Raw genomic sequence first — 57,671 nt, forward strand, 5'->3', positions numbered from 1 at the left:
TTTATTTCTTTTGAAATCGATGATTCTGTACTTTTTCTTGTGTCCACCTCCGGTATAACGCATGGTCATTTTACCAGTGTTATTTCTACCTCCTTTTTTAGAAAGTCCTACAGTTAGAGACTTCTCAGGTTTGTTGGTAGTAATTTCTTCAAAATTGTTTACAATTCTGAATCTCTGTCCTGGGGTGATAGGTTTTAATTTTCTAACAGACATTACTATTAATTATATAAAAATTATTAATTTGTTGCAAAAATATCAATGGTTTCACCTTCTACAAGTTGAACCAAAGCTTTCTTCAATTTATTGGTTTTACCAACTTGAAGTCCTTTTTTAGTGTATTTCGCAGAAACTTTCGGAGCATAAATCATAGTTCTTACGTCTTCTACCTTTACACTATAAGCAGCTTCTACAGCTTGTTTGATTTGGATTTTATTAGCTTTAGTATCTACTAAAAACGTATAAACTCCGCTCAATTCTGATTGGCTGTTTGCTTTTTCTGAAATGATTGGTTTAATGATAACTGACATGACTTATTTTCTTAAATTTTCTTGAAATTTTTCTACAGCACCTTCGAAGAATACTACTTCACCAGCATTAACTAAGTCATAAGAAGAAATCTCATTATAAGTTAAAACTTTTACTTTCGGTAAGTTTCTTGAAGATAAATATACGTTCTTGTTTGTTTCAGCAAGCACGAATAATGCTTTTTTGCCTTCCAAACCTAATGCATTAAATACATTGATGAAATCTTTAGTTTTAGGAGCAGCAAATGTTACTTCTTCTAATACTTTAATAGAGTTTTCTCTCATTTTTTGAGAAAGAACAGATTTCTTAGCTAATCTTTTTAATGCTTTATTTAATTTGAATCTGTAATCTCTTGGCTTAGGACCGAATACTCTACCCCCACCTTTGAAAGTTGGAGATTTAATATCACCATATCTAGCCGAACCAGATCCTTTTTGTTTTTTAAGTTTTCTAGTAGAAGCAGTAATTTCGCTTCTTTCTTTAGACTTATGAGTTCCTTGTCTTTGAGCAGCAAGGTATTGTTTCACTTCTAAGTAAACCGCGTGCTGATTTGGCTCAATTCCGAAGATAGCTTCGTCTAGTTGCACTTTTCTTCCGGTTTCTTTTCCTGATGTATTTAATACTACTAGTTCCATTTCTTGATAATTACATAAGAATTTTTAGCTCCCGGAACAGCACCTTTTACTACTAAAAGATTTTGTTCTGTATCTACTTTTAACACTTGAAGGTTTTGAACAGTTACCTGTTTTCCTCCCATTCTACCAGCCATTCTAAGTCCTTTGAAAACTCTAGAAGGGTCAGAACCTGCACCGATTGAACCCGGAGCCCTTAATCTGTTGTGCTGACCGTGGGTAGCTTGCATTACACCACCAAAGTTATGTCTTTTAACAACCCCTTGGAAACCTTTACCTTTAGAAGTACCTGTTACGTCTACATATTCACCTTCGTTGAACATGTCTACGATTATTTGATCTCCTACTTTCACTTCGTGTTCGAATTCATTTCTGAATTCCACGATTTTCGCCTTTGGCGTAGAACCAGCCTTTTTGAAATGACCAGCTAACGCTTTAGATACGTTCTTCTCACTCTTGTCATCGAAACCTAGTTGCACCGCTTTGTAACCGTCAACTTCTTCGGTTCTGACCTGTAAAACCGCGCATGGACCAGCTTGAATAACTGTACAAGGAATATTTTTTCCTTCTTCGTTAAACAAAGATGTCATACCGATTTTTTTACCAATAATACCTGACATTATTAATATATTATACTTAAATTGTTTATTATAACTCCCTATTCTAGAGGAATTTAGTAATATCTACGTCTGAAATAGGCATACTTCTTCCCTAAAATGAGTGTGCAAATGTAAGAATATTTTTTGAACTGACAAACAGTAAGTTAAAATTATTTTCTTTTTTAATCCATTCATGTTCAGTCACTCGTGAAATCATAAACTGATAATTATTCTATCATAAAGATTAACTAAAATATGATGTTTGTAATTAGGAAACGGAAGTCCTTTTAATGCTTATATTTTTGCTATAAATTTAAAATAGCTGTCAAATCGCATGTTTTTCGACACTTAATTTACTTTCATAACCGTTTTGAAAGCCGTATTTTTGCAAAATAAATTTAATCCTTTCTAAAAATGAATCATTCAGTATACGTAATCACCTCTTCTGCACAAAGCGGAAAATCTATTGTAAGTCTCGGATTAATGCAAATGCTGAAACGCACCACTCCTAATGTGGCGTTTTTTAAGCCTCTTATTGAAAACAAAAATGTAGTAGACAATCATATAGATACTATTTTATCTCACTTTAATGTTAACATGAATTATGAGGATGCTTACTCATATTCTAGAAGTGAATTTACCGAACATCAAAATCAAGGAAAAATCAATGAGGTTTATGATACCATCATCGAGAAATATAAAAATTTAGAAAATGAATTTGATTTTGTATTGGTAGAAGGAAGTGATTTTACAGAAGAAGGTTCTGTTTTTGAAATAGATTTCAATGGTTCTATTGCCAAAAATTTGGGAATCCCAGTTTTATTAGTAGTAAAAGACAGCTTCGAAACCGTTCCTGAATTGGTAAATAATGTGATTGCAGAAGTAAATTCATTCTTAGAAAAAGACGTTAATATAATAGGAGTAATTGTTAATCGTTGCGAAAAAGAACAAAGCCAAGTACAAAAACTCATCAACAAAGAAATTAAAAAAGGGATTTTCGTAGCCGTTATTCCAAACAATCCAGAATTAGGAAAACCATCTATCCGCGAAATCATCAATCATATTAGAGGTCATGTTTTATTCGGGAAAGAAAAACTAGACAACATTGCAAAAACTACAGTTATTGGAGCAATGCAATTAGCGAATTTCTTGCCTAGAATTACACCAGACAGCCTTTGTATTATGCCAGGAGACAGAAGTGACCTGATTGTAGGAACTTCTTTGGCGAATATTTCACCGAAATATCCTAATATTTCTGGAATTGTTTTAACAGGTGGTTTCACGCCAGAAAGATCTATTATCAAATTAATGCTCGACAATCAAAAACCTATTCCGATTATCACTACTAATTTGGGAACTTTTGAAGCAGCATCTGTAATTTCTAGAATTAAACCGAAAATTTACGCCGAAAATAAATCAAAAATAAAATTAAGTATTGACTTGTTTGAAAGTTCTGTTGACGTAGAAGAACTCAATACCAAAATAAACTCTGTAAAAACAGAAAGTCTCACCCCGAGAATGTTCCAATACAATCTCTTGAGCAATGCTAAAAAAATTCAAAAGCACATTGTTTTACCAGAGGGCAATGACGATAGAATTCTAACCGCTGCATCTCAAATTGCAGAAGACAAAGTGGCAAAAATTACCATTTTAGGCGACCCAGAAAAAGTAAAATCTAGAGTAGCACAACTCGGATTAAACTGGGACGAAAGTAGAATTTCTATCGTAGACCCTCACAACAGTGAATTCTATGAAGATTACGCCAACACATTATACGAATTAAGAAAATCAAAAGGTCTAGAATTGACATCAGCACAAGATTTAATGCTAGATGCTTCTTACTTTGGCACCATGATGGTACACAAAGGTCATGCAGACGGAATGGTTTCTGGTGCGGTAAATACTACAGCTCATACCATAAAACCGGCTTTACAATTCGTAAAAACAAAGCCTGGCTTCAAAACCGTTTCTTCAGTATTTTTCATGCTGTTAGATGACAGAGTTTTGGTTTATGGAGATTGTGCCATTGTTCCAAATCCTAATCCTGAACAATTAGCAGAAATCGCGATTTCTTCTGCAGATTCTGCCAAAACATTTGGTATAGAAACGCCTAAAGTGGCGATGCTTTCTTATTCTTCTGGAACATCTGGAAGCGGTGAAGAAGTAGAAAAAGTGAGAAAAGCTACAGAAATTGTAAAATCACTTCGTCCTGATATTTTAGTAGAAGGACCTATTCAATATGATGCTGCAGTAGATCCAATAGTTGGTAAAAGCAAATTGCCAAACTCACCAGTTGCTGGACAAGCCAATGTTCTTATTTTCCCAGATTTAAATACAGGAAACAACACTTACAAAGCGGTTCAAAGAGAAACTGGTGCATTAGCAGTTGGCCCAATGTTACAAGGTCTAAACAAACCAATTAACGATTTAAGTCGTGGTGCTACCATTGAAGATATTTACAACACCGTAATTATTACAGCGATACAATCTACTAACAATTAAACCTCATATTTAGACAGCTCGTCTTAGCAGCCCGACTTGAGTGGAGCTCTTTTTATTTTTTGAATGGAAAAAGCTTTGGAAAAAATAAAAAAGCGGGAACGGAAGGCGGAAAAGCTGCCCAAATTAAAAATTTTAAAAAATCATTACATGAACATATTAGTTATTAATGCAGGAAGCTCATCTCTGAAATATCAAATCATCAATATTCTTTCTCAACAAGTTTTGGCTAAAGGTTTAGCAGAACGTATCGGAATTGAAGGGGGTAGAATCAAACATCAATACGCAACGAATGAAGGTTTTGGCGAATATATTTTAGAAGAAAATTTACCAGAACATGCTACAGCTTTCGAGGCGATTACTGGTTTATTAACCCATCCAGATTTTGGCGTAATCGAGAATCCAGAAAGCATAAAAGCAATTGGTCACAGAGTAGTTCACGGCGGCGAAAAATTCACAAAAACCCAAATCATTACTCCTGAAGTGAAAGAAGCGATAAAATCTTTGATTCCATTAGCTCCACTTCATAATCCGGCAAACTTAATCGGGATAGAAGCTTCTGAAAAATTCTTTCCAAATGCTGTTCAGGTAGCAGTTTTTGACACAGCGTTTTTTGCTACACTTCCAGAACACGCTTATCGATATGCTATTCCTAAAAAATTCTATACAGATAATAGCATTAGAGTTTATGGTTTCCATGGAACAAGCCACAAATTTGTATACAATGAAGCCAAAAAAATTCTGAAAAATGACAATTTAAAAGCCATTACCATTCACTTAGGAAACGGTGCAAGTATGGCTGCAGTAAATGAAAACGGAGAAAGCATAGACACGACTTTAGGTTTCGGGCCACTTTGTGGATTGGCGATGGGGACCAGAAGTGGCGATATAGACCCTTCTGTGATTTTTTACATGGTAGAAGAATTAGGTTTTTCTTTACAAGAGGTGAAAAACATATTGAATAAAGAAAGTGGAATGCTTGGTTTAGGCGGAAGCAGTGATGCAAGAGACATCAACGAAAAATGTGAACAAGGCGATGCTGATGCTAAATTAACCTTAGAACTTTACACGCATAGAATTAAAAAATACATCGGGTCTTATTTTGCTTCACTCAATGGAATTGACACCATTATTTTCACGGCTGGATTGGGAGAAAATGATGCTGTGGTAAGAAGTTGGGCTTGTAAAAATTTGGGAGCCCTTGGAATAAAACTAGACGAAGAAGCGAATGTGAAATTTAATCACACCAAAGTTCCTGTAGAAATTCAAGCGCCAGAAAGCAAGGTGAAAATTCTGATTATTCCTACGAACGAAGAACTGGAAATTGCACAACAAACGTATGAATTGATTCAGTAATTAGATTTTAAATAATAGAAAATGATAAGAATTTGGACTAAGAATATTAGTCCAAATTTTATTTTAAAGGAAGTTTTAGAAATTTTATGCCTGAAAATAAGCATTCCCAAAAGTGAGCCTACACTTCCGCCAAGAAATGACAGCAATAAAAGGACAAACTCCGAAATTCTATACCCACCAAGAGTTGCGTTTCTTTTGTCAAAACCAAATAGCAAAAAACTAAAGGTAGAAATAGCAAGTATATAATTCAATATCATTTCAACATAAAAGTTAATGGAATAGAAAGTCTTTTTGCCCAAGATTTTTCGCTGTGGTCTTCTCCTTCAAACTTTAAAGTCTGCCAATTTCTCTTCCCAAAATTTTTAGCTTTCATAATCTCATCTACTTTCATTTGATAAGGTTCATACAATTTATCAAGCGTTTCTGTACCGAAATCAAAATAGATTTTATGCGTTTTAGGATTCGGCAAATTGGCTTTCAAATAATTTTGAAAAGCAAGAGGAATAGGATTATTTTCTGAAACAAAAATTCCTGGCCAATGTGTAGACATGCAAATTGCACCGCCAAAAACTTCAGGATATTCGCAAATAGCATACATAGAAATCAATCCGCCCATAGAACTTCCCATGATAAACGTGTGTGGAGCATCTGTATAAGTGTTATAATTTTTATCTACAAAAGGCTTGAGTTCTTTTACTAAAAATTTCAAATATTCATCTGAATAGATTTTACCACCAAAAAGTGATTGGTCTTTATTTCTGAAAAGATTGTATAGAGAATCTTGCTTTTTTTGAGACAAACTTTCAAAAGGTTTCTGCGGAAAATATTCGCTATGACGGTTTTTATCTGCATTGTCTATGGCAACTACAATCGTAGGTTTTATTTTCTTTTCACGAATGATTTCTCCTAAATTTTCGTCTAGTTTCCATTCTTGTTTATTCCAAGTGATGGTTTCATCCCAAAGCATTTGACCGTCATTGGCATAAAGAACTTGGTGTTTTACCTTTGGATTATAATTTTCGGGAAGCCAAATTCTCACGGTTCTTTCTCCGATGATTTCGGATTTAAAATTTTTATATTCTATGATTTTGCCAGAAGAAACCTTTGGCGTTTGTGCGAAAGTAAAAATGGTTAGTAAAAGGAATACTAGGTTTTTCATTCGTTAGTTCTTAGGTTGTTTATTTCTTTTTTGGTTTCAATAGATTTAGATATAAGTTTGTCTCTATCTTTCTCCGCTTCATTCGAAATTGATTTAAAAACATCATTTAACCTGTCTAAATCTTTTTCAGAAAGATGTTCAATATCTATCATTCTATTGCTTGCCTTATCATGAGCAGCCAAAAGTTCATCAAGTTTTATTTGAATAGCTTTTGAATCTTTATTTTGAGATTTTTGAATTAAAAAAACCATCAAAAAAGTAACAATGGTAGTTCCTGTATTAATTACCATTTGCCAGGTTTCTGAAAATTTAAATATTGGTCCTGTAAGTGCCCAAATCAAAACTAATAAAGAGGCTCCAATAAAAGCACCCGCACTTCCCGTAAAAGCCGTTGCCCAATCTGCAAAATGATCAAAAAGATTTTTATTATTTTTCATATTTTTTTTAACAAATTAGGTAAAAATAAAGATAAGCTATTTTAAACATTCTATTTTTAATTTATACAATTTTCACACAAAACAAAACTCCCAAACTAAATAGTTTGGGAGTTTTTATCATAGCACGCTTCGACTTCGCTCAGCGCACGGAAACAAATTTTGATATTTTTAAGAGAAAACTTCTGTCTTCAGACTTCCATCTTCTAACTTAATTATCACACTTTGATTTCTACGTCTACACCTGAAGGTAACTCTAATTTCATTAGAGCATCTACAGTTTTAGAAGAAGAAGAATAGATATCCATCAATCTCTTGTGAGCAGAAAGTTGGAACTGTTCTCTTGCTTTCTTGTTAACGTGTGGTGATCTAAGAACTGTAAAGATTCTTTTGTGAGTTGGTAATGGAATAGGTCCGTTTACCACAGCACCAGTAGCTTTTACAGTTTTCACGATTTTCTCAGCAGACTTATCTACTAAATTGTAATCGTAAGACTTAAGTTTTATTCTGATTCTTTGTGACATTTTCTAATTTTTTAAAGATTAACCTCTTGCTTTAGCAATTACTTCTTCTGCAATATTTGTTGGAGCTGGTTCGTATCTCTCGAACTCCATAGAAGAAGTAGCTCTACCAGAAGATAAAGTTCTAAGCGAAGTAACATAACCAAACATTTCAGATAGTGGAACGAAAGCTTTGATAACTTTAGCGTTATTTCTATCATCCATACCGTTTACAGTACCTCTTCTTCTGTTAAGGTCTCCTACGATATCTCCCATATATTCTTCAGGGGTAACTACCTCAAGTTTCATAATAGGCTCCATAATTACAGCTTTAGCAGCTTTACCAGAAGCTTTGAAACCCATTTTAGCAGCTAATTCGAAAGATAATTGGTCAGAGTCAACCGCGTGGAAAGATCCATCTTTAAGGGTTACTTTCATAGATTCTACTTCGAAACCAGCCAATGGACCGTTTTTCATAGATTCTTTGAAACCTTTTTCAACTGAAGGGATAAATTCTCTAGGAATGTTACCACCTTTAATTTCATTGATGAATTCTAAACCAGTTTTACCTTCGTCTGCAGGACCAATTTCGAATACGATATCTGCGAACTTACCTCTACCACCTGATTGTTTTTTGTAAACTTCTCTATGGTTAGCAACTTGAGTAAGTGCTTCTTTGTATTCTACTTGTGGTTGACCTTGGTTAACCTCTACTTTAAATTCTCTTCTCATACGGTCAACGATGATATCAAGGTGAAGTTCTCCCATCCCTGAAATAATAGTTTGACCTGAAGCTTCATCAGTTTTCACAGTAAATGTAGGATCTTCTTCTGCTAATTTAGCAAGAGCGTTACCCATTTTATCTTGGTCTGCTTTAGTTTTAGGTTCTACAGCGATACCAATTACTGGATCTGGGAAAATCATAGATTCAAGAACGATAGGTGCTTTTTCATCAGAAAGAGTATCTCCCGTTTTGATATCTTTGAAACCTACAGCTGCACCAATATCACCAGCTTCAATAAATTCTACTGGATTCTGTTTGTTAGCGTGCATTTGGTAGATTCTAGAAATTCTTTCTTTGTTTCCAGATCTTGTGTTAAGAACGTAAGAACCAGCATCTAGTCTTCCTGAATAAGCTCTAAAGAATGCTAATCTACCTACGAATGGGTCAGTAGCAATTTTGAAAGCTAATGCAGCGAAAGGCTCTTTTACGTCTGGTTTTCTAATGATTTCAGCATCAGTTTTAGGGTCAGTTCCTTTGATATCATCCTTATCTAGTGGAGAAGGAAGATATTTACAAACTGCATCTAGCATGAACTGAACTCCTTTATTTTTGAATGAAGAACCACAAGTCATAGGAATGATAGATAAATCAATAGTTGCAGCTCTAAGTGCAGCATTGATTTCTTCTTCAGTAATAGAATCTGGATCTTCAAAGAATTTTTCCATTAGAGTTTCATCGTAATCAGCTACTGCTTCTACTAATTTTTCTCTATATTCCATTACCTCATCTTTCATATCTTCAGGAATTGGAACTACATCAAAAGTTGCTCCTTGTCCTGCTTCATCCCAGATGATAGCTCTGTTCTTAATTAAGTCTACTACACCTTTGAAATCTTCTTCAGCACCGATTGGTAAAACGATTGGAACTGCATTAGAACCTAACATTTCTTTAACTTGTTTTACAACGTTTAAGAAATCAGCTCCTTGTCTGTCCATTTTGTTTACGAATCCCATTCTAGCAACTTTGTAGTTATCAGCCAATCTCCAGTTGGTTTCTGACTGAGGCTCTACACCGTCTACTGCTGAGAATAAGAATACAAGACCATCTAATACTCTAAGAGATCTGTTTACTTCTACTGTGAAGTCTACGTGTCCTGGGGTATCAATGATATTGAAGTGGTAAGGTTTAGTTTCAGGAAGTGCTTTCCCTTGATCTGTTGGGAAATTCCAGCTACATGTAGTAGCAGCAGAAGTAATGGTAATACCTCTTTCTGCTTCTTGTTCCATCCAGTCCATTGTAGCAGCACCTTCGTGTACTTCTCCAATTTTGTGAGTTTTACCTGTATAGAAAAGAATACGCTCTGTAGTGGTAGTTTTACCGGCATCAATGTGCGCAGCAATCCCAATATTTCTTGTGTATTTAAGATCTCTACTCATTTCTTAATTAAAATTTAAAGTGAGAGAAAGCTTTGTTAGCTTCTGCCATTTTGTGAGTATCAGTTTTCTTCTTGAAAGCAGCACCTTCTTCTCTAGAAGCAGCGATAACTTCTGCAGCTAATTTCTGAGCCATAGACTTATCATTTCTAGCAGTAGCATACTTGATTAACCATTTCATCGCCATAGAAATTTTTCTATCAGCTCTGATTGGCATAGGAATTTGGAAGTTTGCACCACCAATTCTTCTTGATCTTACTTCTACGTGAGGCATTACGTTAGTTAATGCATCTTTCCAGATTTCAAGAGAAGATTTTTCGTTATCTCCTTTTTTAGCTTCTACGATATCTAATGCATCATAGAAAATTCTGAAAGCGATAGATTTTTTACCATCTACCATTAGATTATTTACAAATCTTGTTACCAATTGATCATTAAACTTTGGATCTGGTAACAACGGTCTCTTTTTTGCTTTTGTTTTTCTCATTGTTCTTGTTCCTTATTTAATGATTACTTTTTCTTACCTTTTGCAGGAGCAGCAGCCTGTCCTGGTTTTGGTCTCTTGGCACCGTACTTAGAACGTCTTTGCGTTCTTCCGTTTACTCCGGCAGTGTCTAAAGCACCACGAACAATGTGATATCTAACTCCCGGTAAATCTTTTACTCTTCCGCCACGTACTAATACTATCGAGTGCTCTTGGAGGTTGTGTCCTTCTCCCGGGATGTAGGCGTTAACTTCTTTTCCGTTTGAAAGTCTTACTCTCGCAACTTTTCTAAGTGCTGAGTTAGGTTTCTTAGGAGTAGTTGTATATACTCTCGTACATACGCCTCTTCTTTGTGGACATGAATCCAAAGCAGCCGATTTGCTCTTCTTAGCAAGTGTGGCTCTTCCTTTTCTAACTAATTGTTGAATAGTAGGCATTTGATTGCTTTATATTATTTTTTATTTTAGGGTGCAAAATTATGAATTATTTTTAAACTGACAAGCATTGATTATGAATTATTTGTAATATTTTTCAAAAAAAATAACTCGGAAGAATTTCCCGAGCTACTTATAATTATATATACGTATCAAGATTAATCTACTAATACATTGCTTTTTGTTTCTTTTGCTTTTTGTCTCTCGTTGAGTTCTCTTTGTTCTGCATTCATCATAAGGCTTCCGTTATACTTACCTCCCATTTCTATTTCTATGGCTTGTACGGAAATATCACCATGAATGGTTCCTGTTTTTTTAATTTGAACTTCTGCTGCGGTAACGTTTCCTATTAATTTCCCGAAAACAATAATATTCTTACTGCTTAGATCTCCTTTAATTTCTGCCTTTTCTCCTACAATAATTAATTTCTGTGCGGTAACATTCCCCATTACTTTACCATCTATTCTAATACCAGTGTTAGAAATTAAGTCTCCATTAATATTTACATCTTCTCCTACAATAGAAGTAATGGCTTCTTGTAAAAGTTTGTGAGTAGTATTATTTTCTTTTTTAGTAAGGTTAAACATATAGAGTTATTTAAAATTAAGATATTGTTCTGGATTAATTCTTTGTCCCTTGAAATGAACTTCGTAGTGAAGATGCGGACCTGTACTTCTGCCTGTATTCCCTAACTCTCCTATTATATCTCCCACATTAACTTCGTCTCCTACTTTTACATTAATTTTAGAAAGATGTCCGTATAAAGTTTGCAACTGATATCCATGTTCTATCATTACACAATTCCCATAACCTCCGTTTACACCAGCTCTAATAATTTTTCCTTTCGCAGTAGATTTTATAGCCTCACCCGTTTTTCCTCTAAAATCAATTCCCGAATGCGTTTCTGCACCGTAACCAGAAAACGGATTTTCTCTCGTGCCAAAATGAGACGTAATTTCTCCATCATGAGGTTTTCCCATAGGAACATTTACAATTGCTTTTTCTAAATCTTCTATATATTTAGCATAAAAAGCACTCACTTCATTCACATTTTCTATTTCGAAACCTTCTTCTCCTCCCACATTTTTCATTTTAAAAGTCTGCAAACCTCGTTGCATCATAAATTGATTTACACGATGCATACTTTCGTCAATAGATTTAAAAGATTCTTTGAGTTTCTGAATATCGATTTGCTTTTTAATAGAATTAGCACGATTGAGTTCCTCTTGATAATGATCACTGGTTTTTTGATAAATAAAAACGCCTATAATCACCAAAAGCAAGGTCAAGACACCTCCAATTGTGAAAATAAACTTTTTCCAGTACAATAATATGAACGTAGGAACCACTAAAATTTTGTTGCCATCACCCTCTGTATTTACGAAATGTACAGATGTTTTATGATTTAACATAATTTAAATTTTAAGCAGTTGAAATTAGTAATTTTTAGGAATCTAAATATATTTTTAACAATTTTTAATACCTAATATTTATCATGCCCATTGATTTCCTCTATTAATTAATAGCCATTCATAACAGTTTATACGTTAATAATTATTATATATTTGTTTATATAATTAGGTTTTAAATAACAAATTATATTTTATATTAAAAAAACGAAGTAAATTTGCAAAAATCAAAGTGATGAAAAATTCAAATATTATTGGCCTTAAAGAAACCGATTGTAAAAAAATTGCAGAAAAACTAAATGTTTTACTGGCAAACTACTCTATATTTTATCAAAACACCAGAGGTGCTCATTGGAACATAAAAGGAAATGACTTTTTTACATTACACCTTAAATTTGAAGAATTGTATGACGGATTAATCCTTAAAATAGACGAAATCGCAGAAAGAATTCTTACTTTAGGTTATCACCCTCATCATAATTTTTCTGACTATCAGAAACTTTCAACCATACAAGAAAGCAAAGAAGTTTCTGATGGTAATAAATGCATTCTAAATATTTTAGAATCTTTTAAAACAATTATTGATATCCAAAGAGATCTTTTAGAAATCACAGATAAAGCAAGAGACGAAGGAACCAATGCACAAATGAGCGGCTACATTACCGAACAAGAGAAACTGGTTTGGATGTATAATGCTTACTTAAGTAAATAATTACTTTTCAAATAATTATGACGAAGTGTTACTCAAAATGTAACACTTCTTTTTTTGATAAAAATGCTTATTTTTTAATTTATATTTTATATTTGCACAGATTTTAAACACAAATTTTGAAGAAATTTTTACTTTTATTAGTATTCCTTATTTTTAATATTCATAGTGCTCAATACAGCGTTTCTACATCAGAGAGAAATGCACTTATTTCTATTTACAATCAAACCAATGGAGATAACTGGAGCCAAAAATGGGATCTTACCAAAGATCCTTACTATTGGTACGGAGTAAAAATAGAAAACGGAGCAGTTACAGAATTAAGATTGAACGGAAACCTTCTTGAAGGCAACTTTCCTAGCGGTGTTTTGAGTCTTACCAATCTAAAAAAATTAGATGTAAGTTCTAATAAACTCACCGGAAACATCCCTAATTTAGGCTCGTTGATCAATCTTACTTATCTTAACATTAGCAATAATAATTTAAGTGGAGATTTTTACAGTAACATTTCATCACTATCTAATTTAGAAGAAATTCTACTAGGAAATAATTCTGGAAGTCTTGCTTCTACCAATTTCTCATCGTTTACCAATCTTAAAAGTTTAGACCTTTCTGGATTTGGTTTGACCGAAATTCCTAGCACATTAGGAAGTCTTAGTTTTCTTAAAAATTTGAATGTAAGCAATAATTCCATTACACAATTCAGCAATCTTTCGGCATTGGGGAATTTAGAAGAACTGAATATTTCTAAAAATCAACTGACAGAAATTCCTTCGGAAATAAGTGCTCTTGCGTTTTTAAAAATATTAGACGCAAGCCAAAATAATCTTACGAAGTTTTCGGCACTTAATAACATAATCACTTTAGAATGGTTATCTCTAGAAAACAACAACTTGCAAAATCTTCCTACAGAAATTGCCACTTTACAAAATTTAATTCACTTAAATCTTGCTAATAATAAACTTTCTAGCAATTTTGGAACATTAGGTTCTTTAACAAAACTAGAGCAAATTTGGCTAAATCATAATGAGATTACCGCTTTTCCCACAGAAGTTTTAGCGCTTCCTCAGTTGATGAGTTTATCCTTGCAGAGCAATAAACTTAGTGGAAACATTCCAGCTAATCTTCCAGAAATTTGCAACATTTCTAACAACAGATTTAGCGCAACAGAAATTCAGAATTTTCTCAATCAAAAACCAAATAACACAGATTTTGTATATTCTCCTCAAAGATATGACGAAGAAAAAACTGAAAAAGCAATTTTAGCAGGCGCCGTTAGTTTGAACCAATTGCTCTCTGCTTCAGATGGTTATTATTTCACTTGGTATAAAAATTTAGACAACAAAACTTCTACCACTACCGAAAATTACAATATAAACTCAGTAAAAGCTACGGATTTCGGGAAATACACTTGCGAAGCCATTTTGATTAAAGACAATACACTGTATTTTTTAGATTTTGCCACTTTCAGAGAACCGATTACCTTAGAAAAAACCGAAACGTTGGCAACCAATAATCCCAATGAAAAAATCCTTGCCATTTATCCAAATCCTGTAAAAGATTTCCTTCACATCAAAAATCAAAATTACAAGATTGAAAATATTTCGATTTATGACTTATCTGGAAAAATCATTTACTCAGGGAAATCTACGGTAATCAACCTACAAAACTTCCCAACTTCCACCTATATTTTGTACATCAAAACCGAGGAAGGTTATCATCATTTTAAAATTATCAAAAAGTAAGTTCAAAAATTTTTACATTTGTTGAAAACCTTGTCACAAATGAAAAATTTTCTTTATCTAATCATCACTTCAGTTTTAGTGAGTTCTTGTATCTCTTATCAAAAAGGTCAAGATGGAAAACCGGGAACCGCAGGTAAAAATGCTGATGAAATAGTAACCACTCAGGAAAAAAATAAAAAATTAGCAGATTCTCTCGGCGCAGATGAACGTGGCATGAAAACTTATATGCTCGTGATTCTGAAAACCGGCCCAAAAGATGCTGAAATTACAGATAAAACACAGCGTTCCGAACTTTTCAAAGGACATTTTTCTAACATGGAAGCCATGGAAAAAGCAGGAAAACTGAAATTAGCAGGTCCTTTTGCTACGAAAAACGACCTTCAATATCGTGGGATTTTCTTAATCGATGCTAAAACCGAAGAAGAGGTAAAAACTTTGCTTCAAGGAGATCCAACCATTAAAAATGGAATTTTCGATGTGGAAATTCTTCCTTGGTACGGTTCGGCTGCTATTCCTATGCATCTGAAATATCATAATATGATTTCTAAAGAGTAATCATGAAAACTCCCAAAACCTACGAAGAATATTGCTTAGATTTCCCCGAAGAAACTCAAGAAATTTTAGAAAATCTGAAAAATTTCATTCAAAATCTGCTTCCCGAAAGTGAACTCTGCATCAATTACGGAATTCCAACTTTTAAAACGAAAGGCAAAAACGTAATTCATTTTGGAGGTTTCAGAAATCATATCGGTTTATATCCTGGTTCAGAAGCCATAGAAATCTTCGCCGAAAAATTAAAGAAATACAAAACGTCTAAAGGTACAGTCCAGTTTCCTTTGCAAGAAGAATTGCCTTTTGATTTGATTCAAGAAATTGTAGAATTTAGAAAAGAGAAATTTTAGTTTTCCACAAGATAATCATTATAACTTTTTCTTTTTGTAATTTTGAAAAATGGAAATTTTATACATTATTCTCGCATTTATTCTCGGTGTTGTTTTGGCATACTTTATTTTGAAATCTTCTTCGGTTTCTAGAAAAAGCTATGAAGAATTGCAACAAAACTTCAATCAAAAAGAAGCCGATTTTAACAAAATTATAGCGGAAATTTCTGCTCAAAATAAAGCTCAAATTCAGAAAATTGCAGAGCAACAAGAACTTAACGAAAGACAAAACTCCGAAATTAAAGACCTTCAAAACGATAAAAATCAATTAATCGGTTTGAAATCTCAATTGGCTGCTCAGAATGAAAGTCTTCAGCAATTATTGGATTCCCAAAAAGAAGAAATCGTAAAAATTCAGGAAGAAGCAAAGTTGCAATTCGAGAATTTAGCGAATAAAATTTTGGAAGAGAAAACCCTAAAATTCACGGAACAAAATCAACAAAACTTGAAGAATATTCTAAATCCTCTTCAAGAAAAAATTACAGATTTTGAGAAAAAAGTAGAAAACACGCACAAAGAAAGTATAGATTACCACGCAGCTCTTCGTCAACAAATTCTTGGACTTAAAGAAATGAATTTGCAAATGAGCAAAGAAACGCTAAATCTCACCAAAGCATTGAAAGGCGATAGCAAAATTCAAGGAAACTGGGGAGAACTAGTTTTAGAAAGAGTTTTAGAAAAATCTGGCTTAGAAAAAGGTAGAGAATATGAAATTCAGAAAAGTTTTACCACAGAAGAAGGAAACAGAGTTCAGCCAGACGTAATCATCAACCTTCCTGATGGTAAAAAAATGATTGTAGACTCTAAAGTTTCACTTACTGCCTACGAAAAATACATTAATGAGGAAGATGACGAACAAAAAAGCAGCTTCTTAAAAGAGCATGTAAATTCTCTAAAAAGACATGTAGAACAATTAGGAAGTAAAAATTATCAGCATCTCTATCAAATGGAAAGTCCTGATTTTGTTTTACTTTTCATTCCTATAGAACCTGCATTTGCAATTGCTCTAAACGAAGACACTCAATTATACAATAAAGCTTTTGAAAGAAACATCGTTATTGTAACGCCTTCTACTTTGTTGGCAACGCTTCGAACCATTGATTCTATGTGGACGAATCAAAAACAACAAGAAAACGCGTATGAAATCGCAAGACAAGCTGGAGCTTTGTATGATAAATTCGATGGTTTTGTTACTGATTTAGTTAAAATCGGCAAAAAAATGGACGAAGCAAAAACCGAATACGAAGGAGCCATGAATAAATTAGTAGACGGAAAAGGGAATCTGATAACAAGCGTTCAGAAATTGAAAATAATGGGTGCAAAAGCTAAAAAATCTTTACCTGATGCTATTCTTAATAGAGCAAATTCTAGTTTAGAAAATTTAGACGAGGAATAGAACAAAGGAAATCTTATGATTTTCATCTTTGCAACCTTAAAAACATTCAAATTTTAAAAATTTACTTTGCGCACTTTGCGTTTCAAAAATATGATTATCGAAAGCTTACAAAACGAAAAAATAAAAAACCTCAACAGATTAATTACAGACAATAGGTTTCGAAAGAAATCTGGTGTTTTTGTAGTGGAAGGGAAACAAGAAAATGAACGTGCTTTGCAATTTGGATTTGAAAATGTAGAATTTTTTATTTGCGAATCTATTTTTGGCATCAATCATCCAGAAGGTAAAATACATTTTGTTTCCACCCAAGTTTATGAAAAACTAGCTTACAGAGGAACTTCTGAAGGAATTATCGGCATTTACAAAACCAAAGAATTTGATTTAAAAAATTATCAGCCAAAAGACAATGCTTCAGTTATTGTAGTAGAATCTGTAGAAAAACCAGGAAATCTAGGCGCAATTTTGAGAAGTTGTGAAGCTTTTGGAATAGATGCATTAATTGTTACCGATTCTAGAGTAGATTTTTACAACCCAAACGTTTTACGAAGTAGTGTAGGTTGTTTTTTTGGAATGAACATATTCTCTGCGACCAATGAAGAAACTTTGGCGTTTTTACAAGAGAATTGTTTCAAAATCTACACCACGTTTATGGATGAAACCGCCGAAGATTTATACAAGAAAAACTTCAATGAAAAATCTGCTTTATTTTTCGGAACGGAACATTCTGGATTAAGTGATTTTTGGCTTCATAAAGGTGAAAACATTCTCATCCCGATGTCTGGAACTATAGATTCGCTTAATCTAAGCAATGCAGTGGCTATTTCCTGCTACGAAATACTGAGACAAAAACTCTCTAAATAAAAAACCGCCTTGTTTTCACGAGGCGGTTTTGTTTGTAATTAATTTCTTAATTATTTTTTCACAGCTTCTTCTACTTTAGCTGCTCCTTCTTTCACTTCTTTAGCTGCACCTTTTACTGCATCTTTAGCTTCAGCAGAAGCGTTTTTAGCAGCGTCTTCCACTTTAGCAGCAGCTGAATCTACTACAGCAGCAGCAGAGTCTACAGTTACCGCAGCAGAATCTACCATTGCAGTTGCAGCAGAATCTACAGTTTCAGTTGTTTCAGTTGTTTCTTTTTTGTTACAAGCAACTAATGCTAAAGCAGCTACAGCTGCTACGAATAATGATTTTTTCATAATAATAAATTTAATTTAAGGGTTTAAAAAATTTGTTTGTTTCATTTTGTTGATACAAATGTATAACCACTCCGAAAATATAATTTGAAAATTCATTGTAAATATCTTTGTAAAGAGATTTTACAAAAAAATAAGATTGATAATCAGAAAATTAAATATTTTAAATCAAAATTAAATTCAATTTCTACAACTTATAAATACAAAAAAACATCTAAAAAAAAATTAGATGACTAACTATTTAATTTTACATTTGCAATAATAAAAAAAACGCTCCTCTGTGAGGAACGTTTTAGTTTTTTTCTGTTGAGAAAAATTATTTTGCAGCTTCTTCAACTTTAGCAGCAGCTGAATCAACAGTTGCAGCAGCAGAATCAACAGTTGCAGCAGCAGAGTCAACAGTAGCAGCAGCAGAGTCAACAACAGCAGCAGCAGAATCTACAGTTTCAGTAGCTTCAGTAGTTTCAGATTTTTTACAAGCAACAACAGCTAATGCAGCGATAGCTGCTACGAATAATGATTTTTTCATAATAAATTAATTTAATTAAATTGTTTAAAAATTGTTTTGTTCACTTTTAACAGAGCAAAGATAGGGTCATAGAAAAAATTTGTTTTAGAAAATTAATTGTAATATATTTGTAAAATAGTTTTACAAAAAACTTATACTGATAATCAAACACTTAAATAATCTTATAAGATTTTGGCAGATTTAGATTTATTGCATTTCGAGCAATTAAAAGCAGAAGTTCAGGCGGAATATCTTAAAAATCACCATCCTTCCTACGATGAAATTTCGAAGTGGAAAGGAATTGATATTATTTATTTTCAAGAGGATTTACGAAAAAAAGCTAAGGGAAACATTAGCGAAAAGTCTTTCTATACTTATTTCAAGACGGTTCCTTCTAGCAAATTACCAAGAATAGACATGCTCAATTTATTGGCCATCTATGCTGGGTATCAATCTTGGTATGATTTTAAGAAAAATCATCTTTTTGCCAATGAAATTATTTCTGAACATGAAAAACCATCAGAAATTATCATTGCAGATGAAGAAAAATTAGAAATTTCTACTGAAAAACCAACAGAATCAGCATTTTCAACACCTGAAAAAGCTATTCCAAATATTGAAAAAACTACCACAGCAGAAATTCAACCATCTCTTGAGGAAACAAAAACAACCGTTGCAACATCTACATCTTCACAAAGGATTTTCAAAAATCCATTCATAAACCTTATAAAACAATATTTTTGGCTCATTTCTTCTGTAGTATTAATGACTATGGTCTTGATTTTAGTTTTTTGGCAAAGAATTTTTGCAACAGACTATAAATTCACTTTTATAGATGCTGATAGAAATACAAAAATAAAGGACATCATAGAAATAAGAGTTTTAAAAGAAAATGAAACTCCTATTAGATATATTATCAATTCTGGCAAAGATATTGAAGATGATGAATTAGGTGTTTTTAGATTTCCAACTCAAAGTAAGACTTTGGCTATGGAAGTCAATTCACCTTTTTACAGAAAGGATACTATTTATAGAAATCTAGATCCTGCAAGAACTAATGAAACAATAGAATTAGAGCCAGATGTTTATGCACAAGCGTTGTACTACTATTCTACCAATGACATTAGCAAAAAGAGAGAAGAATTAGATAAAATCATTAGTAAAAATGCTTTAATTTATCAAGTTTTCGATAATGAAACGTATGGCGTAGAAACCTTAGACAAACAAAAATATATAGGACTTGTCACGACACCAACTACTTCTTTGAAAAATTTTAAAATGATAGAGACTAAAGTGAGTCCAGAAACTAAAAAAATAATCCTTATTAAATTTAAAATACAACCTGATGAAATCACTAAATAAAAATGTAATCTTTGCTTTAATCCTAGCATTAATGACGATTATTGCTTGTAAAAAAGAGCAGCCAAAAAGTGATATAGATGTATTAAGAAACGGCAATAATGAAGATGTATATTCTACCACAAAACTAGACAGTGCGCAAGCTATAGCAAGTATAACTCAGCAAAAACTGCAAGAATTATACGATATTTCTGCATTATATTCTTCTGGAAATAAAAATACGGCAATTGACTCACTAAATTATGAGCAAATTCAAGGATATTTTGTAAAAAAAGATTCGGCGAACGTAATGGGACTTCTGAAAGAACTTGACAGCCTGAAAGTAAAACTGGTTAAAGTAAAAAACCTTAGCATCAATACTGAAATCAATGGAAAAGACACCTTAGATTATGCTAATTATACGGTAGAATATAAAGATAGAGACCAAAGAATGATTGGCGAATTCAATAAAAAATCTCAATATAAACTCTTGAAATCTCCTGTGAATTTCAAAAAAGAATTCAAATTTTATTTTGTAGAAATTGATGTACAACCAAAAGACAGCACTTCTGTAGGCGTAACCAAATAATCCAATTTTACATCTTGTAAAGAAACATCATCAATAGAATAAGTCGGCGAGAAATAATTCACGCCGATTTTTTTTGCATCATGATTAATTCCTGCAAAAAATTGGTCGTAAAAGCCTTTTCCATAGCCTATTCTATTTCCTAATGTATCGCAATACAATAGTGGTGTAATTACATAATCAAAAGCATCAGATTCATTTTCATTAGATTCTGGCTCTAGAATTCCCCACGAATTTTGCAAAAAAACAGTGTCTGGTTTAATATGAATAGAAATAATCTTATTCCCAACCATTTTTGGAACGAAAACCTGAATATTTCTTTCAAAAAAATAATTGATAAAGATTTTAGTATTGATTTCGTTCAATTTTTCAATTGGAAAAAAAATGTGAACTTTCTGATTTTCAATTACATTAAATTGTAAAACGAAATTTTCAAATATTTTCTGAGATAATGACAAGACCTCATCTTTCGACAAGGTCTTTCTCAAATCCATATATTTTTTACGTAAATCTTTTTTAAGCATTTTAGATTTCCTTTACCGATATAATTTTCACTGGACAAGCTTTTGCTGCTTTTTCACATGGTTCATACGCATCAGGAATCGGTGTTTTAAGCGTAAAGAAGCCTTTCTTATCAGCAGATTTCAATAAAACAGATTTTCCGTCTTTCTTAGACATACGGAAATATTCTGGCGCAAACTCCGCACAGTAATTACAGCCAATGCATTTATCTCTTTGTAGTGTAATAATTACCATTATAACTTAATTAGTGTGAGTAAGCTCCTTCATCTACATTATTCTGTTGTGTACCAGGCTCTTCTACTTTTACAATTTTGTATAATTTATCAGATGGACGAACTCTAAATTCTGTTTTAAAGGTAACCACATCAGATTTCGAAGCTTTAGTAGCCCCTTCTTTACCATCTACCATCATATGTTCAATTACAATTTCTTGAGAACCTGTAGTTGGTCCTTGAATCAGAACTCTATCTCCTATACTTAAATCATAGGCTTCAATTAAAAATTCTGCAATATTTGATTTTGGATAGAAATGTCTTCCTTTACCAATGTAAATTTTCTTTTGCGTAGCGCTACTTCCAGAGTTTGGTGACCATTCTCCTAATTCTTGACCAAGATAATAACCACTCCAGAAACCTCTGTTGTAAACCGTTTCCAACTGCTTCATCCAAACTTCTACTTTCTCTGCAGAAAAAGTTCCATCAGCAATGCTATCAATGGCTTCTCTGTAACATTTAGTCACAGTTGCTACATATTCTGGCGCTCTTCCTCTTCCTTCGATTTTTAAAACTTTTACACCAGCATCTACGATTTGGTCTAAAAATCCTATCGTACAAAGATCTTTAGGAGACATCATGTATTCATTATCTAATTCTATTTCGAAGCCAGATTCTTGGTCAATAACCGTATATTTTTTTCTACAATTTTGTTTACAAGCTCCTCTGTTTGCTGAAGAATTATGAGAATGAAGACTCAAATAACATTTCCCAGAAACCGCCATACAAAGTGCACCATGGCCGAAAATTTCTATTTCTACTAAATTTCCAGAAGGTCCTTTGATTTGTTCTTTTTCAATTTGAGAACAGATTTTTTTGATTTGAGTAATAGAAAGTTCTCTACTCATCACCATCGTATCTGCAAAAAGTGCATAAAACTTAACCGTTTCTATATTGGTGATATTAATCTGAGTAGAAATATGTACTTCCATGCCTATTTGTCTTGCATAAGCAATTACCGCCTGATCCATTGCAATTACCGCAGTAAGATCTGCTTCTTTTGCTTTATCAAGCAAAGTTTTGATGATGGATAAATCGTGGTCGTAAATAATGGTATTAAGAGTAAGATAAGTTCTCACTCCTTTTTCTTTACATCTTCTAGAAATTTCTGGCAAATCTAAAATTGTAAAGTTCATAGAAGCTCTAGCTCTCATGTTGAGCTGTTCTACACCGAAATATATTGAATCTGCACCATTATCTAATGCTGCTTGTAAAGAAGTAAAATCTCCTGCTGGAGCCATTAATTCTATTCTTCCGCTTTTTGTCATTCTAAAATGTAAAATTTTTTGCAAAGATATGTTTTTTAGAATTATTCTAAAAAGCTTATAATAGATAGATTCGATTTATACTAATATCTTATTTTCTTTTTACTTAAAACATAAAATAAGACTATAAAAAATAGAACTATAAAAAATAAAGTAGTCCACATGATTACTAAAATTAATGGTTTTGTTAATATTCAAATTTACTTCAACCTATCTTTGGATTCAATACGTAAATTGTATGATATTCAATTACAATTCTAAAATTTTCTTAAACTCGTTAAACTTTGTTAAAAGTGTAACACTAATAATTTAGTGAACACTAATTTTGCATTAAATTTGTTATACTTAAACTATAAAAGAAGAATTAACAATGAAGAACAGTTTAAAACAATTATTACCTTTTGCTGTTGTAGGTATATTATCTGGTGCCACAACTTTTGGTGCAATAGAGTATTTCAAAACGAATGAAAATAACAGCGATTTTTCTTATTTCCATACTGCAAATGATAATGTAAAATTCGCAGGAATAAATTCCGCAAACGTGGGCGATGATTTTGTAAAAGCTGCAAAAACGACAGTTCCTGCAGTGGTTACCATTAAAAATTATCAATCCAGAAGTTCAAGTTCAAACAGAATGTCAGAACAAGACTTATTTGAACAATTTTTCGGAAATCCTTTTGGAAATCAAAGACAAAACCAAAAACAACAGCAACCACCTAAAGATGTTCCTTCTGGATTAGGAAGTGGCGTGATTATTTCACCAGACGGTTACATTATTTCTAATAACCACGTAGTTGCAGGTGCCAATAAATTAGAAGTTATTCTAAGTAACAAGAAAAGTTACGTAGCCAATCTTATTGGAACAGACCCAAGTACAGACATCGCTCTTCTAAAAATTGAAGAAAAAGGTTTGCCTTATCTTAATTTTGCCAATTCAGATTTAGTAGAAGTAGGACAATGGGTTTTAGCAGTAGGAAATCCACTGGGTTTAAATTCTACCGTTACCGCAGGTATTGTTTCAGCTAAAGGAAGAAGCATAGACTTGCTAAGTCAACAATCTAGAACTCCTATTGAAAGCTTCATTCAAACAGATGCAGCGATTAATCCAGGAAATTCTGGTGGTGCTTTGGTTAATGTAAACGGAGACTTAATCGGCATCAACTCTGCCATTTCTTCTAATACAGGTTACTATGAAGGCTATGGTTTTGCGGTTCCTGCTAACTTAGCTAAAAAAGTAGTTGAAGACATTAAAAAATTCGGTTTGGTACAAAGAGGATTCTTAGGAGTTGTAAGTTTAGACCTTTCTGATGACAGACAAGTTGCCGCTTATAATCAAAGTCAAAAAGCCAACATCAAAGCAAGTAGCGGAATTATGATTACTGAAATCACTGAAAATAGCGGTGCTGAAGATGCTGGATTAAGAAAAGGAGATATTATCAAAAAAATAGATAATTCTACCATAGAAACTTTCGCGGATTTATCTGCTGCAGTTGGTAGCAAAAGACCTGGAGATAAAGTTATGGTAACTTATATTAGAAATGGTAAATCTTATACTGAAACCGTAACGCTTAAAGACCAAAAAGGAGGAACTTCATTCCGAAGCAAAGCAGATTTATCTGTTACGGAAAAAATTGGTGGTGAATTCGAGGTTTTAAGCGACCGTTTTAAAACTGATTATGGTTTAAATAGCGGTGTAATTGCAAGAAATATAGTAGAAGGTGGTGAGTTAGAAAGAATAGGAGTTTATGACAATTACATCATTATAGAAGTCAACGGAAAACCTGTAAATTCACAAAAAGATGTAGAAAAAATCTTAGATGGATATAAGGGAACTGTACAAATAAAATACGTAGACGAATACGGTAGAATGTACACCAGAGGTTTTAAAATGCCTTAATCATAGTTTTATAAATTCCAAAGAAAAAGCCTTTCAAAAAATTTTGAAAGGCTTTTTTTATTTAGATTTAGGAAATTCTTTCCTTTTATTTCGTTCGTAAATTACTTCTACTATTTTTCCTCCTAACCATGCAAAAGGAAAATATACAATGAAGATTAAAATTTTATAAAATGTAGGATGATAAGGGAAAACAATAATATCTAACATGGCTATAAATAGCAAAATGAAGCCAATAAGAATCGCATAAGCTACTTTAGCATACTTTACAATAATTGCCGTAATAACTCCACCAATTGTTGCTCCAAATCCTGAAGAAAGAAGTAAAGTCCAGAAAAAACCTGGCTTATTTTCTACACTTTTCAACAATTCCCACCAATGTTCAAACGGAAAAAAACCTTCATAATTCACCCATGATGAATTAATTTTTACACCCAGCGAAATAATGACTCCTGCCATCGCCAAGCCACATAAAACGCCTAATGTATTTCTTAAAAAATTCATGTCTTAGAACTGATGTGCAATCATAGAAATTTCTACACTCACATTTTTGGGTAAACAAGAAACCTCTACTGTTTCTCTTGCTGGATAATTTCCTCCTTCGAAATAAGATGCATAGATTTCGTTCATCACTGCGAAATCATCCATACTCTTTAAGAAAATAGTAGATTTTACTACATTTCCGAATCCCATTCCTGCTTCTTCTAAAATGGCTTTTAGATTTTTCATCACTTGGTGTGTTTCTATTTCTATTCCATCCAATAAATTCCCAGTAGACGGATCAATAGGGATTTGACCAGAAATATAGAGAACGCCATTTACAAGGTTAGCTTGTGAATACGGACCAATTGCAGCGGGTGCATTGTTAGTAGAAACTATCTTCTTCATATTTTTGTAAAATTATCATGCAAAGATAAAATTTCTGAACAAATAAAAAATAGTGTTCAGAGATTCCTTCGTTTTTTAGAAAGTACTGCCACTTTGTTGGAAACTTCTTTCCTTGTATTTTACAGCATCTTTTAAAATATTTGCTTTTATACTGATAAAGAAATCATATACTTTATATTGACCAAAAGGCACCCAATTAAAGGTAAAAGAGAAACTTCTTTGGTCTCTAGAAAATCCTAATCTGGTGTACGCTAAACTTTTTGAAACAAAATCATAATGCGTGTTTCCGCTTAAACTCCAATAAGGTGTAAGTTTTACGCTACCATCTAAACCTAGTGAAGCTACACTTTTCCCAAATCTGGTATTGTTTTTAGAATAACCATAATTGGCATTAAGATTCAAAGTCCAAGGTTGATTAAATCGGGAGTAATTATCTTGGTCAAAATAATAGACTTCGTTTCGTATTTCTCCTTTGGTTTTATACTTGGTTGCTAAATCTTCTTTTTTTCCAAAAGTTTCATTGTTCAGAGGGAAAGAAAAATTCATGCTGAAACTCTGGATATTAAAATGTCCAAAATTCTCAGTTCTAATACCGTTTTCCTGACCTGGAATAAATACAATTTGATAAGGATCTATCGAAACATTAGAATTGACACTTAATTTATTTTGGAAGAAAGAAGTCTGTGTACTAATCGAAATCAATGACCATTTGTATTTATCTGCAGCAAAATTATAACCTCCAGAAATATTTAAACTTTCAAAAATTTTAACTTTTTTGGTTCCTGTAGAATCGGTTTTACTTCTCACCTTCATCTCTAAGTTGTTATTGATATTGAAACCAATAGACTGTGTTAAACCTTGATTAGGTGAACCAAACATCCCTCCTTCGAAAATAGAATAAGTGGTTAAAACGCCTCTTTCGTCATAATAACTTTTGAAATATCCAAACTTTGGATCTCCAAAATCTGGAGAATACGTAAACCCAATACTCGGAGTTACCATGTGTCTGATGGCTTGAATTTTAGATTTTTCACCAAATTTCAACATTCCATACAAAACGGTTTGCAAACTTGCAGATGTAGAAAACGTAGAATAACCCGTCAAATTTTTATTCAAATTCCTTTCTAAAGTATTGGTAACTGGATTATAGTTCTTGCTAATCGTTTTAGTAGTTGCTACGTTATCAATATTAGCGCCTAATGAAAACGTAAAAAACTTAGCAACAGTCGTGTTCGTAGCGAGCGCAATGTTATTTTTAGCACCAGTTTGCAAATTATCCCACATGGTTTTGGTGAATAAATCATCATTTTTCACCCCAGAAACATAGTTGCTGAATTGCAATCCAGTATTTACGGTAATGTTTTCTAACATCCCCGTTCTAATTCCTGTTTTTGGTTTAAATAAATAAAACTGATTGGTAGAAACATTCAGCTGTGGCAATCTAATATCGGTAAGTCCCGTAGTAAAGTTTTGCGAATAACTACCTGTTCCCGTGATAGTTATCGGTAAATTCAAAAATCTTTTGGTAAAGCTCACCGTAGAGTTTTGTTGTGCATTTAGAGCACTTTGGTTAAAAATATGGGAATTATTAACCGTGTTATTGTAGAATTTGTTACTCGTAATATTTACAGATGCCGAAAAATTAAAAAACGGATTGGCTTTAGTATCTTGAGTATGTGTCCATGCAATATTATAAACACTGCTTTTGGTATAATTTTCTAGACCTTTTATTCCTCTGATGGTAGTTCCTATTTCTCCTCGGAAAGAACCATTGTACTTATAATTTTTTCGATAAGTTACTTCTGGTCTGAAGTTCCAACTTCCCTTAGTATAATAATCAAAGTAGGTTTTCACATCAAAATGCTCCCCAATTGGCAAATAATACCCCAAACTATTCAAGAAAAATCCCACGTCTTGTCTTTCCCCAAAACTCGGAATAAGAATTCCCGCCATTCTTTTTTCAGAAAACGGAAGAATCGCAAATGGTAGAATAAGTGGTGTAGGAACTTGCTCTATATACATCTGTATAGGCCCCGTAATTAATTTAGAATTCTCTTTTCCCTTTACCAATTTAATATCTGGCGCAAGCAAATAATAATCTGCTATGGTATCTTTTTTCTTAAGGAAATATTCGTCTGTAGTATATTTTCCTCTCTTGAGATAAAAAACAGAGTCATTTACTTTTTTGGTTATTTCTGCTACAATTACACCTTCACTTTCTTCGGTTCTCGCGTTATAAGCAATGGCTTGTTTGGTTTTATAATTGTAGCTGAATTCGGAATATTCATATTTTTTACCACCTTGAGTTGCTACAGCAGGTTCTGTAATTTTTCCTATAGAATCTACTTTTCCTCTTGCAAAAATCAGTCCTTTGTCCCAATCTATTTGGATATAATCTGCATTAATCTTCATATCTTGATATGAAACTTCTGCATTTTTATTGAGATAAGACATTTTTTTCGGAACTTCGTTTCTAATATTATCCGCTTTAGAACGTACAATATCATCTATTTGTTCTTTTTCTATTTTTACGGTATCTGTTTTGGAAACAGCAGTTACCTTATCACTATTTTTAGGCGCATTTTCTAGCTTATTTTGTGCTAAAAAATTGTTAAAAATTAGGATAATTAAAATTTGTAAGGTATTTTTGAGACCGTTTTTAATCAATGGAGTGTATAATTTCAGGCTCCAAAATTAATAATTTTTAAAAAATGAAAACGCATAAACACGCATTTAATATAATTTTAACAGTATTATTTTTAATTTTCGCTCAATTAGGCGCACAAAAGAAGTTTGTTATTGTATTAGATGCCGGTCACGGCGGTTCTGATGTGGGAGCAACTAGAAAATACGAAAACATAGGATTAGTACAAGAAAAAGACGTTACACTAGGCATTGTATTGAAGCTAGGCAGAATGCTCGAAAAAAATAAAGATTACAAAATTATTTACACCAGAAAAATAGACGAATATCCTTCTCTAGCAGATAGAACAGACCTTGCCAATAGAAGTCATGCCGATTTATTTATCTCTGTACATTGTAATGCAAGCACTAAATCTACACCTTACGGAACAGAAACTTATGTACAAGGTCCAGACCAGAACAAAACCAATTTAGAAGTTGCCAAAAGAGAAAATGACGTAATTTTCTTGGATGATAAAGACCGCGAAAGATTCGCTTCTTACGACCCAACTTCTCCAGAATCTTTAATTGCATTAAGAATTCAGCAAAGTAAATACCTAGAAAGCAGTTTGATTTTTGGCGGTTTTGTAGAAGAAAATTTCGTGAAAAAAGATAAAAGATATTCTAGAGGGGTGATGCAGAAAAACCTTCACGTACTACGTCTTAATGCGATGCCATCTGTTTTAATAGAAACGGGATTCATCAGTAATGCTGAAGAGGCGGAATATTTAGCTTCTGACAAAGGTCAAGATGAAATTGCAGAATCTATTTACGACGCAATTACCAGCTACAAAAAACGCATCGATAGAAACCAGAAAAAAATAGTAGAAGAACCGAAAGAACTTCCTCTTAAAAATGATTTCAGAATTCTTTTGATGAGCACTCCAAACAAATATGCAGTTGGAGATCCCGCTCTCAAAGGACTTAATTACATCTTAACCATCAAAGAAAATGGTTTGTACAAATATTACTACAGCGTAACTAATTTCGCTTCTATTAAAGAAAACAACCTTAAAACCGCTAAAGATGCTGGATTTAGAAATGCCACTGCTGTAAGTTTTATTCCTAACCAAGACATGAACACTGGCTACTATAGATTAGAAGTCTACACCGGAAAAGATAAATTACCTAGCTCTTCCCCAATATTAAAACTATTAAAAGACGTAGAAAGAGTAAAAGCTAATGGCATATTTTACTACACTTATGGCAATGTAAAATCTCTAGAAGCGGCCACTAAACTTCAAAAAGACCTTGAAGAAAAGGGGATTACCAATACTACAATAGAAAAAGTTTATAAATAATCAAGAAAATTTTGCGAGTTCTAAAAAAGTTCTTATTTTTGCACGCACAAAAAAAGAATGGCCTATTCGTCTAGTGGTTAGGACTCAAGATTTTCATTCTTGCAACAGGGGTTCGATTCCCCTATAGGCTACAAATTTTAAAAAATTTTAAAAAATAATTTGCAAATTAAAAAATAGTTTTTATCTTTGCACCCACATTTCAGAAACAATTATGGCAAATCATAAATCAGCACTTAAGAGAATCAGACAATCTGAGAAAAGAAGATTGAGAAACAGATACTATCACAAAACTGCTAGAACAGCTGTGAAAGTATTAAGAAATGAAGAAAACAAAGCAGCTGCTTCAGAGCAATTGCCGAAAGTAATCTCTTTATTAGACAAATTAGTAAAGAAGAATATTATTCACAAAAACAAAGCTGCTAACTTAAAAAGCAAGTTAACTAAACACGTTAACAAGTTAGCTTAAGAATAAATTTCTGGCCCGTTCGTCTATCGGTTAGGACTCAAGATTTTCATTCTTGCAAGAGGGGTTCGATTCCCCTACGGGCTACCAAAATCCTCAGAAAATTTCTGAGGATTTTTTTTGTTTTAAAAATTTCATACCTTTGAGAATATGAAAATTCTAATATTAAACGGAGCCAATCTCAATCTTCTAGGAACTCGTGAGCCAGATATCTATGGAAGTACTTCAATGGAAGATGTTTTAACACATTTAAAATCTGAGTATTCTCAACACGCTATTGAATATTTCCAGTCTAATTTTGAAGGGGAAATCATCGGGAAAATTCAAGAAAATAACTTTGATGCTCTTATTATTAATCCTGGCGCTTTTACCCATTATTCTTACGCCATAGCAGATGCGCTTAAAAACCTTAGGAAACCCAAAATAGAGGTTCACATTAGCAATATTTATCAACGTGAAGAATTCAGGCAGAAATCAGTTACCGCAGCTTATACAGATGCTGTTCTCTCCGGTTTTGGTACAGAAGGCTACAGAATAGCAATTATTCATTTAATTTCTACAATACAATAAAAAAAATCCTCAGCGTAAACTGAGGATTTTATATTTAGGCATTTCTCTTTTTTACAATTGAGGACCAGCTGCAACTAATCTTCTACCTTCTTCTGTATCGCAGTATTGTTCGAAGTTTTTGATATATCTAGCTCCTAAATCTTTAGCTTTTGCTTCCCATTCGCTAGCATCAGCATACGTGTTTCTTGGATCTAGAATTCCTTCAGTTACATTTGGTAAAGAAGTAGGAATTTCTAAATTCATAATTGGAACTACATTTTTAGGTGCACCCTCTATAGAACCATCTATAATTGCATCAATAATTGCTCTAGTATCTTTAAGAGAAATTCTCTTACCAGTACCATTCCAACCTGTATTTACTAAATAAGCTTTAGCTCCGTGTTCTTTCATTTTACCAATTAATGTTTTAGAATACATTGTTGGGTGTAATGTAAGGAAAGCTTCACCGAAAGCTGGAGAGAATGAAGGCTCTGGAGAAGTGATTCCTCTCTCTGTTCCTGCTAATTTAGATGTATAACCGCATAAGAAGTGGTATTGAGCTTGATCATCACTTAAAATAGATACTGGAGGCAATACTCCGAATGCATCTGCTGATAAATAAACGATTTTTTTAGCGTGACCAGCTTTAGAAGGAAGTACAATTTTATTAATATGATAGATTGGGTAAGAAACTCTAGTATTTTCTGTAATAGAATTATCTTTATAGTCTATTTCACCATATTCGTTTACCACTACGTTTTCTAATAAAGCATCTCTCTTAATCGCTCTGAAAATGTCTGGTTCTTTTTCTTCAGTAAGGTCAATTACTTTTGCGTAGCAACCACCTTCATAGTTAAATACACCATTATCATCCCATCCGTGTTCATCATCACCAATTAAATATCTTTTTGGGTCTGCAGAAAGTGTAGTTTTCCCTGTACCAGAAAGTCCGAAGAATAATGCTACATCACCTTCTTCTCCTACGTTTGCAGAGCAGTGCATAGAAGCCATTCCTCTTAATGGAAGATAGTAGTTCATCATGGCAAACATCCCTTTCTTCATCTCACCTCCATACCAAGTTCCTCCAATAATTTGAATTCTTTCTGTAAGGTTAAACATTACAAAGTTTTCAGAATTTAATCCTTGAGCCTGCCAATCTGGATTTACTGTTTTAGAACCATTCATCACGATGAAATCTGGAGTTCCGAAGTTTTCTAACTCATATAATGATGGTCTAATAAACATATTTGTTACAAAATGAGCTTGCCATGCTACTTCCATTACAAATCTTACTTTAAGTCTTGTATCTGGATTGGTACCACAGAATGCATCTACTACATATAATTTTTTAGAAGAAGAAAGCTGTTCTAAAACTAATTCTTTACAAGATTTAAAAATCTCTGGAGTTGTAGGGAAATTAACTTTTCCGTCCCAACAAATAGTATCTTTTGTTACATCATCTTTTACGATATATCTATCTTTAGGTGATCTACCTGTGAAAATACCCGTTTTTACAGCAACTGCGCCTGATTCTGTAAGAGCTCCCTTTTCAAAACCTTTATTTTTAGCAGACATTTCTGCTTTAAAAAGTTCTTCATAGGTTGGATTATACACTACTTCGTGATAACCTGTAATACCTAGATCATGTAGCTCTTGAATGATTTTAATGTTTTTCATAACTAAAATATTATTGTTCATATTTTTTTGTATTACAAAATTAGCAAAAGTATATAGTTTTATTAAATCATAAATTATGACTTTAGTCACTGAAATTCGTCATAGATTTTATTTTCAAAATATTGAAAATCAATATATTAAATTTTTCCATTCTATGATATTTCTAAAATTGCGCTCAAAAAAGTAATTTTTGTAATCCCCAAATTTTGAAGCTAGAACGAAATCTCCGCCCCAAGCTCCCAAACTTTTAATGAAACTTGGGCAGTCTTGAAAGTGTTTTTCTTTGGCTGTTTTCATTCCTAAAAATTCACTTAACTTACTCTCATGCAATATCATAAGGTTAGAAAACTCTTCCAAGGTTTCACATTGTAGTACTTTTTGAGTAATTTCTGAAAAGTCAGTTCTTAAATCTAAAGATTTTTTTTGAGACTGAAAAGCTCTTATTCCTTCTCTGCTATCTTGCTTTTGGTTTAAATGAATGAAGATTAAATCATCAGTAAAACTAGGATTGAATTCTACTCTTTCTACTTTTCTAGGGCTATTTTGATAAAGAATGGCAGACTTTTCTTGAGCCACAGCTATATCATAACCACTTCCACCCAAAGAAAGTTCATTAAGAAGAAAAGCATCTATATGAGACCACTCTGCTAAATTATTCATCAATGTAGAACTACTCCCCAATCCATAATTCGCGGGGAACTGTAAATTAGTAGTAATCTTATACGTAGAATCGCTATGAAATTTTTCTGTAGAAAGTTTCTGTACGTTTTGAAGCACTTTAAGAATAAATGCTGCGCTTTCAGGAAGGTTGGTTTGTACAATTTCCCAATTTTTATAATCTATTTGGATAGAAAGCCAAGGTTTGTTCTCATGCAAAGCCTCCCAAAAAACCATGGAAGCACCATCTTTTTCTTCTTCGTAATAAAAATCTTGCCCCAATTGAGTAGGTACTGCTAAAGCTAAAGCTCCATCTAATACAAAATATTCTGAAGTAATCAGTAATTTGCCTGGTGAAAATATGTGATTTTTCAAAGGATTTTATTTTTAACAAAAATAAAAAGAAAAAGCCACAAAAAAATTTGTGGCTTACTTTATTTTAAATTGCAGATGCAACTGTTACTTCGGAGTTAATCTTCTTTATCAGTCCTTGCAAAGTTTTTCCTGGTCCTACTTCTACAAAATTTGTAGCGCCTTCTTTAATCATGTTTTGTACAGACTGTGTCCATTTTACAGGTCCTGTTAACTGAGCAATCAGATTTTTCTTAATTTCATCTGGATCTGTAACTGCAGTCGTTGTAATATTCTGATAAACCGGAATGGTTGCTTTTCTAAATTTTGCATTTTCTATTGCTGCAGCGAGTCTTTCTTGTGCGGGTTGCATTAAAGGTGAATGAAACGCACCATTTACAGGTAAAATTAATGCTCTTTTCGCACCAGCTTCTTTCATAGCGTTACACGCTTCTTCTACCGCTTTGGTCTCACCAGAAATTACCAATTGTCCTGGACAGTTGTAATTCGCTGGGACTACAATTCCATTAATTGACGCACAAATTTCTTCCACCTTAGCATCATCTAAACCTAGAATTGCTGCCATAGAAGATGGATTAACATCACATGCTTCTTGCATCGCCAAAGCTCTTTCTGAAACCAGTTTAAGTCCATCTTCAAAACTTAAAACTCCATTAGCAACTAATGCTGAAAATTCTCCTAAAGAGTGTCCTGCTACCATTTGAGCTCCTGTTCCGTCTATTGCTTTTACAGCAGCCACAGAATGAATAAATATTGCTGGTTGAGTAACTTTTGTTTTTTTAAGGTCTTCATCAGTTCCCTCGAACATGATTTTTAGTATATCAAAACCTAGAATTTCATTACTGAAATCCATGAGGTCTTTAATTTCTTTTCTACTATCATAGAGTTCTTTTCCCATTCCTACGAACTGAGAACCTTGCCCTGGAAATACAAGTGCTTTCATAATTTTTTTCGATAAAATTTGAGTCTTATTCTTCTTTTGTTTAGTATTAGTTTTCGCTATTAAGGAACTAATCTCACTACTCTGTAACCCTGGTTCACGTATGCACCGTTTTTGTTTCGTACAAATTCAAACTTGGTAGCCAATTGGGTTTGAGTTTTATTCATTTGCTTAAACAATTCTCCCTTGCTGTTTTCTCTGGTCAACATATCATTCACTACGTCAAAACCAATTACAGCATACTTAGAAGGTGCTTTGCAATATTTTTTCTTATAATCTGCGAGAACTTCTTTTTCGAAGTCACCGTCTGTGTTTATTTTTCTATCCATCAAATACACCAAGCTCGCATTGCTGAGTTCGGCAATATTTTTTTCAAAAGATGGATGGTAATACATACTGAATGATTTCATTCCGCTGGTTTCTTTAGCCAAGTCAATGATTCTTTTTGAAAAATCACTTCCTGCATCATCATTATCATTTGCCAAAATAGCAATCACTGGAGCGGTTTGGCCGGTCATCATATTCGTATCTAACTGAATATCTTCAGAAGAATTCACTACGGTGATGTTTGCATTTTTCAACTGACCTTCTAATTGTTTCTTCATATAATTGGCATACGTCTTATCTGCATCTGCCACGATATATATTTTTTGGTCTGAATATGCCAAAGAAACTTCTTTTACAATTCTGTCTGCAAAAACACTTTGTTCCGTTTCAATAATTACCAAATTGCTATAATTTCTAAGCTCTGGAGAATTAGCAAACGGAGCTACCACAGGAATTTTCTGAGTTTTCACATAGTCTAAAACTTCTAAAACGTTTGACTTGAAAAACGGTCCTATGATTAAGTCTGTATTATTCTGATTGATTTGCGTAAGTGAATTTTTAAAACTTGCTTCACTTCCTGCATCTATTACTTTTACATCTAGTTTTTGACCTGCTTTAGCATTTCTTTCGATGGCTAATTTTGCACCCGTTAAGAAATCAGCAGCCATACTTCTGTATTTACTATCACCATCATCAAAACCGAATGGCAACATTAAAACTACATTTAACTCATCACCAGATTTTTTAACATAAGCAGATTCTAATTTTTTAACTTTTAGAATCATTCCTGGTTTTAAACCTTCTGAAAGTTTAGGATTAAGTTCTAGCAATTGGTCTAGCGAAACATTAAATTTATTAAGAATTCCGAAAACAGTATCGCCACTCTGAACCGTGTACGTTTGGTATTCGTCTGCAACTACATTCTGAACTTCTGCTTTCTCGGTTTTCTTATCTTCTTGCCAAGTTACTGTTTCTTTAACCTTAGAATTTTGAGGTTTTTTCACATTAATGACTTCGCCGGGTTGCAATCCTTTTTCTTCTAAACCAGGATTGATGGCAAATAATTCCTCTTGAGTAAGGTTAAAACTTTTGGTAATTCTGTAATAATTATCTTTTGGCTGAATTACATAAGTTCCTTCATCTGCTTTCGGCTTTTCTATTGTCTTTTCTACAGGTTTTTCTACTGGAACTTCTGTTTTTACAAATGCATTTTGATCTGCATATTTTTTGATATTTTCAGCAGGCAAAGTTACCTCGTCACCAATTTTCATATGCTGGTCTAAGTTAGGATTCAATTTTCTTAAATCCGCTTCAGAAATATGATATTGCTTGGTAATTCCGTAAATCGTTTGCTTCGGTTGAAGAACAATTTTGCCTAATTTTTGATTGGTAGTAGCCACCGCTTTTTCAGTAGTTTTTACAACTTCTGAGTTTTTCTTAGTGATGATTAAAACATCTCCAATCGCTAATTTTCCCTCTTTGATTTGAGGATTTAGCTTCGTGAGTTCGTCTAGTGTTACGCCATATTTTTTAGAAATATTATACGGAGTATCACCTTTTGCTACAGTGTGTGTTTTCTGTGCAAAAGCTACAAAACCTATTAAAGTATATATGAATACAAGATATTTTTTCATCCTTGTTATTTAAAATGCAAAATTAATGTTTTTCGGGCTAAAATTCGCTAACAATTAAGACAGAATTTAAAACCTCCATTTCTTGGTAACAATTTTCGAGCCATTTTTCGCCGTTTTCCGCGAAAAAGACACTGAAATTGAGGCTTCTTTCTTGCCAATTATTAGCAGGGTGAATTTCTGAATACAAACGCTGAAGATAATCTATTTTATCTGCGTGAAGAATTTTTTCTGCACGTAACAATCTTTTCTTAAATTTTTGAAAAGACTTCAATTGTCTCGTTTCTTCTGCTTCTACCATATTCTTAAAGGTAACGGCGGTAAGTGAAGCTTTATTTTTTAAAATTTCGAAATTTTCTTTTAACAATTGCTCTCGGTTTTCTAAATCGGCATTCAATTCTGATTCTTTCAGCAATTTTTGATTTAAGAATTTCTGGAAATCTCCCAAAAAGTCTTGTAAGGCTACTCCAGATTTTTCTATTTTATCTAAAGTTTTCTTTCCAAGGAACAACATAGAGTTTCTGGGAACCAAAAGAGGAAATTCTACCCCAAATTTTTCAAAAACCTTTGGCATTTCTAACCAATACATAATTTCTGCATTCCCACCAATGTAAGCAATATTGGGCAAAACTTTTTCTTGAAAAACTGGTCTTAGCAAAGCATTGGGGGAGATTTTAGACCAATCTTCTGCCAATTCTTCTAAAGTAAACGTGAGATTTTTATCTACAATCTGAAATTGTTCCCCATCAAATTCTATTCTATTTCTGGTATCAGACAAGTAGAAAAGGTTAATTTCTCTAGGGTTTACTTGTACTTTCCCGTATTTCTCTGTTAGGAATTTTACATTTTCTTGAGAAAAATAATGCGTGGTTTGGTTTAGCAATTCTTCTTTGAAGATATTTTGCATTTGATTTTTGAGCAAAACATCGTCTCCATCTATCATTAAAAGTCCAAATTCTGCAAAAATTTCTTGAACCAAAATCTGTGTAGCTTCGGTAAAAGTTCTTCCTTTTTGATAAGCTTTTTTGGCAAGAAGAATAAGCTGTGTTCCGAAAACATCATCTTTAAACTCTTTTTCGAATTCTTCTAAAAAACTATTGTCTTCTATAATAATTCTGCCAACTGCACCACCAGAATTTCCTTTGACTTGATAAAATCCATTTGCAGTTTTGAAATGATTAATCTCCTCAAAATCGTGGTCTTCTGTAGCCAACCAAAAGATAGGAACAAAATTTTTATCTGAATTTTGAGTTAAAAAATCAGCCGTTTTTATGGTTTGTAAAATTTTGTAAACAAAAAATACTGGCCCAGAAAACAAATTCAGTTGATGGCCTGTAGTTACAGTAAAAGTATTTTCAGACAAGAGCAAATCTAAATTTTGCGATTGCATAGCACTTATATCTAAATGCTGATGCTGCGCTCTAAGAACTTCTACCAAAATTTTTCTTTGCTCTAATGTATAGTTATTTGCTTTTTTTTCTGCTTGTAACAGTGCGTTCTCTAAGGTAAACTTATATGCAGAAAACTGCGGAATTTCTTGTTGAAGAAAGTCCTTGATTAATTTCGGGATGGTTTCTAAATCTTGAAACAGAAATTTAAACTTCGGCATGAAGCAAATTTAGTGAAATAAATACCAAACAATTCCTAAATTCAATCGAAAATCATAAATAGGATAATTGGGAGCAGCGAATGATTTGTTTTTCATGAAAGTAGTATTGAAATGCTGCGCTTCTGCATAAATAAGCATTCTTTTTACCTTCATGTTAAAATAAGCATCTGCAATTGGTTGACCACCAATAGAAGCCGTATTTGCAGAAACTGCAAATTCATTCAATACTGGGAAATATTCTCTAGAATTAAATTTCGAGAAATAATACACTTTTATTCCAGTTTGAATTTCTGCAGCATCTTTGAACGCTTTTGCCTGATAATAAGCATTCAATCTCCCGATAAAACTAGGCATTGGATAAAGATTTTTTTCAGACAAAGCTGATTGGAAGAGCAATTTGGTATTGAAATTAAGTTTCCAATAAGAAAAAGTAGCTTCGCCACCGATTTGAGAAATATTGAGCGATGATTCACTTTGTTTTGGCTGATAATCTGCGCCGATATAGGTGTAATTTTCTATTCTAAAATAATTAGCAAAAACTGAACTTTGGAACCACTTCAGATTGACTTTACCTCCGATTTCTAAAGTGCTTTCGTTTTTAGCGTCTAAGAAATTATAATTGAAATTTTGGTAAAAAGATGGATTGATTAAATAGTTAAAACTCGGTTTAGAGGTTTGTAAATTTACATGAGCATCTAAAATATAATCTTTAATCGGTTCTAATTTCAAGTTATTTTCTGAACGAAGGAAGTTGCCAAAAGTACTTCCGTTAGAATATTCTAGATTAGATTTTAAATCCACCTTGTCCCATAATTTGATTTCTAAATTTCCAACTGCGCCAAATCTGTTTTCTTTATTGTCTAGAGGGATATTGATACCAACAATGGCTGGAAGCTCTTTGTCTGTTCCTAAATTAATCATTTGATGACGAACTCCTGCTTCTAATTTGAAAGTAGGTTTATCAAAAAGTAAGGTAAAAGTATTGCTTAAATTTTTAGAAAACTTATAAGCAGACGTTCCATAATCTTCTACAACATCTGAATTATAAAACGACTCAGAACCTTGTTGTTTATACCAATATTTATTGGCTTGATGGAAAATCGTATGTCTTACTTTAAAAGGATATTTCTCTGAATTCACAAACTGAAATTCCTGAGAGAAATAATATCTTCTGTACGAAAATCTAGAATCTGTAGAGGTAAGGTTTACGGCAAGATTTTGTCTATTATTAAAACGAGTGTCATCTCCCAAGAACAGACTTAAATCTTCTATTCCACCATTTTCTTCGTTGTTTACGTTCTGGTGAATGTAATGTGTGAAAAATCGATAACGATTATTTTTAGAATTAAAACGAGAAGACAAAATGAAATTATTAGACGACGCCAATTCTCTTTGGTAAACACCTTGAGAACGCAGTCCCATATATTCTAATGCTACATTGAAATTTTTTCCTACATTTTGAGTATAAGTAGTTTTCAAGGCTGCTCCTTGTTTCATTGCATTATGGTAGACGAAAGATGTGGTAGGCGTTTTTACATCATAATATCTGATATCATCAATTCCTAAAATGAAATGCGATTTTCTGGTAGGCAATAAAGCTAAACTTTGTTCTTTATTGACACGGAACATTAAATCTTGAAATCCAGAACCGATGTTGGCAAATTGAATTTTCCCAAAGTTGTCTTGGTTATTGTATTGTGTAAATTGATAAGATTTGTCAATCGTAAAAACGGTATCAAAAATTTTCTTTTCAGAAAACTGATTATAATACTGGTAGTCATTTATAGTTGGCTTAAAGATTTTCAAAGAATCTTTTCTTCCCTTGTCAACAATCAATGTATCCGTAGGGACATTGCTATCTGTTTTATTGACGATTTGCGCTCCAAAAAAATGTACTGCAAAAAATATGATGAATAAAGTGTATTTCATTTTAATATTTTGAAGTACAAAAGTAAGAGAATTAATGGAAATAAAAAACCCTCCGAAATCGGAGGGTTTTTATGATGAACTAAATTTAATTAGTTAGAGTAGCTTGGATTTTGTACTACTAATGAACCAGGAACATTAATTTCTGCTCTTGGAATTGGGAAAGCAAGTAAGTTGTCACCAACATTTCTTACTCTTACAGCTGCACCAGAAGTATTTCTCTGAGTGATGCCTTGTCCTCTTCTCAATAAGTCAAACATACCATGACCTTCTCCTACAAACTCTTTTTTCTTTTCTTGATAAACATCTGCTAATGTAACAGCTACAGCTGGAACATAATTTAATACTCTATTTTGTAGTAATAAATTATAATATAATAAAGCTTTTGCTGGATCTCCACCTGGCATTAACTCTGCTTCTGCACCATTTAGTAAAACTTCTTCAAATCTTACTACTTTAATATTATCAAAGGTATTAGCATATTTTCCATTTAGAACCAATCCAGTAGTTATACCTGCAAGTCTAATATCATTAGCATTATATGAACTTCTAAGCGCAGAAAGAACTTTCATGTTTCCATATCCAAGAGGAGCGTTAAGAAGTTTATAAGAAGTAGAAGTAGTTCCTAAATCACCTAAAGTCCCAATAGCTAATTCAAAAATTGAATTTTGAGCAGAGCTATTTCTGAAACTGTTAGCATAATCACCTCTACCAATTACTGAATATCTACCAGAGCTAGCAGTAATAACTTCATTTACTAATTGTCTAACTTTTGCATAATCTTTTTTGTAAAGATAATATCTAGACATTAAAACTTTTACAGATACTGTATTAAGAACTGTTTTATCTGTATAAGAATCTAAACTTGGCAACATTAAAGAAAGAGCTGTAGTGAAATCATTTTCAATCTGAGTTCTCACTTCGTCAACTGTTGCTCTAGCTTGTAATTTAGTAGGCTCATATTTAGTAGGAATTACAATACCTGTTGTCCCTCCTGAATATTCTTGTCCATAAAGTCTTAAAGCATCAAAAAATGCTAAAGCTCTAGCTGCATAAGACTGTCCTTTTAAGTAATTTTCTTTATTTTTAATTGCTGTAGGATCAGTACTTACTTTCCAAGTTAATGGAGTAGGAGATTGGTTATTAATAACTAAATTAGCTAAAGCTACCACTCTATACATTTGTGTATAAGGACCTGAAGCATAAGCGTCACTTGATAACATAGAGTAATTACTTACAGTATTATAATAACCACTCGCGTTATTAGAAAACATGTTATCACTTCTCACTTCTGAAATCATGGTGAAGTCACATCCATAATAAGAGGCACTTCTCATTGCATTATATTGTCCTCTTACCGAAGATTCTAATTCTTCAATAGAAACTAACGGTCTTTGCTCTACAGACTGGAAAAATTCTGTCTCAACAAAGTCTCTACTACATGACGCCATAGTAAGACCTATTGAAAGACATGCTATTGTATATTTTAAAATGTTTTTTCTCATTTTTATAATTTTTTAAAATTGTAAATTAAATCCTAATGAATAAGTTTTCTGAACTGGTAAATTAAGATTATTTGCAGTATTTAAGTTATTTTCTGGGTCAAATCTTAAAGTATCATCATATAGATGAGTCCAAACATTATTACCTTGAACATATACTTCAAATCCTGCTAAACCTGTATTCTTTAATAAATCTGAATTGAATTTATATCCAATTTTCACATTACTTAATCTTAAGAAATCAGTTTTAGATAGGAATCTTGTAGAAACTCTGTTTGATAATGTAGAGTTGTTATAAACAGGTTTTGGATTAGCTGCATTTGGATTATCTGGAGTCCAGAAATCTAATTGGTCTGTAGAACCTGAATAATTATAAGAATATTGACCATCAGATTGAGTGTAATTAGCCCAGTCATTTAATACTTTACCACCGAAACCATAAGTTGCTAAAGCCTCAACGCTAAATCCTTTGTAAACAACTTTAGTATTAAAACCTCCATAATATTTAGAGAAGTTAGTTCCTTGAACTGCTAATTGAGCAGCGTTATAGTTAGAAGTTGTTTCTCCATCTTTACCATTGATATACCAAAGAGCGCTACCTGTTGTAGCATCTACTCCAGCCCATTTTCTCATATAGTAAGTACCTACTGATTCTCCTTCTCTTAAGATTGTAGAACCAGAAATAATATCTGTACCTCCATAAAGTTTTGTAATTTCATTATCTAATGTACTGAAGTTACCGCCTAATTCCCAGCTAAGATTTTCTGTACTAATAATTTCTCCGTTTACCGCAAATTCCCATCCTTTGTTAACCAATGAACCAATATTTCTGTCCATAGACGCTAAACCTTGAGACAATGATAATGGTTGTGAAAACACTAAGTCTGTTGTTTTCTTACTATAATATTCTGCAGTGAATGTCAATCTATTATTAAATAAACCAGCATCAATACCAACACTTAGAGGTTTAATAGCTTCCCATTTTAAATCTGGGTTATATACACCACCATAAGTTACAGCAGCTAAATCATTATAGTTAGTTGTGAAACCTAGTAATGAATATGGGCTACTAGAGATCTGGTTACCAACTTTACCATAAGACCCTCTCAATTTAAACATAGAGATTTGATCAATTTGCTTAATTAAGTTTATTTTTGCTAAATCTACTGCTAAACCAACTGAGTAGAAATCTCCCCATTTTTGATCTTCTGTAAAATTAGATAAAGCATCTCTTCTATACGATGCATCTAAGTTAATTAACTTATCAAAATTGTAATTAAACACTGCTGCATAACCAGTTCTAGAGCTTTGTCCTCTATCTCCTTGGAAAGAAGCAGGCTTAACAAAATTTGTTAAAGTTTCTAATAATGGAGACCCTACAGAAGTAGCACTAGCTCCTACTACATGGCTCTGTCTTTGATAAGCTTCTTGGATTAATCTTACATCAAAGTTATTTTTATCTCCAATTTTAAAGTTATAACTTAAAATGTTTTGTAGATTCCAATTAAACAATCTGTCTATAGACTCTGTTTTTCTACCATTTACTGCATATCCATCTCCATGAACAGGGTTAAGATAAGTTTGGTTTTCTACATTGATGAATTCTCCACCAAATACAAATCTATAGTTTAAATTTTTAAGGATTTTATAATCAGCATTTAATGAAGCAAAAACCCTTGCTGTTTCTGCTCTATAATAATTATGTTCAGCTAAGTATGCATTATTAAATAAGTTATTACTTAATCTACCATTTACCCCTAAATAGTAAGACCCATCAGGATTATATGCTGCATCGGTAGGTCTTGCAAAAAGCTCTGTTAAAATTGGATTTGCAAAAGCACCACCGTTATTTAGCGTATTAATTTTACTGTAAGACATCTGAATATCAGTTCCAACCTTGAACTTATCTGATGCGTCATAATTTACTTTATTTGTGAAAGCAATTCTCTTGAAGTCAGATCCTTTAATCTCACTTTCTTGCAAGAAATAGTTTGCTGAGTTATAATAAGTTACCTTATCATTACCTCCATTAATTGAAACATTTGCTGATTGTTGGTATGCTGATCTACTTAATGCTTTTCTCCAATCTGTACTATTAGAAGTTGTATAAATATTTTGTAAATCTGCATTAATATTTCCTGCAACTGCTTCTGCTGCAAACTCTTCCGGAGTTAATCCAAAATAGTTTCCAAAAGTATGAGATAGTAAATATCTATATTGTTCAGTATTTAAACCTCTTTGTCCCTCAATTGCTCTTGAGTTAGTACCATGCTCAAAATTAATATTGATTCTTGGTTTACCTTTTTTACCTGATTTTGTTGTAATAACTACTACCCCAGCTCCAGCATCAGCACCATATACTGCAGTAGATGCAGCATCTTTAAGTACCGTCATACTTTCAATATCATCACTGTTAAGGTTGGCAAGAATATTTGCTGTAATTGCTCCTCTTGTTACGTCTCCAGCGGTAACTCTTACTCCATCTACAATATAAATTGGATTTACTCCACCATTAACTGAAGCAATCCCTCTTACTCTTACAGTAGCAAATCCACCAGGTTGACCAGAAGCATTACCTGTCTGTACCCCAGCAACTCTACCTTGTAGCATTTTATCAATTGATGCTACTGGAACATTTTCGATGGCATCAGCTTTGATATTTCCTACAGCCCCTGTTAATTCATTTACTGTTTTCTTTTGACCAAAACCTACAATTACTACTTCTTCAATCTTTTTTTCACCTAAAGAATCTTTTTTCTTTTGTGCCATAACAGCTTGACCTCCTATAAAAAATAGAGCACCTACTGTTAAAACTTTTAATTTTACATTCATATTAACAATATTTAATATTTTAATAAACAAAAATGTTAATTAATTTTAACATAACCAAATTTTAAGTTAAATAAATAATATTATATTTTATCATTTTAAACAACATATTTACCTTTTATTAAAAAGTGTTCATAAAAATTTTATATAATTAATGATTTTTAAATTTATGTTTTTTTTAATGTTAATTTTTTCAAAAAAAAATAAAAAAATAAATTTTATTTAGAATTAATACAAATAACAGGGGTAGCAATAAAAAATCCCGATTTTACTCGGGATTTGCTATTGTAAATAAACTATTTAAGTTTTTTCTTTACTTCTATTTCTTCATAGACCTCTAAGATATCACCTACTTCTATGTCATTATAGCCTTTAATGTTAAGACCACACTCATAGCCCTTGGTTACTTCTTTTACATCGTCTTTGAAACGTTTTAGAGATTCTAATTCACCATCGTATTTTACAATTCCATCGCGGAGAAGTCTAATTTTAGAATTACGGGTTACTTTTCCGTTTAGAACCATACAACCAGCAATAGTACCCACTTTAGAAATCTTGAATGTCTCTCTGATTTCTACATTTCCTATTACTTGTTCTCTGATTTCTGGAGAAAGCATACCTTCCATCGCTTCTTTTACATCGTCTATTGCTGCATAGATAATAGAATAAGTTCTGATTTCTATTTCTTCTCTGTCTGCCAATTCTTTTGCATTAGCACCAGCTCTTACATTAAATCCTATCATAATAGCATCTGATGCTGCAGCTAATAATACGTCTGACTCAGTGATTTGACCAACACCTTTGTGAATAATATTCACGCTGATTTCCGCAGTAGAAAGTCTTTGTAACTGATCAGAAAGCGCTTCCACAGAACCATCCACGTCTCCTTTTAGGATAATATTCAATTCTTTGAAGTCACCTAGAGCAATTCTTCTTCCTAATTCATCTAAAGTAAGGTGTTTTTTAGTTCTAATGGTCTGTTCTCTCTGTAATTGTTCACGTTTATTAGCAATAGATTTCGCTTCTCTTTCGTCTTCGTAAACTTTAAATTTATCACCAGCAGTTGGAGCTCCATCTAAACCTAAAATAGTTACCGGAATAGAAGGACCAGCTTCAGTAAGCTGCCTTCCTCTTTCATCTAGCATAGCTTTAATCTTACCATGGTTTTTACCCGCTACTACATAATCTCCTACTCTAAGTGTACCAGCTTGTACCAATACGGTAGAAACATAACCTCTTCCTTTATCTAAAGACGCTTCAATGATTGCACCAGTTGCATGTTTATTAGGATTAGCTTTCAGTTCTAGCATTTCTGCTTGAAGCAATACTTTTTCTAATAATAAGTCTACATTATTACCAAATTTCGCAGAGATTTCTTGTGCTTGTACATTTCCTCCCCATTCTTCAACTAAAATATTCATTCCAGAAAGTTGTTGGCGAATGTTATCAGGATTAGCGTTTGGCTTATCTACTTTATTGATGGCGATAATCATAGGAACACCAGCAGCTTGTGCGTGAGCAATTGCCTCTTTGGTTTGTGGCATTACATCATCATCCGCAGCAACTACAATAATTACGATGTCTGTAACTTGTGCACCTCTTGCTCTCATCGCTGTAAAGGCTTCGTGACCAGGTGTATCTAAGAATGTAATTCTTTGTCCTCCTTCTAATTTCACATTATATGCACCGATATGCTGTGTAATACCTCCAGATTCACCAGCAATTACATTGGTTTTTCTGATGTAGTCTAATAATGAAGTTTTACCGTGGTCTACGTGTCCCATTACCGTAACAATAGGAGCTCTTGGCAATAAATCTTCTTCAGTATCTTGTACTTCTTCTTCAGATTCTGCTTCTAAATCTGCATCTGCAAATTCTATTTTGTAACCAAATTCATCAGCCACTAAAGTAAGTGTATCCGCTTCTAATCTTTGGTTCATGGTAACCATTACACCTAAAGAGAAACATGCAGAAATTACTTCTGTAGCACTTACATCCATTAAAGATGCTAACTCTGAAACAGTGATAAATTCAGTAACACGAAGTGTTCTGTCCGCTGCTTCTAGTTCTTGCTGTAATTCATCCTGCTCTCTACGGTAGGTTCTCTTTTCTTTTCTATATTTAGAACCTTTAGATTTACCTCCTTTATTGGTGAGTTTTTCTAAAGTTTCTTTAATTTGATTTTTAATTTGCTCATCAGAAAGTTCTACAGGCATTACTTTTTCTCTGCCTTTATGACCGCCGCCTTTATAATTAGGGCTATGAGGTCTGTTTCTGTTCGCTCCACCTTGGTTGTTGTTTCCACCACCTTGGTTCGGACGATTGTTATTATCTCTGTTAAAAGGTTTTTTATCACCTCCTTGTTGGTTATTGTTACCACCTTGACCTTGTTGATTTTGACCTTGTGTAGGAGCTGGACTATTATTAATTCTCTTTCTCTGCTTCTTCTTATTTGGGTCTGGTTTAGAAGGTCTAGTTTGGAACTGAGAAAGGTCTATTTTTTCAGTAGAGACAATTTTTGGTCCATCTAGTTTTTGATAAACCGTTTTAATTTTTTCAGGCTCATCAAATTTTACAGAAGTGGTTTCTTCTTTTAGCAGAGCTTTTGGTTGCTCTTTTTTCACTTCTGGCTTTGGAAGTTCTTTTTTCTCAAATTTTGGAGCCTCTTGCTTAGGCTTTTCTTCTTTTTTAGGAGAAGGTTTTGGTTTATTAGATTCTATTTTACTTAAATCAATTTTATCCAAAACTTTAAGTTCCACAGGTTCCTCTTTTTTAGGCTCTTCTTTTTTGATTTCCACCTTTTTCGGTTCCTCTGGAGCGATTACTGGCTCTACAGCAGGAACTTCTGCCTTAGGTTTTTCTAATTCTATTTTACCCAAAACTCTAGCTTCACCGATAGATGGAGCTTTCGCTTTGATCACTTCTGGTTTTTTAGGTTCAATTTCTAACTTTTCTTCTGGAACCTTAGAAATCACTACCTCATGAGAAGCTTTACGCTGTTCGCTATCTCTAGCAAACTCCGCTTCTAATGCTGCATATGCCGCTTCTTCTAATTGAGCGTTTGGATTGCTTTCTACTTCGAAGCCTCTTGATTGTAGAAACTCTACTAATCTAGACATCGAGATATTAAATTCCTTTACCGCTTTATTTAATCTAATTTTTGGCATTGATTGTAAATTGCTTTTAGGCTATTAAGCCAAATTATTTTTGTTATAAAATTAAAGATATTAATCTTCGAATTCTGCTTTTAGAATTCTTTTTACTTCTTCTATCGTTTCCTCTTCTAAGTCGGTCATGTTTACTAGCGCTTCTGTATCTTTATCTAAAACACTTTTCGCTGTTTCTAAACCTACTTTCTTAAACTCAGCAATAATCCAAGCTTCGATTTCATCATCAAATTCTGTTAATTCCACATCATCATCTGCTTGTTTTTCTCTGTAAACATCTATTTCAAAACCAGATAACCAAGATGCCAATCTAATGTTTTGACCTTGTTTACCGATTACTTTAGAAATTTCTTCTACTGGCGTGTAAACTAATGCGTAGTTTTCATCTTCATTGATTTCTACTTTATTAATCGTTACATTACCAAGTGCTCTCTTCACAAGAATTTCTGAATTTTTAGACCATTGAATAACGTCTATATTTTCATTTCTCAATTCTCTTACTACGCCATGAATTCTAGAACCTTTCACCCCTACACAAGCTCCAACTGGGTCTATTCTATCATCATAAGCATCTACCGCGATTTTCGCTTTTTCACCAGGAATTCTCACTACTTTTTTCAAAATAATAGTACCATCTTGAATTTCTGGAATCTCAAGTTCTAATAATTTTTCCAAGAATTTAGGAGCCGTTCTAGAAACGATAATTTGAGGTTTAGAACCTTTGAAATCTACCGTTTCAATTATTGCTCTTACATTATCTCCTTTTCTGAAAAAGTCAGAAGGAATTTGGTTTTCTTTTGGTAAAATATATTCATTTCCTTCATCATCTAGCAAAATTACATGTTTGTGACGAATATGATGCACTTCACCGATAGCCAATTCACCAATTCTATCTTTAAATTGCTCGTAAAGCATTGCATTATTATGCTCTTGCAATTTAGTTGCCAGAATTTGCTTAAGGGTTAAAATATTTCTTCTTCCTAGTTGTGCTACAGGAATTTCTTGAGTATATTCTTCACCTACTTCGAAAGTAGGGTCTATTTTTTTCGCTTCTGAAATTTCTATTTCCAAATCATCATCTTCTGACATTTCATCTTCCACAATTGTTTTATTTAGAAATATCTGAAAATCTCCTTTATCAGGGTTTACAATCACGTCAAAATGGTCATCAGAATCATATCTTTTTCTCAAAAGAGTTTTCAATGAATCTTCAATGATGGCCATTAAATCAATCTTACTAATCCCTTTTTCGTCTTTAAAATCACCAAAGGATTCAATCAACGCTAAATTGTCCATTTTAATTTTTTTATATTAATTTTAATGTTATTTAAACCAGTTTTAGCCTTTGAAAGACTAAAATTTAATGACTACAAGAGCCTTTTTGATGTCAGTATAAGGAATTTCTTTATTTTCTACTACATCTTCTTTCCCTTTCCCTATTAATTTAGGCCTTCTGTATCTTAATACCAGAGTTACATTTTCATCATCTACTGCTACTACTTCACCTTGTATTTTTTCATCAGAATTCAGAAGAACTTCTATTTCCCTTCCCATATTTTTCTTAAATTGACGAGGAAGTTTCAACGGCTCACTTAATCCCGGACTCATCACTTGCAAAGAAAAATCATGCTCTTCTCTGTCAAGATTAAATTCTACTGCTCTACTTGCATCAAGACAATCCTGAAGACTTAAACCTTCATCTCCATCTAAAATTACCGTAATATCATCTCCTGCAGAAATCTTTAAATCAACGAGATACAGGTCTTTTCTAGTTTCTAAAAACTCATGAACGAGTTGCTCTACTTTTGCTCTAAAATCCATAATCACATTTGAGGTTACGCTACGAAAAAAGGCTTTCTTTCGAAGCCTTCCCATTTCTTTTCCGTAAATCCGAGGCAAATATACATAATAATTTTGAATTTTGCAAAGATTGTTGGTTTTCAAAAGATTAAGAATTTACCCTAGAACTCAAAAATTCATTAACTTTGCATAAATTTAAAAAAATATAAAGCTTTGAATATTTCAATAGTAGGAACTGGATATGTAGGACTCGTAACCGGTACAACGCTCGCCGAACTTGGTAACACTGTATATTGTGTAGACATTGATGAAAATAAAGTAGAAAGAATGAAACAGGGCACCGTCCCAATCTACGAACCTGGCTTAGAGGAAATGTTCCTTAGAAACATACAGGCAGAGAGATTATTCTTTACTACCAACATAAAAGAAGCATTGGATAAATCTGATGTAATTTATTTAGCCTTACCTACGCCGCCAGGAGAAGATGGCAGTGCTGATTTATCATATGTCATCAGCGTAGCCAATCAAATTGGTGAAATGATGACCAGCTACAAAGTTATTGTCAATAAATCTACCGTTCCTGTAGGTACTGCAGACAAAGTAAGAGATGTAATCTCTGCAAAAACACACATCCCTTTTGACGTAGTTTCTAACCCAGAATTTTTACGCGAAGGTTTCGCAGTGGAAGATTCTATGAACCCTTCAAGAGTTGTAGTAGGTAGTTCTTCTGAAAAAGCAAAAGAAATTATGGCAAAAATATATCAGCCATTTACCAACACTGGAGTTCCTATTATTTTTATGGATGAAAAATCTTCGGAATTAACCAAATATGCTGCCAATTCTTTCTTAGCTGTGAAAATTACGTTCATGAACGAAATCGCCAATTATTGCGAAAAAGTAGGCGCAGATGTAGACAAAGTTCGTCTTGGAATGGGTAGTGATGATAGAATTGGGCACCGTTTTCTTTTCCCAGGAATTGGTTACGGAGGAAGTTGTTTTCCAAAAGATGTAAAAGCATTAATCAAATCTGGAAAAGAAGAAAATTTTGATTTTAAAATTTTAGAAGCCACAGAATACATCAACAAAAAACAAAAAGTAATCTTAGTAGACGAAATCGAAAAATATTTCGATGGAAGTATTCAAGGTAAAAAGATTGCAATGTGGGGATTGGCTTTTAAAGCAAATACAGACGACATTAGAGAGGCCTCTTCTTTAGACAATATTGAACTTCTATTAGAAAAAGGAGCTCAAGTCGTAGCTTATGATGCCATCGCAGAAGAAAATGTAAGAAAAATCTTAGGCGACAAAATAGAATACTCAAAAGACATGTATTCCGCTCTAGAAGGTGCAGATTGTTTATTAATTGCCACAGAATGGAGTGAGTTCAAAAATCCTAATTTTGAATTAATGGCTTCTAAACTGAAAAACAAAGTGATTTTCGATGGTAGAAACATGTTCTCTATGGAACAAGCAGAAGGAAGTGGTTTCTTCTACAAATCTATCGGAAGAAAAACAGTCAAATAAAAATGAAAAACATCATCATAACAGGAGGAGCGGGATTTATAGGTTCGCACGTAGTACGTGAATTTGTAAAAAACAATCCAGAATATAATATCATTAACCTAGATGCTTTAACGTATGCTGGGAATCTTGAGAATTTAAAGGATATAGAAAACGAACCCAATTATTTTTTCGAGAAAGCAGATATTACAAAACCCGAAGAACTAAGACCGATTTTTGAAAAATATCATCCTGATGCAGTCATTCATTTGGCTGCAGAATCTCACGTAGACAGAAGCATCACAGACCCTAATGGTTTCATTAGCACCAATGTTTTCGGAACTGCAAATCTCTTGAATTTATGTAAAGAATTTTGGACGCTCAATCCAGAACACACCCACGGAAACTTCCCTGATGGAAAAAGAGAAAACCTTTTTTACCACGTTTCTACAGACGAAGTTTATGGCGCTCTTGGCGAAACAGGATTCTTCACCGAAGAAACTTCTTATGACCCGAAATCGCCCTATTCTGCTAGTAAAGCAGCTTCTGACCATTTCGTGCGTTCTTATGGAAACACCTACGGATTACCTTTCGTGATTTCTAATTGTTCTAACAATTATGGCCCGAATCATTTCCCAGAAAAACTGATTCCGCTTTGTATTCATAATATTATTAATGAAAAACCATTACCAATTTATGGCGATGGAAAATATACCAGAGACTGGTTATATGTAGTAGATCATGCTAAAGCAATTCACCAAATCTTCCATGAAGCAAAAACAGGTGAAACTTACAATATCGGTGGCTGGAATGAATGGCAAAACATAGATTTGATTAAAGAACTCATCAAACAAATGGATGCAAAATTAGGAAAACCAGCAGGTTATAGCGAGAAATTGATTACTTTCGTAAAAGATAGACCCGGTCACGATAAACGTTATGCGATTGATGCAACAAAATTGAACAAAGATTTAGGCTGGAAACCAAGTGTAACTTTCGAAGAAGGATTAGCGAAAACGATTGATTGGTTTTTAGAAAACGAAGAATGGCTAAATAACGTAACTTCTGGAGATTATCAAAAATATTACGAAAAACAATATCACTAAAATGAAAGGCATTATTCTCGCAGGAGGTTCAGGAACTAGATTGTATCCGCTTACCATTGCCGTAAGCAAGCAACTTATGCCTGTTTATGACAAACCTATGATTTATTATCCGCTTTCTGTATTGCTTTTGACAGGGATTCGTGAGATTTTAATTATCACCACGCCTCAAGATCAAGAAAGTTTCAAAAAATTATTGGGAGATGGTTCTTCTATTGGATGTAAGTTTGAATATAAAGTTCAGCCTTCTCCAGATGGTTTAGCTCAAGCTTTTATTTTAGGAGAAGAATTCATCGGCGAAGATTCTGTTGCCTTAGTTTTGGGAGATAATATATTCTACGGAAGTGGGTTACCTCAACTGTTAGAAAGCAAAACAGACGTAAAAGGCGGTTGCGTTTTCGCATATCAAGTTTCTGACCCAGAAAGATATGGTGTAGTAGAATTTGATGAAAATTATAAAGCTGTTTCTATTGAAGAAAAACCACAACACCCGAAATCTAATTACGCAGTTCCAGGTTTATATTTCTATGATAATCAAGTGGTAGAAATTGCCAAAAACTTGAAACCTTCACCAAGAGGAGAATTAGAAATTACCGATGTTAATAGAATTTATCTAGAAAAAGGAGAATTAGAAGTGGGCGTAATGTCTCGGGGAACGGCTTGGCTAGACACAGGAACTTTTGACTCGCTACACGAAGCTTCAGAATTTGTAAAAGTTCTAGAAAAAAGACAAGGTTTCAAAATTTCTTGCATAGAAGAAATAGCCTATAAGAAAGGTTTTATCAATAAAGAACAACTCTTGGCTGCTGCCGAAAAATATGGCAAAAGTGGTTATGGTGATTATTTAAAAAAATTAGTGAATTAATGCATGGCAGATTCATCTAAACATACATCTGTTATAGGTTTTTTCAATTATTACCGAAAAATTGTAGGGTATAAACTTTACGTATATGTTGTTCTTAATTTTTTAGTGGGACTTCTTGATGGAATTGGCCTCACTTTATTCATCCCGTTACTTTATCTTTCTACGAATACAAAAAGCGACAACCAATCATTAGGAAAATTACAATTTTTGGTAGACTTGATAGAAAAAACAGGTTTTCAACTTACACTCACCGTAGCATTAATTATGATGGTTTCGATATTTTGTTTGAAAGGCATTTTATCTTACATCAGAACCATATTATTCAGTAAAATTCAATTAGCTTCTACTCGAAAAATAAGATTTAGATTAGTAGAAGGATTGAGAGACACCAGTTATATTGGGTTCTCTAAAATAGATTCTGGGGTTATACAAAACAACATGACCGGTGAAACAGGAAGATTGGTTCAGTCGCTGATTCTTTATTTCTTCACCTTACAAAATGTAATCATGGTGATTACGTACTTAGGATTAGCATTTTTATCTAACTGGCAGTTTGCATTACTGGTTTTATTCGGTGGTTTAATCACCAATTTCATTTTCCGATACCTTAATATTTACACTAAAAAATACGCCAATAGATTATCACAAATTGGTAAAAATTTTCAAGCTTTTTTGCTTCAAAATATCAATCATTTTAAATATCTGAAAGCCACCAATTACATAGCTCCTTATCAAGAAAAAATAAAAAAAGAAATAGAACTCTCCGAAGAAAATCAATACAAAATCGGCAAAATCACCGCTATTTCAGATAGCTTAAGAGAGCCATTAATTATTGTTGTAATTGTTTTTGTGATTATTGTTCAAATCAATTTAATGGGCGGAAATATGCCTTCTATGATGGCGAGTTTACTATTATTCTACCGTTCTCTAAGTTACTTAACTGTTATGCAAAGCTATTGGAATAGATTTTTAACCAATATTCCCGGGCTCAATTCAGTAGAAGAAATGCTTTCAGAATTTAAAAAATCTTCGGAAATAGAAAAAACGAAAACCGTAGAAAGCATTGAAAAAATTACGTTAAATAATATCTCTCTTCAATACGATCAACATCTGGTTTTAAACCAAATCAACCTCAGCATTCAGCCGAAAACCTCTATCGCATTGGTAGGAGAAAGTGGTGCAGGAAAAACTTCATTAGCCAATGTTATTTGTGGTTTGGTTGCGCCAAGTTCTGGGGAAATATTCTTCAAAGAAAAAGAAAATCTAGCCGACTATAATATCAATAGTTTCCGCGAACACGTAGGATACATTACCCAAGAATCTGTGATTTTTGATGACACTTTATACAATAATATCACGTTTTGGGCTCCAAAAACTCCAGAAAATTTAGAAAAATTTAAAAAAGCTATTCAACTTTCCTCTCTGGAAGAATTTTTAGCTTTTCACAAAAATGACGAAAATCTTCCTTTAGGAAATAATGGAATCCTTATTTCTGGTGGACAAAAACAGAGAATTTCTATTGCAAGAGAACTCTATAAAAATCCTCAACTTCTGATTATGGACGAGGCAACTTCGGCGCTAGATTCTGAAACAGAAATGATTATTAAAGACAATATCGATAGTCTAAAAGGTAAATTTACCATGGTTATCATCGCGCATAGACTTTCTACCATAAAAGATGTAGATGTAATTTATCTTCTAGACCAAGGAAAAATCATCGCTTCTGGAAACTACGCAGAACTTTATCAAAATTCTGAAAGATTCAGAAAAATGGCGATGATGCAAGACATGAACAGATAAACATGACAGACCTAGAACTTTCAGGAAAAAAAATATTGGTGATCTATCAACCTTGGAGAAAATTTTCCGAAGGTTTACATCAACCTATGATTGAAAATCTGAAAAAATTAGGCTTAAAAGTTGAGTTTTTAGAAGTAGAAAATCCACCAAAATTTCAAAATAAAAATTGGGCTGATAAACTGAAAAATATTTATCACAGAATTGTAAAGAAAGATAAAACCTACATTTATATAGCCGAAAAAAATCATTACAATCGTTTCAATTTAGAAAAATTAAAACTTTTTAAAAATCAAAAATTTGATTTTGTTCTCATCATAAAACCTGACGAATTTACACCGAAATTTATCAAAAAAGCATCTGAATTAGGCGAAATAACCGCTGGTTACATTTGGGACGGAATAAGACCTTTTTTCTTAGAAAGTCTACATAAAAGTAGAAAATATTTCAAGTATCTTTATTCTTTTGACCAAAACGACATCAAGAAATTCCCAGAGCTGAAAATGGATTTTTTGACCAATTATTATGTTTTTGACGAAAACAGAGAAAACTACAATACTAAAGAATTGGGTTTATATTACATAGGTGCTCTTGGTGGAAAATTACCTGAACAAAGACGTGATTTATTATTAGAAAAATTATTAAAAAACTTCACAGGAAAAACTGAGGTCAAAATTCATTTGGAGAAAAATTTTCTATTAAATGAAGAAGAAAAACTGAAAAACCCTAAAATTGAATACATCTACGATTATGTTTCTTATCAAGAAGCAATGGAAAAAACCAAATCTTCTAAAATCGTTATAGACATCAGAAAAAAACATCACATTGGGTTATCTTTTCGCTTCTTCGAATGTATGTATTACGAAGTAAAACTCATTACCGACAATGAAACGGTGAAAAACTATGATTTCTACCGACCAGAAAATATTTTAATTGTAGATTTCGATAAAATAGAAGATTATCAAGAACAAATTAAGCATTTCATCTCTATTCCTTATCAAAAACTGCCTCCAGAAATTTTTGAAAAATACAGCATTAAAAACTGGGTGAAAAATATTTTCAGAATTGGCGATTACCAAAAAATAGAATATTTAGATTAATTTTTAGCAGGAATTTTTTTCATTTTTGCCAAAGCAGATCCTACAATTTGGTGCATATCATAATATTTATATTCCGCTAATCTTCCTCCGAAAATTACATTTTCTAGCGCTTCTGCTTTTTTCTTGTATGCATTGTAAATCGTATTATTCACCTCATCATTTACAGGATAATATGGCTCTAAATTTTCGTTCCAATCTTGTGGATATTCTCTGGTAATAATGGTTTTTTCTTGAGTCCCGAATTCGAAATGTTTATGTTCTATAATTCTGGTAAAAGCTTCTTCGTGAGACGTATAATTCACCACTGCATTTCCTTGAAAATTCTCCATATCTAAGGTTTCATTCTCAAATCTTAGACTTCTGTAATTCAGTTTTCCTGCTTCGTAATTAAAGAATTTATCAATCGGACCTGTGTAAATAATGTTTTCGGCAAGATTTTCGAAATAGGCTCTATTTTCAAAGAAATCTGTTTCCAGTTGTACTTCTATTCCATCTAATAATTTTTCAAAAATTTTAGTATAACCACCCATAGGAATTCCTTGAAATCTATCATTGAAATAGTTATTGTCAAAAGTAAATCTCACCGGTAATCTCTTGATGATGAAAGCTGGCAATTCCGTAGCTTTTACACCCCATTGTTTCTCTGTGTATTCTTTGATGAGCAATTTATAAATATCATCTCCTACTAATTTTAATGCTTGTTCTTCTAAATTTTTCGGGGTGATATCTTTGTACTTTTCTGTTTGTTCTGCAATTTTATCGGCAGCTTCTTTTGGAGTTTTAACACCCCAAATTTGGTAGAACGTGTTCATGTTAAACGGCAAGTTGTACAATTTCCCATGATTCATTGCCACTGGTGAATTGGTATATCTATTAAATTCTACCAAATTGTTTACGTACTCCCAAATTTCTTGATCATTCGTATGAAAAATATGCGCTCCATATTTATGTACATTGATGCCTTCTACATTTTCGGTATAGCAATTTCCTGCAATGTGATTTCGTTTTTCTATCACCAAACATTTATATCCTTTTTTAGTCAGTTCAAACGCAGAAATCACTCCAAAAAAACCAGCTCCTACAATTAGATAGTCATACTTTTTCATACTTTCTCAAAATTTTTGTAAAGATATTATTTTTTAAATCTTTACATTTGTTTTTGTTAAAATTAAACTATGAATCCTAAAATTTCTGTAATTGTTCCCATTTACAATGTAGAAAAATACTTAGAAAAATGTATTTCTTCTCTTCTTGGCCAAAGTTTTACTGATTTTGAACTGATTTTAGTAAATGATGGCTCACCAGACAATTGCGGAAAAGTTTGTGATGAGTTTAAAGAAAAAGATTCTAGAATTACAGTTCTTCATTTGGAAAATGGTGGTGTTTGTAGAGCTAGAAATAAAGGAATGGAACTCGCAACTGGCGATTTTTATGTTTTTGTAGACTCTGATGATTGGGTAGAAAAAGACTTTCTGAAAGATTTTGTAGACCACATAGAAGATGACGAAACGCTGATTATACAAGATTGTAATCGTGATAATGACGAGAAGTCTGAAACACGTTTTTTTGGATTTCAGAATAAATCTTTTGTTTTAAAAGAAGATTTTGGGAAATTATTTCACGAAAACGCACATTACGTTCCCGGTGGTTATCCTTGGAATAAAATTTATTCTGCTAAAATCATTAAAGAAAACAATCTACAATTCGATCCTGCCATAAAATTAGCAGATGATGAAAAATGGAATTTTGAATATTTCGTTCACATCAAAAAAATGAAATTCATAGATAAGGCAAATTATCATTACATCTATAATCCCGGTTCTATTTCTAACCAAAAAAGACCTTTCGATAGAGAACTTACACGTTTTGAGTTCAAAACAAAATTCTTTGATTTCGCTCTTAAAAATTATCCAATTTCTGAAACTGATAAGAAAAAAATAATCGCCGAGGTGGAAAAGCATTTCCGAATCAATATTCTAGACAGAATGTATAAAAACGATGTGTCTAAAGAAGAAAGATTATCTCAATTGAAAGAAATTTCAAAACTTCCTAATACTGCACTTCAATTTTTACAAAGTGAATTAAAATTCAGAAAACTAGATTATTCATTGCTCAGAAATAGAAAAATTCATCTTTTTGATGTTTTTAAAAATATGAGATTAAAACTGAATGCTTAAATTTAAATAATGAGCAAAACTATTCACCGCGAAAATAATTTTGATTTTTTAAGACTACTCTTCTCTAGCTTAGTCATTATTTCTCATTCATTCCCTCTAACTGGAATTAGAGAACAAGAAATTTTAATGCAAGTAACAAACAATCAAGCAGATTTCGGAGGGTTATCTGTTAAAGCTTTTTTTATCATTAGTGGTTTTTTGATATTTCAAAGTCTAGAAAGAAGTAGAAGTTACACAGATTATCTCTGGAAA

The 57,671-nt window shown here is 32.9% G+C and carries 54 protein-coding genes and 2 tRNA genes (2 of these 56 cut by a window edge); 23 read left to right on the forward strand and 33 right to left on the reverse strand.

All coding sequences use genetic code 11. From position 1 onward, the window contains the following. The 4 genes in view from rplB to rplC are tightly spaced (at most 23 nt apart) and all read right to left on the reverse strand, a layout consistent with a single transcriptional unit that may run on beyond the window. On the reverse strand, positions 1 to 213 hold the 5' end (the start) of the coding sequence (gene rplB, locus ACT53I_RS09640; RefSeq protein ID WP_069800887.1) for a 50S ribosomal protein L2. 609 nt of this gene lie to the left of the window's left edge; the window shows 213 of its 822 coding nt (coding positions 1-213); its start codon is at positions 211 to 213; its stop codon lies off the left edge, out of view. 23 nt (positions 214 to 236) lie between these two features. Next, complete coding sequence (rplW, locus tag ACT53I_RS09645; protein WP_274780522.1) at positions 237 to 527, reverse strand: 50S ribosomal protein L23; 291 nt, start codon at positions 525 to 527, stop codon at positions 237 to 239. A gap of 3 nt (positions 528 to 530) precedes the next feature. After that, positions 531 to 1,160 carry a 50S ribosomal protein L4 gene (gene rplD / locus ACT53I_RS09650; RefSeq protein WP_069800882.1) on the reverse strand — a complete coding sequence of 210 codons (630 nt, stop codon included), beginning with the start codon at positions 1,158 to 1,160 and terminating at the stop codon, positions 531 to 533. After that, positions 1,151 to 1,777, reverse strand: a complete 627-nt coding sequence (rplC, locus tag ACT53I_RS09655; RefSeq protein WP_104793859.1) for a 50S ribosomal protein L3 — start codon at positions 1,775 to 1,777, stop codon at positions 1,151 to 1,153. The genes rplD and rplC overlap by 10 nt, the downstream gene beginning before the upstream one ends. Before the next feature lie 393 nt (positions 1,778 to 2,170). Here rplC and pta point away from each other — a divergent pair, with 393 nt between their 5' ends. Both pta and ACT53I_RS09665 read left to right on the forward strand, forming a co-directional pair. Further along, the gene (pta, locus tag ACT53I_RS09660) at positions 2,171 to 4,258 is read left to right on the forward strand and encodes a phosphate acetyltransferase (protein ID WP_476079487.1); all 2,088 of its coding nucleotides are present in this window, start codon (positions 2,171 to 2,173) and stop codon (positions 4,256 to 4,258) included. 147 nt (positions 4,259 to 4,405) lie between these two features. After that, positions 4,406 to 5,611 (forward strand): acetate/propionate family kinase, encoded by a 1,206-nt coding sequence (locus ACT53I_RS09665; protein WP_476079488.1) that lies wholly within the window; start codon positions 4,406 to 4,408, stop codon positions 5,609 to 5,611. Here the strand turns inward: ACT53I_RS09665 and ACT53I_RS09670 are convergent. The 9 genes from ACT53I_RS09670 to ACT53I_RS09710 all read right to left on the reverse strand — a co-directional run bounded on the left by ACT53I_RS09670 (position 5,605) and on the right by ACT53I_RS09710 (position 12,191). Beyond that, positions 5,605 to 5,868, reverse strand: a complete 264-nt coding sequence (locus tag ACT53I_RS09670; RefSeq protein ID WP_104793856.1) for a DUF1294 domain-containing protein — start codon at positions 5,866 to 5,868, stop codon at positions 5,605 to 5,607. The genes ACT53I_RS09665 and ACT53I_RS09670 overlap by 7 nt on opposite strands. Beyond that, positions 5,865 to 6,770 (reverse strand): alpha/beta hydrolase, encoded by a 906-nt coding sequence (locus ACT53I_RS09675; protein ID WP_476079489.1) that lies wholly within the window; start codon positions 6,768 to 6,770, stop codon positions 5,865 to 5,867. The genes ACT53I_RS09670 and ACT53I_RS09675 overlap by 4 nt, the downstream gene beginning before the upstream one ends. Then, the gene (locus ACT53I_RS09680) at positions 6,767 to 7,207 is read right to left on the reverse strand and encodes a low affinity iron permease family protein (RefSeq protein ID WP_476079490.1); all 441 of its coding nucleotides are present in this window, start codon (positions 7,205 to 7,207) and stop codon (positions 6,767 to 6,769) included. The genes ACT53I_RS09675 and ACT53I_RS09680 overlap by 4 nt, the downstream gene beginning before the upstream one ends. Positions 7,208 to 7,422: 215 nt before the next feature. Then, positions 7,423 to 7,728, reverse strand: a complete 306-nt coding sequence (gene rpsJ / locus ACT53I_RS09685; RefSeq protein WP_069800872.1) for a 30S ribosomal protein S10 — start codon at positions 7,726 to 7,728, stop codon at positions 7,423 to 7,425. A gap of 18 nt (positions 7,729 to 7,746) precedes the next feature. Beyond that, positions 7,747 to 9,864 (reverse strand): elongation factor G, encoded by a 2,118-nt coding sequence (gene fusA, locus ACT53I_RS09690; protein ID WP_476079491.1) that lies wholly within the window; start codon positions 9,862 to 9,864, stop codon positions 7,747 to 7,749. Positions 9,865 to 9,871: 7 nt separating this feature from the next. Beyond that, positions 9,872 to 10,348 carry a 30S ribosomal protein S7 gene (rpsG, locus tag ACT53I_RS09695; RefSeq protein ID WP_069800868.1) on the reverse strand — a complete coding sequence of 159 codons (477 nt, stop codon included), beginning with the start codon at positions 10,346 to 10,348 and terminating at the stop codon, positions 9,872 to 9,874. Positions 10,349 to 10,371: 23 nt separating this feature from the next. Next, positions 10,372 to 10,782: a 30S ribosomal protein S12 gene (gene rpsL / locus ACT53I_RS09700; RefSeq protein ID WP_069800866.1), complete on the reverse strand. Its 411-nt coding sequence runs from the start codon at positions 10,780 to 10,782 to the stop codon at positions 10,372 to 10,374. A 155-nt stretch (positions 10,783 to 10,937) separates the two neighbouring features. Further along, positions 10,938 to 11,366: a bactofilin family protein gene (locus ACT53I_RS09705; RefSeq protein WP_476079492.1), complete on the reverse strand. Its 429-nt coding sequence runs from the start codon at positions 11,364 to 11,366 to the stop codon at positions 10,938 to 10,940. Between the two features lie 6 nt (positions 11,367 to 11,372). Next, positions 11,373 to 12,191, reverse strand: a complete 819-nt coding sequence (locus ACT53I_RS09710) for a M23 family metallopeptidase (RefSeq protein WP_476079493.1) — start codon at positions 12,189 to 12,191, stop codon at positions 11,373 to 11,375. Positions 12,192 to 12,423: 232 nt separating this feature from the next. Here ACT53I_RS09710 and ACT53I_RS09715 point away from each other — a divergent pair, with 232 nt between their 5' ends. From ACT53I_RS09715 to ACT53I_RS09740, 6 genes are all read left to right on the forward strand, one after another. Beyond that, entirely contained in the window at positions 12,424 to 12,900 is a 477-nt protein-coding gene (locus tag ACT53I_RS09715) for a Dps family protein (protein WP_213196903.1), read from the forward strand. Between the two features lie 116 nt (positions 12,901 to 13,016). Next, the gene (locus ACT53I_RS09720) at positions 13,017 to 14,642 is read left to right on the forward strand and encodes a leucine-rich repeat domain-containing protein (RefSeq protein ID WP_476079494.1); all 1,626 of its coding nucleotides are present in this window, start codon (positions 13,017 to 13,019) and stop codon (positions 14,640 to 14,642) included. 39 nt (positions 14,643 to 14,681) lie between these two features. Continuing rightward, positions 14,682 to 15,197: a YciI family protein gene (locus ACT53I_RS09725; protein ID WP_476079495.1), complete on the forward strand. Its 516-nt coding sequence runs from the start codon at positions 14,682 to 14,684 to the stop codon at positions 15,195 to 15,197. Between the two features lie 2 nt (positions 15,198 to 15,199). Beyond that, positions 15,200 to 15,544 (forward strand): iron chaperone, encoded by a 345-nt coding sequence (locus ACT53I_RS09730; RefSeq protein ID WP_476079496.1) that lies wholly within the window; start codon positions 15,200 to 15,202, stop codon positions 15,542 to 15,544. A 49-nt stretch (positions 15,545 to 15,593) separates the two neighbouring features. After that, on the forward strand, positions 15,594 to 16,979 hold the full coding sequence (locus tag ACT53I_RS09735; RefSeq protein ID WP_476079497.1) for a DNA recombination protein RmuC: 1,386 nt from the start codon (positions 15,594 to 15,596) through the stop codon (positions 16,977 to 16,979). Between the two features lie 90 nt (positions 16,980 to 17,069). Then, positions 17,070 to 17,840, forward strand: coding sequence for a TrmH family RNA methyltransferase (locus tag ACT53I_RS09740; protein WP_476079498.1), 771 nt, complete (start codon positions 17,070 to 17,072; stop codon positions 17,838 to 17,840). Positions 17,841 to 17,890: 50 nt separating this feature from the next. On the opposite strand, the gene ACT53I_RS09745 is transcribed toward ACT53I_RS09740, so the two are convergent. Together ACT53I_RS09745 and ACT53I_RS09750 are read right to left on the reverse strand one after the other, a co-directional pair. Continuing rightward, on the reverse strand, positions 17,891 to 18,175 hold the full coding sequence (locus tag ACT53I_RS09745) for a hypothetical protein (protein ID WP_476079499.1): 285 nt from the start codon (positions 18,173 to 18,175) through the stop codon (positions 17,891 to 17,893). A gap of 313 nt (positions 18,176 to 18,488) precedes the next feature. Continuing rightward, a complete protein-coding gene (locus ACT53I_RS09750; RefSeq protein WP_274780511.1) occupies positions 18,489 to 18,701 on the reverse strand; it encodes a hypothetical protein in 213 nt (70 codons plus the stop codon). Positions 18,702 to 18,872: 171 nt separating this feature from the next. Between ACT53I_RS09750 and ACT53I_RS09755 the strand changes: the two genes are divergently transcribed. Both ACT53I_RS09755 and ACT53I_RS09760 read left to right on the forward strand, forming a co-directional pair. Continuing rightward, positions 18,873 to 20,042 carry a hypothetical protein gene (locus ACT53I_RS09755; protein WP_476079500.1) on the forward strand — a complete coding sequence of 390 codons (1,170 nt, stop codon included), beginning with the start codon at positions 18,873 to 18,875 and terminating at the stop codon, positions 20,040 to 20,042. Further along, positions 20,026 to 20,607 carry a hypothetical protein gene (locus ACT53I_RS09760; protein WP_476079501.1) on the forward strand — a complete coding sequence of 194 codons (582 nt, stop codon included), beginning with the start codon at positions 20,026 to 20,028 and terminating at the stop codon, positions 20,605 to 20,607. The genes ACT53I_RS09755 and ACT53I_RS09760 overlap by 17 nt, the downstream gene beginning before the upstream one ends. On the opposite strand, the gene ACT53I_RS09765 is transcribed toward ACT53I_RS09760, so the two are convergent. From ACT53I_RS09765 to ACT53I_RS09775, 3 genes are read right to left on the reverse strand one after another with little or no spacing between them, the layout of a single operon-like run. Beyond that, a complete protein-coding gene (locus ACT53I_RS09765) occupies positions 20,547 to 21,098 on the reverse strand; it encodes a 5-formyltetrahydrofolate cyclo-ligase (RefSeq protein ID WP_476079502.1) in 552 nt (183 codons plus the stop codon). The two genes, ACT53I_RS09760 and ACT53I_RS09765, sit on opposite strands and share 61 nt — an antisense overlap. A gap of 31 nt (positions 21,099 to 21,129) precedes the next feature. Further along, complete coding sequence (locus ACT53I_RS09770; protein ID WP_069800836.1) at positions 21,130 to 21,360, reverse strand: ferredoxin; 231 nt, start codon at positions 21,358 to 21,360, stop codon at positions 21,130 to 21,132. Positions 21,361 to 21,370: 10 nt separating this feature from the next. After that, positions 21,371 to 22,666 (reverse strand): peptidase U32 family protein, encoded by a 1,296-nt coding sequence (locus tag ACT53I_RS09775; RefSeq protein ID WP_476079888.1) that lies wholly within the window; start codon positions 22,664 to 22,666, stop codon positions 21,371 to 21,373. 367 nt (positions 22,667 to 23,033) lie between these two features. Here ACT53I_RS09775 and ACT53I_RS09780 point away from each other — a divergent pair, with 367 nt between their 5' ends. Beyond that, positions 23,034 to 24,560, forward strand: coding sequence for a trypsin-like peptidase domain-containing protein (locus ACT53I_RS09780; RefSeq protein ID WP_476079503.1), 1,527 nt, complete (start codon positions 23,034 to 23,036; stop codon positions 24,558 to 24,560). A gap of 57 nt (positions 24,561 to 24,617) precedes the next feature. Here ACT53I_RS09780 and ACT53I_RS09785 read toward each other — a convergent pair whose 3' ends face one another. The 3 genes from ACT53I_RS09785 to ACT53I_RS09795 all read right to left on the reverse strand — a co-directional run bounded on the left by ACT53I_RS09785 (position 24,618) and on the right by ACT53I_RS09795 (position 28,112). Beyond that, positions 24,618 to 25,061 carry a hypothetical protein gene (locus ACT53I_RS09785; protein ID WP_371462909.1) on the reverse strand — a complete coding sequence of 148 codons (444 nt, stop codon included), beginning with the start codon at positions 25,059 to 25,061 and terminating at the stop codon, positions 24,618 to 24,620. 3 nt (positions 25,062 to 25,064) lie between these two features. Further along, entirely contained in the window at positions 25,065 to 25,445 is a 381-nt protein-coding gene (locus ACT53I_RS09790; RefSeq protein WP_069800827.1) for a RidA family protein, read from the reverse strand. Between the two features lie 75 nt (positions 25,446 to 25,520). Further along, positions 25,521 to 28,112 carry a putative LPS assembly protein LptD gene (locus ACT53I_RS09795; RefSeq protein WP_476079504.1) on the reverse strand — a complete coding sequence of 864 codons (2,592 nt, stop codon included), beginning with the start codon at positions 28,110 to 28,112 and terminating at the stop codon, positions 25,521 to 25,523. Positions 28,113 to 28,156: 44 nt separating this feature from the next. Here ACT53I_RS09795 and ACT53I_RS09800 point away from each other — a divergent pair, with 44 nt between their 5' ends. The 5 genes from ACT53I_RS09800 to aroQ all read left to right on the forward strand — a co-directional run bounded on the left by ACT53I_RS09800 (position 28,157) and on the right by aroQ (position 30,461). Continuing rightward, entirely contained in the window at positions 28,157 to 29,428 is a 1,272-nt protein-coding gene (locus tag ACT53I_RS09800; RefSeq protein ID WP_476079505.1) for an N-acetylmuramoyl-L-alanine amidase family protein, read from the forward strand. A gap of 59 nt (positions 29,429 to 29,487) precedes the next feature. Then, a tRNA-Glu gene (locus tag ACT53I_RS09805) sits at positions 29,488 to 29,559 on the forward strand. An 80-nt stretch (positions 29,560 to 29,639) separates the two neighbouring features. Next, positions 29,640 to 29,894, forward strand: a complete 255-nt coding sequence (gene rpsT, locus ACT53I_RS09810; RefSeq protein ID WP_069800821.1) for a 30S ribosomal protein S20 — start codon at positions 29,640 to 29,642, stop codon at positions 29,892 to 29,894. A 12-nt stretch (positions 29,895 to 29,906) separates the two neighbouring features. Next, positions 29,907 to 29,981 (forward strand) — tRNA-Glu (locus ACT53I_RS09815). A 60-nt stretch (positions 29,982 to 30,041) separates the two neighbouring features. Next, positions 30,042 to 30,461, forward strand: coding sequence for a type II 3-dehydroquinate dehydratase (gene aroQ, locus ACT53I_RS09820; RefSeq protein WP_476079506.1), 420 nt, complete (start codon positions 30,042 to 30,044; stop codon positions 30,459 to 30,461). Positions 30,462 to 30,512: 51 nt separating this feature from the next. On the opposite strand, the gene pckA is transcribed toward aroQ, so the two are convergent. The 11 genes from pckA to rimP form a co-directional block, all read right to left on the reverse strand. Further along, positions 30,513 to 32,117 carry a phosphoenolpyruvate carboxykinase (ATP) gene (pckA, locus tag ACT53I_RS09825; protein ID WP_476079507.1) on the reverse strand — a complete coding sequence of 535 codons (1,605 nt, stop codon included), beginning with the start codon at positions 32,115 to 32,117 and terminating at the stop codon, positions 30,513 to 30,515. Positions 32,118 to 32,246: 129 nt separating this feature from the next. Beyond that, complete coding sequence (locus ACT53I_RS09830; protein ID WP_476079508.1) at positions 32,247 to 33,149, reverse strand: GYDIA family GHMP kinase; 903 nt, start codon at positions 33,147 to 33,149, stop codon at positions 32,247 to 32,249. Positions 33,150 to 33,213: 64 nt separating this feature from the next. Next, entirely contained in the window at positions 33,214 to 34,089 is an 876-nt protein-coding gene (gene fabD, locus ACT53I_RS09835; RefSeq protein WP_476079509.1) for an ACP S-malonyltransferase, read from the reverse strand. A gap of 59 nt (positions 34,090 to 34,148) precedes the next feature. Beyond that, the gene (locus ACT53I_RS09840) at positions 34,149 to 36,047 is read right to left on the reverse strand and encodes an amino acid ABC transporter substrate-binding protein (protein WP_476079510.1); all 1,899 of its coding nucleotides are present in this window, start codon (positions 36,045 to 36,047) and stop codon (positions 34,149 to 34,151) included. Positions 36,048 to 36,084: 37 nt separating this feature from the next. Next, positions 36,085 to 37,653: a bacillithiol biosynthesis cysteine-adding enzyme BshC gene (gene bshC, locus ACT53I_RS09845; RefSeq protein ID WP_476079511.1), complete on the reverse strand. Its 1,569-nt coding sequence runs from the start codon at positions 37,651 to 37,653 to the stop codon at positions 36,085 to 36,087. A 9-nt stretch (positions 37,654 to 37,662) separates the two neighbouring features. After that, positions 37,663 to 39,582: a putative porin gene (locus ACT53I_RS09850; RefSeq protein WP_476079512.1), complete on the reverse strand. Its 1,920-nt coding sequence runs from the start codon at positions 39,580 to 39,582 to the stop codon at positions 37,663 to 37,665. Positions 39,583 to 39,671: 89 nt separating this feature from the next. Next, complete coding sequence (locus ACT53I_RS09855; RefSeq protein WP_371487622.1) at positions 39,672 to 41,084, reverse strand: RagB/SusD family nutrient uptake outer membrane protein; 1,413 nt, start codon at positions 41,082 to 41,084, stop codon at positions 39,672 to 39,674. 12 nt (positions 41,085 to 41,096) lie between these two features. Next, positions 41,097 to 43,913, reverse strand: a complete 2,817-nt coding sequence (locus ACT53I_RS09860; RefSeq protein WP_476079513.1) for a SusC/RagA family TonB-linked outer membrane protein — start codon at positions 43,911 to 43,913, stop codon at positions 41,097 to 41,099. A 293-nt stretch (positions 43,914 to 44,206) separates the two neighbouring features. Then, entirely contained in the window at positions 44,207 to 47,077 is a 2,871-nt protein-coding gene (gene infB / locus ACT53I_RS09865) for a translation initiation factor IF-2 (protein ID WP_476079514.1), read from the reverse strand. Between the two features lie 60 nt (positions 47,078 to 47,137). Beyond that, positions 47,138 to 48,373, reverse strand: coding sequence for a transcription termination factor NusA (gene nusA / locus ACT53I_RS09870; protein ID WP_104793187.1), 1,236 nt, complete (start codon positions 48,371 to 48,373; stop codon positions 47,138 to 47,140). Positions 48,374 to 48,430: 57 nt separating this feature from the next. Further along, positions 48,431 to 48,898 carry a ribosome assembly cofactor RimP gene (gene rimP / locus ACT53I_RS09875; protein WP_476079515.1) on the reverse strand — a complete coding sequence of 156 codons (468 nt, stop codon included), beginning with the start codon at positions 48,896 to 48,898 and terminating at the stop codon, positions 48,431 to 48,433. 192 nt (positions 48,899 to 49,090) lie between these two features. On the opposite strand from rimP, the gene ACT53I_RS09880 reads away from it, so the two are divergent. From ACT53I_RS09880 to ACT53I_RS09900, 5 genes are read left to right on the forward strand one after another with little or no spacing between them, the layout of a single operon-like run. Further along, positions 49,091 to 50,401, forward strand: coding sequence for a UDP-glucose dehydrogenase family protein (locus ACT53I_RS09880; protein ID WP_476079516.1), 1,311 nt, complete (start codon positions 49,091 to 49,093; stop codon positions 50,399 to 50,401). 2 nt (positions 50,402 to 50,403) lie between these two features. Further along, positions 50,404 to 51,483 carry a dTDP-glucose 4,6-dehydratase gene (gene rfbB / locus ACT53I_RS09885; RefSeq protein WP_476079517.1) on the forward strand — a complete coding sequence of 360 codons (1,080 nt, stop codon included), beginning with the start codon at positions 50,404 to 50,406 and terminating at the stop codon, positions 51,481 to 51,483. A 1-nt stretch (position 51,484) separates the two neighbouring features. Continuing rightward, positions 51,485 to 52,345 carry a glucose-1-phosphate thymidylyltransferase RfbA gene (rfbA, locus tag ACT53I_RS09890; RefSeq protein ID WP_476079518.1) on the forward strand — a complete coding sequence of 287 codons (861 nt, stop codon included), beginning with the start codon at positions 51,485 to 51,487 and terminating at the stop codon, positions 52,343 to 52,345. A 3-nt stretch (positions 52,346 to 52,348) separates the two neighbouring features. Then, positions 52,349 to 54,145, forward strand: a complete 1,797-nt coding sequence (locus ACT53I_RS09895) for an ATP-binding cassette domain-containing protein (protein WP_476079519.1) — start codon at positions 52,349 to 52,351, stop codon at positions 54,143 to 54,145. A gap of 2 nt (positions 54,146 to 54,147) precedes the next feature. Then, positions 54,148 to 55,242 carry a WaaS/CpsH family glycosyltransferase gene (locus tag ACT53I_RS09900; RefSeq protein WP_476079520.1) on the forward strand — a complete coding sequence of 365 codons (1,095 nt, stop codon included), beginning with the start codon at positions 54,148 to 54,150 and terminating at the stop codon, positions 55,240 to 55,242. Here ACT53I_RS09900 and glf read toward each other — a convergent pair. Next, the gene (gene glf, locus ACT53I_RS09905) at positions 55,239 to 56,348 is read right to left on the reverse strand and encodes a UDP-galactopyranose mutase (RefSeq protein WP_476079521.1); all 1,110 of its coding nucleotides are present in this window, start codon (positions 56,346 to 56,348) and stop codon (positions 55,239 to 55,241) included. The two genes, ACT53I_RS09900 and glf, sit on opposite strands and share 4 nt — an antisense overlap. A gap of 69 nt (positions 56,349 to 56,417) precedes the next feature. Here glf and ACT53I_RS09910 point away from each other — a divergent pair, with 69 nt between their 5' ends. Together ACT53I_RS09910 and ACT53I_RS09915 are read left to right on the forward strand one after the other, a co-directional pair. Then, the gene (locus ACT53I_RS09910; protein WP_476079522.1) at positions 56,418 to 57,419 is read left to right on the forward strand and encodes a glycosyltransferase family 2 protein; all 1,002 of its coding nucleotides are present in this window, start codon (positions 56,418 to 56,420) and stop codon (positions 57,417 to 57,419) included. A gap of 9 nt (positions 57,420 to 57,428) precedes the next feature. Next, positions 57,429 to 57,671 carry the start of an acyltransferase family protein gene (locus ACT53I_RS09915; RefSeq protein WP_476079523.1) on the forward strand. 813 nt of this gene lie beyond the right edge of the window, so the window shows 243 of its 1,056 coding nt (coding positions 1-243); it begins with the start codon at positions 57,429 to 57,431; its stop codon lies beyond the right edge, outside the window.

It is taken from the genome of Cloacibacterium sp. DMC96, assembly GCF_056313765.1.

Excerpts from the sequence above, each read along its gene's own strand:
- ACT53I_RS09665 (WP_476079488.1), top strand. The coding sequence starts at position 4,406 with ATGAACATATTAGTTATTAATGCAGGAAGCTCATCTCTGAAATATCAA.
- ACT53I_RS09840 (WP_476079510.1), bottom strand. The coding sequence starts at position 36,047 with ATGAAAAAATATCTTGTATTCATATATACTTTAATAGGTTTTGTAGCT.
- ACT53I_RS09670 (WP_104793856.1), bottom strand. The coding sequence starts at position 5,868 with ATGATATTGAATTATATACTTGCTATTTCTACCTTTAGTTTTTTGCTA.
- rfbB (WP_476079517.1), top strand. The coding sequence starts at position 50,404 with ATGAAAAACATCATCATAACAGGAGGAGCGGGATTTATAGGTTCGCAC.
- rpsL (WP_069800866.1), bottom strand. The coding sequence starts at position 10,782 with ATGCCTACTATTCAACAATTAGTTAGAAAAGGAAGAGCCACACTTGCT.
- ACT53I_RS09710 (WP_476079493.1), bottom strand. The coding sequence starts at position 12,191 with ATGTTAAATCATAAAACATCTGTACATTTCGTAAATACAGAGGGTGAT.
- ACT53I_RS09850 (WP_476079512.1), bottom strand. The coding sequence starts at position 39,582 with ATGAAATACACTTTATTCATCATATTTTTTGCAGTACATTTTTTTGGA.
- bshC (WP_476079511.1), bottom strand. The coding sequence starts at position 37,653 with ATGCCGAAGTTTAAATTTCTGTTTCAAGATTTAGAAACCATCCCGAAA.
- rpsT (WP_069800821.1), top strand. The coding sequence starts at position 29,640 with ATGGCAAATCATAAATCAGCACTTAAGAGAATCAGACAATCTGAGAAA.
- ACT53I_RS09785 (WP_371462909.1), bottom strand. The coding sequence starts at position 25,061 with ATGAATTTTTTAAGAAATACATTAGGCGTTTTATGTGGCTTGGCGATG.
- ACT53I_RS09725 (WP_476079495.1), top strand. The coding sequence starts at position 14,682 with ATGAAAAATTTTCTTTATCTAATCATCACTTCAGTTTTAGTGAGTTCT.
- ACT53I_RS09855 (WP_371487622.1), bottom strand. The coding sequence starts at position 41,084 with ATGAGAAAAAACATTTTAAAATATACAATAGCATGTCTTTCAATAGGT.
- pckA (WP_476079507.1), bottom strand. The coding sequence starts at position 32,117 with ATGAAAAACATTAAAATCATTCAAGAGCTACATGATCTAGGTATTACA.
- ACT53I_RS09730 (WP_476079496.1), top strand. The coding sequence starts at position 15,200 with ATGAAAACTCCCAAAACCTACGAAGAATATTGCTTAGATTTCCCCGAA.
- infB (WP_476079514.1), bottom strand. The coding sequence starts at position 47,077 with ATGCCAAAAATTAGATTAAATAAAGCGGTAAAGGAATTTAATATCTCG.
- ACT53I_RS09705 (WP_476079492.1), bottom strand. The coding sequence starts at position 11,366 with ATGTTTAACCTTACTAAAAAAGAAAATAATACTACTCACAAACTTTTA.
- rplC (WP_104793859.1), bottom strand. The coding sequence starts at position 1,777 with ATGTCAGGTATTATTGGTAAAAAAATCGGTATGACATCTTTGTTTAAC.
- rimP (WP_476079515.1), bottom strand. The coding sequence starts at position 48,898 with ATGGATTTTAGAGCAAAAGTAGAGCAACTCGTTCATGAGTTTTTAGAA.
- ACT53I_RS09735 (WP_476079497.1), top strand. The coding sequence starts at position 15,594 with ATGGAAATTTTATACATTATTCTCGCATTTATTCTCGGTGTTGTTTTG.
- ACT53I_RS09745 (WP_476079499.1), bottom strand. The coding sequence starts at position 18,175 with ATGAAAAAATCATTATTCGTAGCAGCTGTAGCTGCTTTAGCATTAGTT.
- ACT53I_RS09780 (WP_476079503.1), top strand. The coding sequence starts at position 23,034 with ATGAAGAACAGTTTAAAACAATTATTACCTTTTGCTGTTGTAGGTATA.
- ACT53I_RS09680 (WP_476079490.1), bottom strand. The coding sequence starts at position 7,207 with ATGAAAAATAATAAAAATCTTTTTGATCATTTTGCAGATTGGGCAACG.
- ACT53I_RS09800 (WP_476079505.1), top strand. The coding sequence starts at position 28,157 with ATGAAAACGCATAAACACGCATTTAATATAATTTTAACAGTATTATTT.
- rplW (WP_274780522.1), bottom strand. The coding sequence starts at position 527 with ATGTCAGTTATCATTAAACCAATCATTTCAGAAAAAGCAAACAGCCAA.
- ACT53I_RS09775 (WP_476079888.1), bottom strand. The coding sequence starts at position 22,666 with ATGACAAAAAGCGGAAGAATAGAATTAATGGCTCCAGCAGGAGATTTT.
- fusA (WP_476079491.1), bottom strand. The coding sequence starts at position 9,864 with ATGAGTAGAGATCTTAAATACACAAGAAATATTGGGATTGCTGCGCAC.
- ACT53I_RS09860 (WP_476079513.1), bottom strand. The coding sequence starts at position 43,913 with ATGAATGTAAAATTAAAAGTTTTAACAGTAGGTGCTCTATTTTTTATA.
- fabD (WP_476079509.1), bottom strand. The coding sequence starts at position 34,089 with ATGAAAGCACTTGTATTTCCAGGGCAAGGTTCTCAGTTCGTAGGAATG.
- ACT53I_RS09760 (WP_476079501.1), top strand. The coding sequence starts at position 20,026 with ATGAAATCACTAAATAAAAATGTAATCTTTGCTTTAATCCTAGCATTA.
- rpsG (WP_069800868.1), bottom strand. The coding sequence starts at position 10,348 with ATGAGAAAAACAAAAGCAAAAAAGAGACCGTTGTTACCAGATCCAAAG.
- ACT53I_RS09910 (WP_476079522.1), top strand. The coding sequence starts at position 56,418 with ATGAATCCTAAAATTTCTGTAATTGTTCCCATTTACAATGTAGAAAAA.
- ACT53I_RS09765 (WP_476079502.1), bottom strand. The coding sequence starts at position 21,098 with ATGGATTTGAGAAAGACCTTGTCGAAAGATGAGGTCTTGTCATTATCT.
- ACT53I_RS09715 (WP_213196903.1), top strand. The coding sequence starts at position 12,424 with ATGAAAAATTCAAATATTATTGGCCTTAAAGAAACCGATTGTAAAAAA.
- pta (WP_476079487.1), top strand. The coding sequence starts at position 2,171 with ATGAATCATTCAGTATACGTAATCACCTCTTCTGCACAAAGCGGAAAA.
- rpsJ (WP_069800872.1), bottom strand. The coding sequence starts at position 7,728 with ATGTCACAAAGAATCAGAATAAAACTTAAGTCTTACGATTACAATTTA.
- ACT53I_RS09770 (WP_069800836.1), bottom strand. The coding sequence starts at position 21,360 with ATGGTAATTATTACACTACAAAGAGATAAATGCATTGGCTGTAATTAC.
- rfbA (WP_476079518.1), top strand. The coding sequence starts at position 51,485 with ATGAAAGGCATTATTCTCGCAGGAGGTTCAGGAACTAGATTGTATCCG.
- nusA (WP_104793187.1), bottom strand. The coding sequence starts at position 48,373 with ATGGACAATTTAGCGTTGATTGAATCCTTTGGTGATTTTAAAGACGAA.
- ACT53I_RS09740 (WP_476079498.1), top strand. The coding sequence starts at position 17,070 with ATGATTATCGAAAGCTTACAAAACGAAAAAATAAAAAACCTCAACAGA.
- aroQ (WP_476079506.1), top strand. The coding sequence starts at position 30,042 with ATGAAAATTCTAATATTAAACGGAGCCAATCTCAATCTTCTAGGAACT.
- ACT53I_RS09675 (WP_476079489.1), bottom strand. The coding sequence starts at position 6,770 with ATGAAAAACCTAGTATTCCTTTTACTAACCATTTTTACTTTCGCACAA.
- rplD (WP_069800882.1), bottom strand. The coding sequence starts at position 1,160 with ATGGAACTAGTAGTATTAAATACATCAGGAAAAGAAACCGGAAGAAAA.
- ACT53I_RS09790 (WP_069800827.1), bottom strand. The coding sequence starts at position 25,445 with ATGAAGAAGATAGTTTCTACTAACAATGCACCCGCTGCAATTGGTCCG.
- ACT53I_RS09750 (WP_274780511.1), bottom strand. The coding sequence starts at position 18,701 with ATGAAAAAATCATTATTCGTAGCAGCTATCGCTGCATTAGCTGTTGTT.
- ACT53I_RS09895 (WP_476079519.1), top strand. The coding sequence starts at position 52,349 with ATGGCAGATTCATCTAAACATACATCTGTTATAGGTTTTTTCAATTAT.
- glf (WP_476079521.1), bottom strand. The coding sequence starts at position 56,348 with ATGAAAAAGTATGACTATCTAATTGTAGGAGCTGGTTTTTTTGGAGTG.
- ACT53I_RS09900 (WP_476079520.1), top strand. The coding sequence starts at position 54,148 with ATGACAGACCTAGAACTTTCAGGAAAAAAAATATTGGTGATCTATCAA.